This is a genomic window from Kitasatospora sp. NPDC091276, assembly GCF_040684355.1.
Classification (GTDB): Bacteria; Actinomycetota; Actinomycetes; order Streptomycetales; family Streptomycetaceae; genus Kitasatospora.
Genome location: NZ_JBFBFU010000029.1, coordinates 1 through 54,429 on the forward strand (window position 1 = coordinate 1; position 54,429 = coordinate 54,429).

Below are 54,429 nucleotides of genomic sequence, written 5' to 3' on the forward strand. Positions count from 1 at the left end.
CCGACGTCATGGCGCCCTCCCAGACCGCCCGCGTCAGCGAGGCGTTGGCGGGCCGCGCGCTGCCCGTCCTCCTCCACGGACAGCGCGCGACCTGAGGGCCGCCGTCCCGGCGCATCCGAGTCGGCGACCGACGCGCGCGGTGAACCCGTCCCGACCGGCCGGGACGGCTCACCGCGCGCCGGCGGCCTCCAGGATCGCGGACAGCCGCGCCAGGCATTCGCCGACGAAACCGGGATAGGTGCCCCAGTAGTACGACAGCCCGCCGACCCCGACGCCGACCGCCCACGCCCGGGCCCGCAGCCACGTCACGTCGTCGAGGCCGAGGGCGTCCCAGTACGCCTGGCGGGCCGGGGACGGAAGGTCCCACACCGTGGCGTGCTCGGCGTCGGGAAAGCCGACCGACAGGCATCCGAAGTCGATGACCGCGTGCAGCCCGCCCTGCCGGACCAGCAGGTTGGAGGGTTTCAGGTCGCCGTGCAGCCACACCTGGCGCCCGGACGGCCCGGGCAGGTCGAGCGCGCTGCGCCACAGGTGCAGCAGGTGCTCGATGTCGAGGTCCAGGCCCGGGATCGTCCGGCACTTCTCGAAGCATGCGGTGATCGACTCGTCGCTGTCGCGCAGGTCGCCCCCGCGGTACCAGTGGAGCGCGCCGCGGCGGACGGCCCCCATGAGCGGGACGCAGTGCAGGCCCTTGACGACCGCCGCCAGGTCGGCCCCGAAGGCGGGCCAGTCGGTGACCGACCCCGGGCCGGGCTCCTCGCCGTCGATCCAGCGGTACACCGACCAGGCGAGCGGGAACACGGCGCTCGGGGCCCCGGCGTGCACCGGCTCCGGGACGCGGCACGGAAGGTGCGGCGCCAGCCGCGGCAGCCAGGTCAACTCCTTGCGCACGGAGTCCGCGCTCTGCGCCGTGCGCGGCAGCCGCACGAGCAGGTCGTCGCCGAGCCGGTACATCGTGTTGTCCGTGCCCGAGCCGGCCGGCGAGACGGACAGGTCGGCCCATTGCGGCCGCTGCTCCCGGAGCAGGGAGCGGACGACCGCCTGGTCCGCGAAGACCTCGTTCTCGTGAAGCGCCACGGTGAGAGCCTTCACGCCGGGCGCCACCGCCGCCAGCGATTTTCCCCGGTGGGGCGCGCGCGGAGCCGGGCGCCGACCCGGCTCCGCGCGCAGGGGGGCCGCGGCTCAGGCGGCGGTCAGGCGGGCGGTCCTGCGGTGTTCCGTCATGCCGGAGACCAGCTGGTCGCGGATGCGGGCGGGGACCTGGGGGGCGAAGCGGGCCAGGTAGTGGGCCAGGTGGGCCTCGTCGTCGACGAGGAAGGGCAGGTCGAAGACGAGGAGCTTGCGCACCGCCAGCAGCGGCACGGGCGCGCGCAGCGGCCTGAAGGAGCGGTTCCACAGGCCCCCCTCCTCGCAGACGGGGTGGAACTGGCCGATCATCAGGCCCTGTTCGACGAACTCGTCCTTGGCCTTGCGCTGCGCCTCGTCCAGCGCGGTGGAGTCGGCCCGGTCCAGGCCCGGCAGCACCAGCAGCACGGTCAGCAGCTCCCGGTCCGACTCCTCCGTCAGGCCGGCCAGCAGCCGGTCGTACCAGGCGCGCAGCTCGCCGACCAGCGCGGGCAGGTCGCCGCCCGCGCCGGTGTCGGCGACGGCGACGTGGAACAGGCCGCGGCGCAGCGAGGGCTGGGTGTAGGGGCAGACGGGGCCGCTGCGCCCGAGGTCGGGGTGGGCGGTGGTGAGGAAGCGCCGGCTCCAGGCGAGGATCTCGGCGGCCTCGGGGTGGTGGTCGGCGGCGCCGGCGTCGATCTGCTCGGGGGAGTAGACGCGCAGCGCGGTGTCGATGCGCAGCGCGGTGTCGATGTCGAGGGTGTGGGTGGTCATCGGGGGCCCCGCCACACGGGGGTCAGGCGGGGGCCGCCGGCGGGCAGGGCGATGGCCTCGCCGAAGCGGGTGAAGCCGCCGGCGCCGCAGACCCGGGCGCCGCCGGGGGAGCTGGTCTCGGCGTAGGCGGCCTGGCCGTCGTGGTCGACGCGGGCCAGGAAGGCGCGCAGGAGGGCGGTGCCGGTGCCGGTGTGGCGGGCGTCGGGGTGGGCGCCGACGAACGCCAGGTAGTGGTGGGGGCGGTGGCGCGGGTGGCGGCGGGCCTGGAGGCGGGTGATGGCGGCCAGGCGGCGGGCGGATTCGGGGTGGGCGTCGGCGTCGACGGCCGCGTCCAGGGCGCGGGCGGCCGCCTGGTCCTGCCCCCCGGGGTGCTCCCACACGCCGGGGGGCAGGAAGAGCAGCGCGCCGACGGGGGCGGCGTCGTCGGGGTGCTGGGCGGTCAGGGCGCCGCCGTGGGCCAGGCACTGGTCGACGTGGACGCGGAAGAAGGCGGGCAGGATGCGGGCGCGGTGGGCGTCGTCGGGGAAGGCCCAGCGGGTGAGCGGGTCGTCGTGGAAGGCGGCGGCGAGCACCCGGGCGAGGGCGGGCGCCTCCTCGGGGCGGGCGGGGCGGACCGCGGGGGCCGCGAGGGCGGCGCCCGGCGGGACGGTGGCGGTGGTCAACGGACACTCCTCGGCAGACAGGCGGCGGGCGGCGGGGCGGCAGGGCGGTCGTACGGGGGGCGCGCTCGTACGGGGGATGTCGGGGCCTCAGGGCCGGGCGGTGGCGAGCGCGGTCAGGCGCGCGTGCAGGGCGGGCAGGTGGTCCTCGGCCTCGGGCTTGATCAGGACGCTGCGCAGCACCGAGGCCCCGTCGGCGTCGGCCGCGGCCGCCGGGTGGCGGCGGGTGAAGTCGGCGGCGTCCACCCGCAGCAGGCTCAGGTAGAGCGGGTCCTGCTCGTCGGCCATGCCCTGGCGCAGCACGTGCCGGCTGGCGGCGTCGACGGCGGACATCGGCGCCCCACCCGGGGTGGGGTGGTAGGTGACGATGTCCAGTTGCGGGCGCTGGTGGAGGGTCAGGTGCGGGCTGTCCTCGATCAGATCCGCCCAGGCCAGGGCCGCGCGCCGCCCGCCGGCCAGGACGGCGCCCAGGCCCTGGGGGGTGAGCGGCAGCAGTTGCAGGGTCAGCCACAGGGCGGCGGCCGCGGCGCCGGCGCGCGAGCATTCCAGGCTGATCTCGCCCAGGTGCAGTTCGGCGTCGGTGAAGTAGGTGTAGGGGGAGTCGTGGGCGAAGTGGCGGCCGATGTCGGGGTCGGCGAACAGCACCGCGCCGCAGCCGTAGGGCTGGAGGCCGTGCTTGTGCGGGTCGACGGTGACGGAGTCGCAGCCGGCGATGGCCCGCCACGGCGCCGGGTCCAGCCCGAGGGCGGCGGCCTGGGTGTCGTCGGTGGCCAGCAGGGCGAAGAACCCGCCGTAGGCGGCGTCCACGTGCACCCGCACTCCGTGGCGGCGGGCCAGTGCCAGCACCTCGTGCACCGGGTCGACGGCGCCGAGCCCGGTGGTGCCGGCGGTGACGACCACCGTGCCGACGCGGCCGGTGGCGAGCAGGGCGGCCAGCGCGTCGACGTCCATGCGCCCGTCCGCGTCGCAGGCCACCGCGTGGCCCTCGATGCCCAGGACGTGGCACATGCGGCTGTGCGTGTAGTGGGACTGCGCGCTGTAGGCGACGCCGAGCCCGGGGTGGCTCTGGCGGGCCACGTACAGGGCTTCCAGGTTGGCGATGGTGCCGCTGCTGGTGAGGTGGCCCACGTGGCGGGGCAGGCCGAACATGGCGGCGAGCTGGGCGACGCACTCGCGTTCCATGTCGTTGGTGGCGGGCCCGCCCTCGTAGGCGTGGTTGTTGGGGTTGAAGCGCATCGCCGTCAGGTAGCCGACGACGGCGGCCGGGTGCGGCGGCTTGACCATCTGCCCGGCGTAACGGGGGTGGAAGAACGGGTAGTTGTGCTCCAGGCGCTTGGCGAAGCGCTCGAACGCGGCGGCGAAGTCCGCGTCGTCCACCTGGTGCGAGGGATGCGGGCTGTACGGCCCGAACCGCTCTCCCCACTGCTCGGCGACCTCGGCCGCCCTCGGCAGCCAGTACCGCAGGTCCACGCTCCGGCCCTTCCCTTCGAGGGATCCTCCAGTGTTCTGCGAGCCACGGTGACCGCCCGCCGCAAGCGGCCCGCAACACCCGCAGCTCACCGCGCGCCCCGCCCGCGACCCGCCCCGCGCGGTCCACCGGGCCTCAGCCGGACCCCAACCCGGCGCAAGGATCCGCTGCTGCAATCACCCCCGGAACCCGCCCCCGCCCCACCCGCCGGGGCCGCACGGGCACACCGCCACACCGGGCCGGCAGCAGGAGGACGCGCGATGGTGACCAGACGCAGGATGATCGGCGCCGCCCTGGCGACCGGGGGAGGGGTCCTGCTCATGCGCACCACCCTGCGCCCGGCCGCCTCCGTCGAGACCGCCGCCGCCGCGGCCGCCCACACCCACCCGGGCCCCGCCGCCTCCGCCGCCGAGGCCGACCCGGGCCCCGACGCCGGCCCCACCCTGGCACCGAAGTTCACCGCCGCGATGCCCCTGCCCCCGGTGCTCGCCCCCGTCTCCACCGACGGCGCCGCCGACACCTACGCCGTCACCATGCTCAAGGCCTACGCCCGCATCCTGCCCGGGCACCGCACCGACGTCCTCACCTACAACGGCGCCTTCCCCGGCCCCGTCATCCGCGCCCGCTCCGGACGCCCGGTCGTGGTGCGCCAGACCAACCTGCTGGACGACCCCGTCTCCGTCCACCTGCACGGCGCCCGCGTCCCCGTCGCCTCCGACGGCGGCCCCATGAACCTCCTGGACACCGGCGCCACCCGCACCTACACCTACCCCAACGACCAGCCCCACGCGAGCCTGTGGTTCCACGACCACGCCCACCACCTGGAGTCCGAGCACGTCTACCGGGGCCTGGCCGGCACCTACCTGATCACCGACGCCACCGAAGCCGCCCTGCCGCTGCCCGCCGGCCGCTACGACCTGCCCATCGCCCTGCGCGACGCCCGCTTCGACCCCCAGGGCCGCCTCGTCTACCGCATGGACGACCCCCTCAACCGCACCACCATCCTCGCCAACGGCCGCCCCTGGCCCAAGGTCGAGGTCGCCGCCCGCAAGTACCGGCTGCGCCTGCTCAACTCCTCCAACCTGCGCTTCTTCTCCCTGCGCCTGGCCGACGGCGGCCCCCTCACCCAGATCGGCTCCGACGGCGGCCTGCTGGAACGCCCCCACGTCACCGACACCGTCGACCTCTCCCCCGGGGAGCGCGCCGACGTCGTCGTCGACTTCTCCCGCTACCCGGTCGGCTCCAGCATCGTCCTCACCAACTCCATGCCCCCCGGCCCCGCCGAACACGTCGGCCAGGTCCTGCGCTTCGACATCACCCGCGCCGCCGACGACCCCAGCCGCGTCCCCGCCCAGCTGCGCACCCTGCCCGCCCTGGGCGCGGCGGCCCGCGAGCGCACCGTGGTCCTGGAGTACCAGGAGAAGCCCGGCGCCGCCCCGCTCGGACTGATCGACGGCAAGGTGTACGACCCGGCGCGGGTGGACGCCTCGGTGGCGTTCGGCACCTCGGAGATCTGGACGGTCGTCAACGCCAACAAGGACGTCCCGCACAACTTCCACCTGCACCTGGTGCAGTTCCGGGTGCTGGCGCGCAACGGCGCCGCGCCCGGCCCGGCGGAGTCCGGCCTGAAGGACACCGTGCGCCTGCTGCCGGGGGAGAGCGTGCGCCTCCAGGCCCTCTTCGACTCCTACCGCGGCCGCTACCCCTACCACTGCCACCTGCTGGACCACTCCGCGATGGGCATGATGGCGCAGCTGGAGATCACCTGACCCCCTTTTACCCGCCCCCCGGCGGGGGCCGCCCGCCCCCCGCTGGGCCGCCCGCCCCCGCCGGGCCGCCCGCCCCCCCGCGGGCGGCCCGGGGCCCGGCCGTCAGCCGGCGTGGATGCCCTGGCCCGGCGCCAGGATCCCCGCCGGATCCCACCGCCGCTTGGCCCGCTCCACCCGCTCCCACAGACCGCCGTAGTGGCGCCGCCAGTCCGCCCCCGTCATCCCCGGCACCGCCCCGATCAGGTAGCGCTTGCCGCCCAGCGCCACCGCCCGGTCGTACAGCCGCCGGTTGCGCTCCAGCATCGCCGCCGTGTCCGCCCCCGGCGCCGGGAACGCCAGCAGGTCGAAGTGCCAGCCCACCGGCTCCTGCGGCAGCACCGCCAGCGGCGCCCCCACCCGCGCCCGCGCGTACGGGTAGAACAGCAGCAGCCCCGCCCCCAGGTCCGCCGCCGTCAGCAGCGCGGTCGCCTCCCGCATGAACACCCCCACCGTCGAGGCGGGCAGGAACAGGCTCAGCCACGGCTTCGGCAGCCCCCAGAACCCGGCCGCCCGCAGGTACCCCGCGAACGCGTCCACCCGGAACGCGTACTCGCGCCAGCTCTGCTCCACCACCGTCGTCTCGCCCGGCACCCCGTGCAGCCCCGCCAGCAGCGCCTCCCGGTCCACCGCCCGCCCCGCGTCCCCGTAGGCCACCAGCTCCGCCGTGTAGCGCCACCGCTGCCCGTCCGCGCTGCGCACCACGTTGCCGACCTGGAGGTCGAAGCGGCCCTGGGCCAGCACCTTCTCCTGGTCCGCGCGGTAGAGGTCCGCGTCGTCGTAGGCCAGGGTGAACACGGTGGCGCGCTCGCGCGCCGGCACCAGGGCGAGCGTGGCCCGCACGATGATCCCCACCTGCCCGCCGCCGGCCAGCACCGCCTCGAACAGCTCCCGGTTGTGCTCGCGCGAGGCCGTCACCAGCTCGCCGGTGCCGGTCACCACGTCCAGCGACCGCACGGTGTCCGCCTGCAGCCCGTGGCGCTGCACCGCCCCGCCGATGCCGCCGACGCTGAGCGTCCCGCCCACCGACAGGTGCAGGTAGTCCGTCAGGCACGGCGGCATCCAGCCCGCCGCCAGCGCCGCGTCCGTCAGCTGCGCCCAGGTGGCGCCCGCCTCCACCACGGCGAGCCCGGGTCCGACGGAGAGGATCCGCGACAGCCCCCGGGCGTCGATCGCGATGCCGCCGCGCGGGTTGGCCTGGCCGTAGCTGGAGTGCGACTCCAGCCCGCCGTCGCCGACGACCGCCTGGTCGCCGCTCTGCCCGTTGACCGCCACCGGGATGCGGTGGCGCCGGGCGAAGGCCACCACCTTCTGGACGTCGCGCACCGAGGCCGGGCGCAGCACCGCGCGGGGCGAGGCGGTGACCAGGTGCCCGAAGTCGGAGGAGAACCGTTCCACCTCGGCGCCCCGCAGGGCCACCGTGCCGTCCAGGGCCGGCAGTTGATCCACGTCCTCGCCCGGCTCGGCGGCCCAGGCGCGGGCGGCGGTGTTCCAGCCGACGACGGCGGCGCCGGCGCCGGCGATCAGTGCGCGGCGGGACAGACCTGAACTGCTCATACGAGAACTTCTCCGATCAGTCGTCAAATAGGGATTGTTGTACCGCAACCACCCCGCGACCACCTACCTCCCCGCACGCCCCTCCTGCTGCTCCCGCTCCAGCTCCGCCAGCGCGGCCGCGACGTACTCCCGCATCCGCACCTGGTGGGCCGGGGCGCCGGCGGGGATGTGCGCGCAGGCGGCCCGCGCCTCCTCCAGCAGCGCCCGCCGCGCCTCGGGCAGGTGCGCCACCCGCGGCGAGGCGGCCGCCGTCCACAGCACGTGGGCGAGCTTGTAGGCGTACACGTGCGGGCTGACCGGGAACAGCGCCCGGTACACCCACAGCCCCTCCGGGGCGTCCAGGACCCACTCGTTGTGGCTCAGCAGCCGCACCCGCGCCTTGAGCACCAGGTCCCTGTGCGCCACGTCCCTGCGCGCCACATCCTTGTGCGCCACATCCTTGTGCGCCACGTCCTTGTGCGCCACGTCCCTGTGCACCGTCATCCTCGCGTCCCCCTTCGTCCGTTCACCGCCCACCGCCCCCGGCGCGATGCGGCCCGTGCGCAGCACGGCGCGCGCCCCGGCCGCCCTGGGCAGGGGGCCGGCGCGTGGCCGAAGGAGTGGATGCGGACGAGTCTGCGGGCTGCGCCCGCCCCCCGGCAAGGCGTGATCCGGGTGCTCTGCGTCCTACCGCAACCCCCCGCTGAACTGGCACAATGGGGTCCGCTACACGCCGCGAGCCCCGGCCGCGAGGCCCCTGCCGTGCGGGGCTAGCCTGGTCGCATGTTCGTACTTGAGCTGACGTACACCGCCCCGCTGGAGCGCATCGACGCCGCCCTGCCGCAGCACGTCGAGTGGCTGCGCGGGCACTACGAGGCCGGCACGTTCCTCGCCTCGGGCCGCAAGGTGCCGCGCGAGGGCGGGGTGATCATCGCGCTGGGCGAGGACCGCGCCGCGGTCGAGGAGCTGACCCGCACCGACCCCTTCGCCCGCGAGGGCCTGGTCGCCTACACGGTGACCGAGTTCCTCGCCACCACCACCGCGCCCGCCCTGGACGCCTACCGCCAGCAACTGCCCGCCTGAACCCCGGCCCCTGAACCCCGGCCCCGCCGTGCCCCGCCCCGCCTCGCGGTTCGGGGCACGGTCGCGTTCTGGCTACGATCGGTGGCACGGGGCAAGGACGCGTACGGGAAGTTGGCGGGAGAAGACGGATGGCACACGCACGGGCCGGGCAGTTGGCGCAGCCGGATGACCTGGTGGATGTGGCGCGGCTGGTGACGGCGTACTACGCGCTGAACCCGGACCCTCAGGAGGTCGGCCAGCGGGTGGCGTTCGGCACCTCGGGCCACCGCGGGTCCTCGCTGGACGCCGCGTTCAACGAGGACCACATCGCCGCGACCACGCAGGCGATCTGCGAGTACCGGGCCCAACAGGGCATCGCCGGACCGCTGTTCCTGGGCGCCGACACGCACGCGCTCTCGGAGCCGGCGAAGGTGACGGCGGTGGAGGTGCTGGCCGCCAACGGCGTGCAGGTGCTGCTGGACGCGGCCGACGGCTACACCCCCACGCCCGCGGTCTCGCACGCGATCCTGGCCCACAACCGGCGCAGCCCCCGGGCGCTGGCGGACGGCATCGTCGTCACCCCCTCGCACAACCCGCCGCGCGACGGCGGCTTCAAGTACAACCCGCCCAGCGGCGGCCCGGCCGGCTCGCAGGCCACCGGCTGGATCCAGGACCGCGCCAACGAGCTGATCCGCGAGGGCCTGCGCGGCGTCAAGCGCGTCCCGTACGCGCGGGCGCTGGCGGCGGCGACCACCGGGCGCCACGACTACCTGGGCACCTACGTCGAGGACCTGCCCGCCGTGCTCGACCTGGACGCGGTGCGCGCGGCCGGGCTGCGCATCGGCGCGGACCCGCTGGGCGGGGCGTCGGTGGCGTACTGGGCGCGCATCGCCGAGACGCACCGCCTGGACCTGACGGTGGTCAACCCGGTCACCGACCCGACCTGGCGGTTCATGACGCTGGACTGGGACGGCAGGATCCGCATGGATTGTTCTTCGCCGTCCGCGATGGCCTCCCTGATCGGCCGCAAGGACGAGTACGCCATCGCCACCGGCAACGACGCGGACGCCGACCGGCACGGCATCGTCACCCCCGACGGCGGCCTGATGAACCCCAACCACTACCTGGCGGTGGCCGTCGACTACCTGTACCGCCACCGCGCGGACTGGCCCGTCGACGCCGCGGTCGGCAAGACGCTGGTGTCCTCCTCGATGCTGGACCGGGTCGCCGCCGACCTCAAGCGCGAACTGGTCGAGGTGCCGGTGGGCTTCAAGTGGTTCGTCGACGGGCTGGCGGAGGGCTCGATCGCCTTCGGCGGCGAGGAGTCGGCCGGCGCCTCGTTCCTGCGCCGCGACGGCGGGGTGTGGACCACCGACAAGGACGGCATCCTGCTGGCCCTGCTGGCCTCCGAGATCACCGCCGTCACCGGCGCCACCCCCAGCGCCTACTACCGCGAGCTGACCGAGCGCCACGGCGCCCCCGCCTACGCCCGCGTGGACGCCCCGGCCGACCGCGAGCAGAAGGCCCGTCTGGCCCGGCTCTCCCCGCAGCAGGTCACCGCGGGCGAGCTGGCCGGCGAGGCGGTGACCGCGGTGCTGGCCGAGGCGCCCGGCAACGGCGCACCGATCGGCGGCATCAAGGTGTGCACCGACAACGCCTGGTTCGCGGCCCGCCCCTCCGGCACCGAGGACGTCTACAAGATCTACGCCGAGTCCTTCCTCGGCACCGGCCACCTGGCCCGGGTGCAGGAGGAGGCCCGCGCCCTGGTCGGCGAGGTCCTCGGCGCCTGATCCCCGCGCCCGCGGGTGCCCCGGACCGGTTCCCCGGCCCGGGGCACCCGCGTTTTCCGGGCCCGTCCTTCCCGGAGGTGCTGTCCCGCGCGCCCCGTCGCCCCTTAACCCCGCCGCCCCGCGCGCCCCTTGGCCCCGCTGCTCCTTGGCCCCGCTGCTCCTTCGCTCCGCCGCCCCGTGCTCAGCCGAACGGGCCCTGCTCGGTGAAGCGCCGCAGCGACCGGGCGAACGCCTCGGCCTCCCCGGGCGGCCAGGAGGCGAGCGCCTCCTCGATGCCGCCGGCCAGGCGCCGGCGCATCACCGCCACGGTGCGCTCGCCGGCGCCGGTCAGGGTCAGCAGGGTGGCGCGCTGGTCGCGCGGGTCGGCCTCGCGGCGCAGCAGCCCGGCCTCCTCCAGGCGGGTGGCCCGGCGGCTGACCCCGGAGCGGTCCAGGCCGATCTCGGCGGCCAGGTCGGCGGCGCTGCGCGCCCCGGTGCGGGCCAGGCCGGAGAGCACGGGGTAGGTGACCTCGTCCACCGCCTCGCCCAGGCCCTCGGTCAGGCGCCGGTAGAGCGCGGCGCGGGCGGGGCGGCGCAGCAGGACGGCCAGGGCCTGGGCGACGGCGTCCCCGAGGCCGGAGGCAGTTTCAGGAACGGGGTCGGGGTCGGGGTCGGGGTCGGGGATTTCGGGGGAGTGGTCCACCCCCCGATCATAGCGTGCGCGACGCACGCGTTCCTGGGGTACGCTCATCCCATGAAGCGTGCGCCACGCACGCATTGTCGGATTCCGAGAAGGGAACCCCCATGCCCGCCACCGCCCCCCGCACCACCATCGCCGCCGCCCTCGACGACCTGCTCTTCACCCCCGGCCTCGACCTGGAGACCGCCGTCGAGCGCCACTTCACCCCCGACTACCGCCAGCGCACCGACGGCCGCTGGGACGACCGCGCCGCCTTCACCGACCACATCCGCCACCTGCGCGCCGTGGTCGCCTCCGGCCGCGTCGAGGTCCACGAGGAACTCCACGACGGCGACCGCACCGCCACCCGGCACACCGTCGACGTCCTCAAGACCGACGGCACCCAGGTCTCCATGGAGGTCTACCTCTTCGGCCAGTACGGCCCCTGCGGGCGCCTGCGCCGCATCGAGGAGACCACCCTGCTGCTCGCCGGAGCCGAGGCCGACCGCAACCTCGGCTCCGCCCGCTGAGGCCCCGCCCGCCGAACCCCGCCCGCCCGAGGATCAGGACCGCGACGGTGCCGGCGCCGGCACCGTCGCCTCCTCCTCCGTCGGCGCACCCGCCCGCGCGTCCCGCGTGGTCGCCGCCGCCGTCACCGCCGCCACCAGCGCCAGCCCCGCCGCCGCGAACGGGAACCACCGCCCGCCCAGCACCGCGATCGCCGCACTGCCCGCCACGCCCCCGGCCGCCGTCCCCAGGTACAGCGCACTGCTGTTCAGCGAGATCAGCAGCGGCGCGTTCCCCGGATCGATCGACGCCAGCCGGTGCGGCAGCGCCACCGACACCGCCCACCCCGCCAGCGGCACCACCGCCGCGTACACCAGCGCCCCCGGCATGCTGCGCCCCAGCCACGGCAGCGCGGCGAACGCGCCCGCCGCCACCGTCGAGCCGGTGAGCAGCACCCGCCGCACCCCGACCCGGTCCACCAGGCGCCCGCCCAGCCAGCTGCCCGCCACCGACATCACGCCCGCCGTCAGCAGCACCAGGCTCAGCCGGTCCGCGTCGCCCCCGGTCGCCCCCGAGACGGCGGTGGCCAGGTAGATGTAGACGCACTGGAAGGCCAGGAAGAACGCCAGCGTGGTGGCCGCCGCCCCCAGCACCCGCCGCTGCCCCAGCGGGGCCAGGCGCGCCCGCAGCCCCGGCGCCGCCACCGGCGCCGGCAGGTCGCGCAGCAGCAGCGCCAGCCCCGCCAGCGCCGCCACGCCCAGCGCGGTGACCAGCCACATCGTCATCCGCCAGTCGCCGCGCCCCACCCAGGTGCCCAGCGGCACGCCCAGCGCGGTGGCCACCGTCATCCCGCCCAGTACGGTGGCCAGCGCCCGTCCGCGCCGCTCGGGGGCGACCAGGGTGGTGGCCACCGCGTTGGCGGTCGGCGTGTACAGCGCGGCCCCGGCCGCCGCCAGGACCCGGGTGGCCAGCAGCAGGCCGTAGTCGGGGGCGAGCGCGCTGAGCGCGTTGGCCGCGCTGAACACCGCGAGCGCGGTCAGCAGCAGCCGCCGGCGCGGCCAGCGGGCGGTGAGCGCGGCCAGCACCGGGGCCAGCAGCGCGTAGCCGAGCGCGAAGACGGTGACCAGCTGGCCCGCGGCCGGCACGGACACCCCCAGGTCGGCGGCGATCGGGCCGAGGATGCCGGCGACGACCATCGAGTCGGTGCCCATGGCGAAGGTGCCGAGGGCGAGCAGGAGCAGGCGTACGGGCATGGGAAAGCCCCCCGATTGTTTGACGATAGGGCAACAGTTTGACGCTCGTCAAACACTAGGGATGGGTGGATGATTGTCAAACCAATGTCCAGCCGACGAGGACCACGCGCCATGACCGAAGACGAGCGGCTGCCCCAGCCCACCACCGCCGACATCGACCTCGTCACGGTCCTGCACGCCCTCGGCGACCCCGTCCGGATGACCCTGCTGCTCAGCTACGCCGACGGCGCCGAACACTCCTGCGCCCCCCGCGACCTGGGCCTGGACCACCTCCACAAGTCGACCGTCTCCCACCACATGCGCGTCCTGCGCGAGGCCGGCGTCACCACCACCCGCGTCGCCGGGCGCAACCGCTTCGTCAGCCTGCGCCGCACCGACCTCGACGCCCGCTTCCCCGGCCTGCTCGACGCCCTCCTCACCGGTGCGCCCGCCGCCCCTGCCGCGCCCGCTGGGCCCGCCGTCTCCGGCTGAGGCCTGCGCCCCGGGGCCTATGCCCGCGGTCGTACCCGCCGCCCGGCAGCTCCTCCGCCGGCCCGACGCGCACGCAGGGCCCGACCCGCCACCGTGGGCCCATGACCACCCCGCACACCGCCGCCGCCCCGCACACCGTGACCGCCCCACGGGTCGGCCGCCGCAGCGCCCTGGCCGCCCTGGCCGCCACCGCCCTGCTCACCGCCGCGGGCACCGTCCCCGCCCGCGCGGCCACCCGCGCCGCCGCCCCGCCCTCACCCCCGGACCGGCCCCCGCGCCTGACGCTGCCCGCCCCCACCGGGCCCCACCCCGTCGGCACCACCACCCTGCACCTGGTCGACCCCGCCCGCCCCGACCGCTGGGCCCCCACCCCGCGCCCGCGCGAACTGCGCACCCGCCTCTGGTACCCCGCCGCCCGCGTCGCCGGCCACCCCCGCGCCCCCTGGATGAGCCCCGCCGAGACCGCCCACCTGGAGACCGCCTACTTCCAGGTCCCCGCCGCGAGCCTGGACTGGCCCACCACCCACGCCCACACCGACGCCCCCGCCGAGACCTCGTGCCGCCACCCCGTCGTCCTCAACTCCCACGGCTCCGGCGGCGACTCCGCCTTCAACACCGCCCTCGCCGAGGAACTCGCCTCCCACGGCCACGTCGTCGCCGCCGTCGACCACACCTTCGACGCCGGCGAGACCGAATTCCCCGGACACCGCCTGGAAGTGCGCGACAAGGCCGCCGTCCAGGCCATGACCGACGCCGACATCGTCGCCTACCGCGCCGCCGACGTCCGCCTCGTCCTCGACCGCCTCACCGACCTCGCCGCCGACCCCGACGCCGATCACCGCCCCCTGCCCGCTGGCCTCGCCCAGGCCCTCGACCCGGACGCCGTCGCCATGTTCGGCCACTCCATGGGCGGCGCCACCACCGCCCAGGCCCTCCACGACGACCCCCGCATCCGCGCCGGAGCCGTCCTCGACGGCCCCCTCTTCGGCACCTGCGCCACCGCCGACCAGCCGCGTCCCCTGCTGCTCATGGCCTCCACCTGGGCCAGCCCCGCCCGCGACGCCATGTGGGACACCCTGTGGCCCCACCTGACGGGCTGGCGCCGCCGGCTCACCCTCACCCGCTCCGGCCACCTGTCCTACACCGACCTCCAACTCCTCGTCCCCCAGGGGCAGGACGTGATCGCCTGGCCCGCCGACCAGCTGGAGCACTTCCTCGGCACCGGCGACCCGCTGCGCGCCGTCACCGCCCAACGCGCCTACCTCACCGCCTACTTCCAGCTCCACCTGCGCCGCCGCCCCACCACCCTCTTCGACGCCCCCTCCCCGCGCTACCCCGAGATCACCCTCGACGCCTGAACCCGCCTGAACCCGCCTGAACCGGCCAGGACCCACCGCCCGAGGGGTGCCGGGGCGGTGGGTCCTGGAGTGGGAAGTCGGCCTGTCCGACTTCCCACGGCGGCGCCGTGCCGGGGCGTCCGTCGACAGGAGACCGGCAGGAGGCCGGCAGGGGATCAGTAGGGGGTCGGGCGGTTCTCGCGGGCCCACAGCTGTTCGGCCTCGCTCTGGGACGGGGGCGGGGCGATCCCGTCCATCATCCACAGGTCCCGGGGCGTCTCGTCGATGTGGAACTCGCAGTACAGGCCGCGCCCGGTGGTGTGGGGCGCGAGGAGGGCGGCGAGGGCCTCCCGGGTGCGCTTGCGCAGGTCGGGGTCCTCGGTGTGCCGGGCGATGTGCTCGACCACGATCCGCACCGCGTCGTGCGCGGGCTGGTCGCCCACGTGGAAGGAGTCGGCGCCGATCTCGTGGAAGAGCGTCATCACGTAGAACTTCGGCAGCCCGAAGCGGGTGTAGAACCCGGTGATGTCGGCGGCGAGCTGCTGCTTCTGCCCGGGGGTGTAGGTGCCGGGAGGGTGGTAGACGTGCCACAGCGGCATGGGTGTTCTCCTCGGTGTCGGCCGGCGGTGGCCGGCGGGTTTCGACGGGTTTCGGCGGGGCGCGGTTCAGCGGCGGATGGGGATGGTGAGGCCCTCCACCGGGCCGGGGAGCGCGGACTTGAGCGCCCGGGTGAGGTCGTCGACGAGGACTTCGCGATCGCCGCGCTCGACGCCGTCCAGGACGATGCGGGCCACCTCGGCGGCCGGGATCTTGTCGACGGGCAGGGCCGCCACCATCTCGGTGTCCGCGAAGCCCAGGTGCACGCCGACGACCTGGGTGTGCTGGGCGGCGAGCTCCAGGCGCAGGGAGTTGGTCAGGGACCACAGGGCGGCCTTGGAGGCGCCGTAGGCGCCGGCGCCCGCGCCCCAGGACAGCGCGGAGTGGATGTCGACCAGCGCCCCGCCGCCACGGGCCGCCAGCACCGGCGCGAAGGCCCGGGCGATGCGCAGCGGGCCCAGGACGTTGGTGTCGAAGGTCGCCTGGACCTGCCGCAGGTCGCCGGTGAGCAGCGCTCCCGGGTACAGGACGCCGGCGTTGTTGAAGACGAGGTCGACGTCCTGGACGCGCTCGGCCAGGGCGGCCACCGAGGCGTCCTCGGTGACGTCCAGGGCCAGGACCTCCACCCGCCCGTCCTCGCTGGGCACGGGGGTGCGGGCGGTGGCGTAGACCTTCTTCGCGCCGCGCGCCAGCAGTTCCCCGACGAACGCCCGGCCGAGGCCGCGCAGGCCTCCGGTGACCAGGGCGGTGGAGCCGTCGATCACGGTCATGTGCGTGTTCCTCGCTCTCGGAAGGCGGCGCCCGCAGCCGGAGCACCGCAACGTTTAGATTATTACCATCATCTAAACTGGATGGGGAAGCCCGGATGGGAAAGTAGGACCACCACCACCGCAGGACGAGGAAAGGAACGCAGGCATGCCCCGCGTGTCACGGGCCGAGGCCGAACGCCACCGCCAGGAGGTGATCGACCACACCGCCAGACTGATCCGGGAGCAGGGCTCCGACCAGGTCAGCGTCCCCCGGGCGATGGCCGCCGCAGGCCTGACGCACGGCGGCTTCTACCGGCACTTCACCTCCAAGGACGACCTCGTCGCCCAAGCCCTCACGGCCGCCTTCACCGAACGCCGCGAGGCCATGGACCGCCTCGCCGACGACCCCACCCCCGACCCGGCCGCCGCCGACCCGACCGCGCCCCAACACCCCACCCCCCGCGCCGAGTTCCTCGCCCGCTACCTCTCCACCCCCCACCGCGACAACCCCGGCCAGGGCTGCGCCGCCGCAGCCCTGGCCGCCGACGCGGCCCGCGCCGAACCCGGCTCCCCGCTGCGCACCGCCTTCACCGCCGGACTGCGCGACCTGGCCGACGGCTTCCAGCACCTGCCCGACGCCGCCGACCGCGAGAGCGCCCTCGCCGACCTGTCCACCATGGTCGGAGCCCTCCTCCTGGCCCGCGCCAGCGAGGACCCCGCCCTGTCCGACGAACTCCTCGCCGCGGCCCGCCACCGCCTGACCACCCCCGCCGCGGACGCGGACACGGGTGCGCCGTCCGCGTAGGGCCCGCAGGCTCAGCCCGTGATCGCGCGCACCCGGCCGGGGCCCGGGTGCGGCTCGTACGCGGTGCTGCACTCGCTGATCAGCGTGCCCGCCTTCGCGCCGCAGGGGCACAGCTGGTTCATGCCGCTCGGGCCGTCGGGGTGGCAGCCCCCCGGGAATGCCTCCCACCGGGATGCGGCTGGAGTGACGGTGCGTCATCGGGGTGCAGGACCACGGTGTTCCGGGGCCCCGCGGACACCGGGAACCCGTCGCCGTCCGGATCGCCGACGCAGGGACCCCGGCGAAGACCGGCAGGCATGCGTCGGAGGGCGCGAGCGGGGCGCCCCACGGCCCGGGTTCCAGGGCGAAGAAGCCGGGCAGTCTGGTCAGCGGTCCGGCGATCGGGGGCGGCCGCAGGCCGCGCACGCGAACACGGTCACGGTCGCAGGCCGCCCACGCGAACACGGTCACGGTCACCCGGCGTTCCCGACACCCGGCGCGCGCCCTGCCGGCCGGACAGGACCTGGCCGCTGCGCCGGGGGAGTGCGGGGCCCGCGCCGATCTACCGGCCCGGCGGGCGGCCTCCGGCCGGGCCGGGCGGCTGGCCGGGGCAGAGGCGGGTGGCCAGTTCGAGCAGGTCCCGGAGGGCGTGCTGCTGGGGGGCGGTGAGGCCGGCCAGTGGCGAGTCCTGGGTGAGGAACGCGAGCAGGCGCGTGCGCAGCGCCGCGCCCTCGGCGGTGAGGACGAGGTGCTTGGCGCGGCGGTCGGTGGGGTGCGGTCGGCGCTCGACCAGGCCCTGCTTCTCCAGCCGGTCGACGACGAAGGTGGTGTTGGAGGGCTCGCAGTTCATGCGCTGGGCGAGTTCGCGCATGGTCAGCGGCCCGGTCATCTCCCGCAGCGCGGTCGCCTGGGGCGCGGTCAGGCCCAGGGTGACGGCGCGTTCGCGGACGTGGTCGGCGATCTGCTGGGCCAGCCCGTTCACCAGGCCGCACAGCTCCCATTCGGGGGTGGCCTGCGGTCGGGGGGGCGTCGTCATGGCTCCATCCTAGCGAGTCCATCAAGCCATCATATTTATCACTTGAACCTTTATATCTTGAATCTTTCTAGCTTGATGCTTACGGTGGCAGGGCCGCCGCCGTCGCCACCGGCCCGGCGGCGGACCGACACCGAAGAGGGGAAGGGACCATGGCGAACTTCGAAGCCGACGCGGCCCACCGGGACGAGCGGCTGCGACGGCCCTCCGGCATCCGCTCCGTACAGCTCGGCGACACGAAGGTGACCTTCGTGCCGGACGGCGTCGTCCTGCTGCCGCCGCGTGGCTGGCTGCCCGAGACCACCGACCGGACGTGGGCGGAGCGCCCGCAGTACCTCGACGCCTCCGGCCAGTTCGTCGCGACCGTCGGCGCGCTGCTCGTCGAGCACGCCGGGCGCGCCCTGCTGATCGACGCGGGCTTCGGGCCCCGCTCGCTGCCGGCGGACCCGAGCGTCCCGCACGGCCCCGGCCACGGCGGCGCGCTCCTCGACAACCTCGCCGAACTCGGCCGCCGGCCGGACGACATCGAGGCGGTGGCCTTCACCCACCTGCACTCCGACCACACCGGCTGGGCCTGGCACCCCGCCCCCGGCGGCGACCGGCCGGCCTTCGCCCACGCCGACTACCTGGTGTCCGAGGCGGAATGGGCCGGCCACCTCGCCCGGCCGGACGGGCCCGGCGCGGTCGAGGGGGCCGCCGTCCTGGCACCGCGCGTGCGCACGGTCGCGCACGGGCAGGAGGTCTTCCCCGGCGTCCGGGTGCACGTCGGCGCCGGCCACACCCCCGGACACGCCGAGTACACCGTCACCGCGGGCGGGCAACGGCTGATCGCCTTCGGCGACGCCATGCACTCGCCCGTCCAGGTCGACCACCCCGAGTGGTCCGTGTCCGTCGACCACGACCCGGCCCGCGCGGTCGAATCCCGCCGCCGCCTCGTCGCCGAACTCGCCGAACCCGACACGATCGGCTTCGGCGTCCACTTCGCCGACGTCGTCTTCGGCCGCGTCCGCCACGACGGCCCCGGCCCCGCCTGGCACCCGCTGGACGCCTGACCGGCCCCCGGGCCCCGCCCGGGGCCCCTTCGGGGGTGTCCACCGCGCCCGCCCGGCCGGCCGGCCTTCGGCGCGGATCCCGCACGGCTCCGGCATCGCCGCGGACGTCAGGCGACGCCGGAGCCCCCGCCGTCACCACCCGCATGCCGCTCGACCGCGCTCGGAACCCGCCGGAAGCCGGGCCGCGGGGCCACGATGTCCGGGGAAGCCTTCGGCACCCACCCGCGACGGCGCTTGCCGTGGCGCCGCGGCCCGTGATCGGATGGCGCCAGCATCGCGTGCCGGTGACGGACAGCGTCAGGCATGGAGGTGCGGAACCGAAGGGACCGCCCTCCGTGGCCTCCCAGGACGGCGACCGCGCGGTCGCCCTGAGCCTTCAACTCTCCCAAGCGCACCAGGAACTACGCCGCCAGGTCGGCCGGATCAGAGCCGGAATCGGACAGCGCCGCCCGGGCGACGACACGTTGCGCACCCACTGCCTGGCCTTCTGCGCCGCGCTGACGGCACACCACCAGGGCGAGGACGAGGGCATGTTCGCCCACCTGCTGCGCGAACGCCCGCAGCTCGCCGGGACGGTCGCCAAGCTCGTCGAGGACCACGAGATGATCGCCGCCATCCTCACCAGGGTGCGCGAACTCGCCGACCACGCCGCCGAATCGCCCGGCGACGGGCTGGAAGCGGTCGGGCGCGAACTCGACGGACTCACCGCGATCATGGAATCCCACTTCGCCTACGAGGAACGCACGATCAGCGAGGCCCTCGACAGCGCGGTACCCGACGGCGGCTGGCCCGACCAGGTGTTCCGGTTCGGCTGACGAGCGAGCCCCTGCCTGCGGGGGAACGGAATTATGTTGTGACGTGAGGGCCGTCGCTGTAGACATGCCGCGATGACGATTTTTCATTGCGCCGCCTGCGGCGAGGCCCTCACGGCCGACCTTGAGCCCCTCCCGGCGGTTCCTGCCCGGCACCTGTTCGAGGGCGAGCTCGTCAACGGCCGGCGACAGGCCCCGCCCACCATGCCCCGTGGCCACTACGCCGTCGATCCGCAGCCGCACGGGCCGCCCTTCGTCCCGGCCGATGACCAGGACGACTGGCCCCCCGCCTACCCCGGCGGCCCGTGCATCAGCGACTTCGACGGAACGGTCGTCGTCTCGGCCGGGCCCCGGAACACCTTCGTCCTGCACCCCGAGGACGGGACCGGCCTCACCTGGCACACAACAACGACCGGGCCACCCAGCTGCTGCGGAGCCCCCGGCGACGGCCCACCCAACCGTGCCTGCCACTGCGGCGCCGTGGTCGGAAGCGAGATGTCGGACTGCTACACACCCTACGAACTCCACCTGCTGCCCGACGCCGTCCGCCCCGCTGCCCACACCCCCGACCACTGACGCACGCGGCCACACGGACCCCACGGGCGACTGGACGGCCAGGGCAAGGCCGTCACGCGCACCCAAGCCGTCGACTCAGCGACACCGGCCAGTTCCTCTTCCCCACCCAGGAATTGCCGCTACCGGGCGTCGAACTCACCCGCGCGGACGGCGGCGACGAAGGCCCGCCAGGCGGGGGAGCGGAAGAGGAGGACAGGCCCGTCGGGGTCCTTGGAGTCCCGGACGGGCTGCACACCGGTGAAGCCGTCGGCGACCTCGACGCATTCGCCTCCGCCGCCGCTGTAGCTGCTCTTGCGCCAAGTGGTGTCCATCGCGGTTGCCTCCTGCGGCCGGAGTGGAAAGTCGATGGGGATGACTTCCCACTCCGGCGCCGGGTTAGACGCAGGTGTCAGCGCGGGCCGGAACGGATGTCGCTGCCCCGGGACCAGAGTTCTTCGACGTGTTCGGCGAAGCGGTCGAACATGCCGTTCTCCTCGCTGCGCCGCAGGTGCATCAGGGGTGAGTCGTGGCCGACGGTGCGGGCGAGGTGGGGCGTGACGAGGGCGTGCTCGTCGAAGCGGAAGACGGAGAGGCCGACGTGGTTCGGGCCGTCGTCCGGAGCGCTGAACCGGGCCTCGATGCCCTCGGTGCCGGAGAGCTTGGCCAGGTTCTCCAGGGTGACCCTGATCCTGGTGGACACCGTGAGCGCCACGTCCTCGATCTGCTCCCGCTGACGCGTCGTGTCGGAGACCGGATCCCCGAGGAGAAACCGGACCCGGCAGCCGCTCTCGGCCTTGCGCCGCAGAGTCTGCAACAGGGCGGGCTGCTCCAGCCACACGAAGTAGCTGGTGTAGCCGGCGAGGAAGATGTCGGACCGGGCCTCGGCGATCAGCTGCGCCCAGACCGACTGCGGGCAGGCCGAGCGGTACGGGTAGACGGCGAACACCTCCCGGTCGTGCCCGGTCTTGACGTTCGCCCGGACGGTGTTGGGCCAGATCATCCGTTCATCACCCCCTGAGGTCACGGCGGCGGGGTTGAACCGGGTGGAGGGGTTGAGAAGGCCCCGCCGCCCTGGATCGGGGCGTCGGGGCCGGAGTTGCTGCTACCGGGCGTCGAACTCGCCAGCGCGGATGGCGGTGACGAAGGACTGCCAGGCGGGGGAGGGGAAGAGAAGAGCGGGCCCGTTGGGGTCTTTGGAGTCGCGGACCGGGACGATGCCGGGGAAGGCGTCGGAGACCTCGACGCACTGGCCGCCTTGTCCACTGCGCGTGCTTTTGCGCCAGCGAGCGCCGGATAGGTCAAGGTGCACTTTCAAATTCCTTCCGTACTACGCGGATCAGCTCAAGCGACGGGGCCAGAGGTAGTGCCTCGGCTTGCAGCCGATCGTACTCCCTGGCCCAGTCCATGAGGCTTTCGGCGTCGCGCTCCAGAAGACCACGCTGGTGGCTCTCCGAATAGCCGAGCAACGAACGATTCGGCATCGTCAGAAGCGTCACCGGGTGTGCGAACGGCCGGTGCTCTCCGAGACCGAGCGGGGCTACCTGGATGGTCATGTTCGGCCGACCAGCCAGCTCTTCCAAGTGAGCCAACTGGCGCGCCATCACTGCTGGTCCACCGATCGGCCGTCGCAGGCTCCACTCGTCGAGTACGGCCTGGATGTATGGCGGAGAAGGCTGGTCGAGCCGCTTCTGCCGGGAGAGGAGGAACCGCACTCGCTCGTCGGCCTGCTGCTGCGTAACGGTCCCACGCTTGACGGGTGCCTGCTCGTAGGCCGCCGCGTAGTCCGGAGTCTGGAGGAGTCCTGCGATGACTCCGATTTCGAAGAGCCGGATGGCGGTCGCTTCGGCTTCCTTGTCGGCGTACTCAGGGAAACCCTCTATCAGGATGCTGTGTTCGAGCTGGTCGAGCATCAGGCCGAGCGTGCCGCCGGTGGCGAGGTGCTCGTCCACGAGATCGACGAATCGGCGGCTCGGCGCGCGGATGCCGCGTTCGATGCTGGAGATGTAGGCACCGGAGTAGGCGATGGCCTCTCCGAGTTCCGTCTGGGTCAGGCCGCGTGCCTCGCGTGAACGGCGGAGCTGAATCCCGAGGGTCGCGTACGGGGATGACGCAGGATCAAGCTTCTTACGGTTCATGATGCTTCCCAACTGAACCATGCTGAACTGGCGACTTCAGATGCTTCCCTAGGAGGGGGTCGTTCCGCAAGTCTTTCCCACACAGAAAGTGAAGGATTGACTGCGGAAGGTTATTCCCATGGCTGATGCCCAAGTTCCCCGCCTCCACGGCTACGGGGTCCGCTGGGACCCGGAGGGCCGGTGCTACCGGGTGCGGAACGAGACGACGGGGGAGTGGCTGCGCAGCGGCACCTCGGGTGAGCTGGCCTCCTTCTCCTCCTTCTCCGCCGCCTTCAGCGCCTGGCGGGGGTTCGAGGTTCGACGCCGGGTGGGGGCGTGATGGGATCCGCCCTCAACCGCGTCACCGTCCTGGACGACCTGACGGCCGTCCTCGCCCTGGCCGGGGTGAAGTTGCCCTCCGTCGAGGTGGATTGGGAGCACGGCCGCAGGACGGGCTGCTACCTCATCGGCCTCGGCTGCGCCCGCCCGTCCGCACTCCTGCGGGTCGTCGACCTGCTCCGCAAGGGGCTGCGCTACGAGCGCCTGACGCATGACGACTGAACTCCTCGCCCGCCTGCTCTGGTGGGCGGGCTTCTCCCTCCTGCTCCTCGCCGCCCTCAGGAAGTGAACCGCCCGATGCGTGACCCCCGTCTGCTCGCCAAGCCGCCGGTGTGCCGGCTCGGCTGCCTCGTCCTCGTGCGCAACCCGCGCGGCGACGTCCTGCTCGTCGACCCGGACTACATGGACGGCCTCCTCCTCCCCGGCGGCGCCGCCCAGCCCAACGAGCCCCCCAACCTCGCCGCCGCGCGTCACCTCCAGGCCGAGACCGGCCTCAACCTGCGCCTCACGGACGTCCTGGCCGTCGACTTCACCCCGGCCGACCGTTACCTGGAGCGCCTCAACCTGGTCTTCGACGGCGGGACCGTCACCGAGCACGCCGCCGCCCGCCTGACCGTCCCGCCCCGGCACCGCAGCGGCCTGTTCGGCGCCCGCTTCGTCCCCGCCCACGAACTCCCGGACGTCATGGCCCCCGCCCAGGCCGCCCGCGCCGCCGAAGCCCTCGCCAACCGCGCCGTCCCCCTCCTCCTCCACGGCCAACGCACCACCTGCGACGAGAACCGGCCCCCACCGCGGTAGAACGCCGGGCGGCAGCTACCTCGCCGACACCCGAACCCGAACCCGGCCCCGGCAGTGGGCGCTCAGCTGACGCCCCGCAGGACACACAGGGTCCCCTGCGGCGCGTGGAACGCCTGCCGCACCTCCCACGCGCCGCTCTGCCCCGCCTTGACGTTCACCGCCGTGTCGCCGAGGGCGAGCACCGTGGCCTTCGCCGAGGTGAAGTAGACGACGATCCGGTAGTCCGCGTCCCGGCCGCCGGGGTTCACCGCGGTGCCGGCCGCGCGCCAGCCGTCCTTGGTCGCCTCGCAGGTGCCGATGGTGACCTGCTTGCGCTTCTCCTGGTCGTTGGCGACGGACGACGGCGGCGGCAGCGTCGGCTGCTCCAGCACGGCGATCTCACCGCTGCTCGCAGCGTCCTCGGAGGGCGCGGCCGTAGCGGCCTGCACGTCCTGACTGCCACCGCTGTGGGGCTGGCGGCAGCCGGACAGGGCGGCGAGGGCGAGCAGTGCGATGCCGGCGGCGGCACCCGCTCGGGCCTTGTGCTTGGTTTCGCGCATCTCTTACTTCCTTCGGCTGTGGGCGGCGCCAGGAACGATCACACCGGTGTCACCGCAGAGGGGCCCGGCCTGTCTTACCGTGCCGGTGCGGGCGGTGCGGGCTCGGCGGGCCTGGCGGTGGCGGAGGTTCATCCGTTCGGCTGAGGTTCGTCCCGTCGTCCGCCCCTCACCCACGGGCCGGACGGACGACGGACGGACGACGGACGGACGACGGACGGGCACAGAACGGCGGCGGTCCCCGGAGCCCATGCTCCGGGGACCGCCGCCGTCAGCCGTCGTTGCTAGCCGCGACGACGGGTGCGGCGCGTCACCAGCGCCAGCCCGCCGCCGAGGAGCAGGAGACTCCCCGCCAGCCCGGCCAGGTGGGTGTTCGCGCCGGTGCTCGGCAGGTGGCCGTGCGGCGGCTTCGCGGTCACCGTCGCGCTGGACGGCGGGGAGGTCGCCGGCGGACCGGACGGCGGAGTGCCCGTCGCCGTCGAGGTGTTGGTGATCTTCCCGCTGTTCAGGTCGGCCTGTGTGACGGTGTAGGTGGCGGTGCAGGTCACGGACGCGCCGGGGGCGAGCGAGGCGGCGCCTGCCGGGCAGGTCACCACGGGCGCCGTGCCGCTGCCGGAGAACGCCGTCTCGTTCACCGTCACGTCGGTCAGGGTCACGTTCCCGGTGTTGGTCACCAGGAAGCTGTAGTCGACGGTCTGACCCGCGGCCGTGACCGTGGTCGGGGAAGCCGACTTCACCACGGTGAGCGCCGGGGCCGGGGTGTTCGGGACGTTGGTCGAGGACGGCGGGGACGTCGCGGGCGGGCCGGTGGGCGGAGTGCCCGTCGCTGTTGCCGTGTTGGCGACCTTGCCGCCGTTCAGGTCGGCCTGTGTGACGGTGTAGGTGGCGGTGCAGGTCACGGACGCGCCGGGGGCGAGCGAGGCGGCGCCTGCCGGGCAGGTCACCACGGGAGCGGTGCCGCTGCCGGAGAAGGCGGTCTCGTTCACGGTGACGTTGGTGAGGGTGACGTTGCCGGTGTTGGTCACCAGGAAGGAGTAGTGCAGCACCTGGCCGACGGCGGTCAGTTCCGTCGCATCCACCGACTTGACGATGGTGAGCGCCGGGTTGGACGTCGCGGTGACGGTCGCGCTGGACGGCGGTGAGGTTACGGGCGGGCCGGTGGGCGGTGTGCCGGTGGCCGTCGCGGTGTCCGTGATGCTGCCGGCGTTGAGATCAGCCTGTGTGACGGTGTAGGTGGCGGTGCAGGTCACGGACGCGCCGGGCGCGAGGGAGGCGGCGCCTGCCGGGCAGGTGATCACGGGCGGGGTGCCGGTGCCGGAGAAGGCGGTCTCGTTCACCGTCACGTTGGTCAGGGTCACGTTGCCGGTGTTGGTCACCAGGAAGCTGTAGTCCACGACCTGCCCGACGGCCGAAACCGTGGTCGGCGAGGCGGACTTGACGATGGTGAGCGCCGGGGCCGGGGTGTTCGGGACGCTGGTCGAGGACGGCGGGGACGTCACCGGCGGGCCGGTGGGCGGGGTACCTGTCGCCGTCGCCGTGTTGGTGACCTTCCCACTGTCGACATCCGCCTGCGTGACGGTGTAGCTGGCGGTGCAGGTCACGGACGCGCCGGGGGCGAGGGAGGCGGCGCCTGCCGGGCAGGTGATCACGGGCGGGGTGCCGGTGCCGGAGAAGGCGGTCTCGTTCACGGTGACGTTGGTGAGGGTGACGTTGCCGGTGTTGGTCACCAGGAAGGAGTAGTGCAGCACCTGGCCGGCACCGGTCAGTTCCGTCGCATCCACCGACTTCAGGATGGTGAGCGCCGGGTTGGACGTCGCGGTGACGGTCGCGCTGGAGGGCGGTGAGGTCACCGGCGGGCCGGTGGGCGGTGTGCCGGTCGCCGTCGCTGTGTTGGTGATCGAGCCCGCGTTGATGTCGGCCTGCGTCACCGCATAGCTCGCAGTACACGTCACCGACGCGCCGGGCGCCAGCGAGGCCGCGCCGGCCGGGCACGTCACCACCGGCGGGGTGCCGGTGCCGGAGAACGCGGTCTCGTTCACCGTCACGTCGGTGAGGGTGACGTTGCCGGTGTTGGTGACCAGGAAGCTGTAGTTCACGACCTGCCCGACGGTCGAAACCGTGGTCGGGGAGGCGGTCTTCATGATGGTGAGTGCGGGTGCGGGCGTTGCCGTGACGGTCGCGCTGGAGGGCGGTGAGGTCACCGGCGGGCCGGTGGGCGGTGTGCCGGTCGCCGTCGCGGTGTTGGTGATCGAGCCCGCGTTGATGTCGGCCTGTGTGACGGTGTAGGGGGCGGTGCAGGTCACGGACGCGCCGGGGGCGAGGGAGGCGGCGCCTGCCGGGCAGGTGATCACGGGCGGGGTGCCGGTGCCGGAGAACGCGGTCTCGTTCACCGTCACGTCGGTCAGCGTGACGTTCCCGGTGTTGGTGACCAGGAAGCTGTAGTCCACGACCTGCCCGACGGCGGTGACCGTGGTCGGGGACGCGGTCTTCACGATCGTGAGCGAGGGCGTCGCGGGGACCGGGGTGTTGGTGAAGGTGCAGAGCACCATCGGGCTGTTCTTGCCCTCCACCGTGGGCGGGAACGGCAGGTTGAACGTGGTCGCGCCGGTGCCCGAGGCGACCGGGGCGTTGCCGTTGGCGGTGTCGACGCAGTCGTAGGCGGTGGTGTAGTTGGCGAGGCTGCCGGAGGCGGCGGTCTCGGTCAGCGTGTAGGTGGTCCCCGATACGGCGATGACCGGGCCGGCGGGGGGTGTCTGGACGCCGGTGCTGGTGCCGGTCGTGGTGGCGGTGTTGCCCTGGGTGATGCCGCCGCCGGTGATCGCCAGGCCGAACTGGTCGTTCGAGGTGGTCGACTCGGCGAACCGGCCGACGATGTTCTTCTGCAGGGCCAGGGTCGGGTTGGTGGAGCAGGCGCCGAGGTCCACGGACAGGAAGGCGTTGTTGGAGTACGGCGTGGGCCCGGCCGTGATCGCGCCGGTGTTCGGGTTGAGCTGTTCCAGGTAGGTGGTGCTCCCCGAGGCGAACTCGATGTAGAGGTTTCCGGCGTTGTCGAAGGCCGCCCCGTTGAACGAGTTGCCGTTCGGGTTGGGCAGGGTGCTCAGCACCGTGTCGGTCAGCGGCACACCGGTGGCCGACCCCGTGGTGGGGATCGGCCCGGCCACCCGACCGATGGCGGCGTCGGTGCCGACGGAGGAGAGGACGTAGAGGTTGCCGGCCGCGTCGAAGGTGATGTCGCCGTTGGGGCCGGAGGCTCCGGTGACCGGCAGGTCGAACGTGGCGATCACGCCGGGGATCGCGGTGTTGGTGACGGTGTTGAAGCCGTAGAGGGTGGCCACGCCGGGTGTGGTCGCCGTGCCGGGTTCGAAGCTGGCGTAGTAGTAGATGCCGTTGGCCGGGTTCACCGCGCCGGCGACGAAGGAGTCGGTGGTGGCGCCGGCGGATCCGGTGTAGGTGGTCCAGGCCCCGGTGGCCGCGTTGTAGCCGTACACGTTGACGGACCCGGCGACGGTCGGGGTCTGGTCGACCACGTAGGCGGCGGTGCCGCCGTCGGTGATTCCGAGGGCGTTGGTGAAGCCCGACCCGGCGGGGAGCGTGCTGACCGTCGTCGCGGTCACGCTGGATCCGCCGACGGTGCCAGCGGCCAGGGCGAGCAGGGTGCCGGTCGCGGCGGTGGAGGAGCCGCGCTGGATGGCGTAGATCGTGTTGCCCGTGCAGTCCAGGGGGTCGCCGGGTGCCCGGGGCAGGCGGCCGAGCGGGGCGGCGCTCGGCGCGGCGGCCGCGCTGCTCGGGGCGGCCGGTCCGGCCGCTGCGGATGGCGTGGCCTCCGGGGACGGGGCTCCTGGAGCGCTGCTCTGGCCGGTGGGCGTCGAGGCCGCTGACGGGTCGGCCTTCGCCGTCGTGGCGTCGGCGCCGGAATCCTTCCACTCCAGCACGACGAGGCCGTTGCCGCCGTCGCCGCTGTGGCCGCCGCCCTTGGCCGCGTCGGCGCCGGTGTTGGCGCCGTTGACGTCCGTGATGGACGGGGCGAAGCCGCCGAAGGCCGCCCCGGTGACGTACTGGCGCTCGGTCACGTGAGGGGCAAGGCCTTGCGACCCGTCTTCAGGACCGGCCCCGGCAGCACCGGCCCCGGCAGGACCGGCCCCGGCAGCACCGGCGCCGCTCGCGGTCGCGGTCTCAGTCGCGTTCGTGGCCGTGCCGCCGTCGGCTGCCAGCAGGGTGTCCGCGGGGGTGTGGGACTGGCCCGACCGGATGGTGGAGGCGCCGCCGTTGCGGGCCGCCGGGGAGTCTGCGGCGTCGGGGTGCGAGCGCCCGCCCTGGCCCGGTACCACCGTCAGCCGCTGTCCGGCCGTCACCTCCAGCAGCGCGGTCGCGTAGGCGCCGGCAGCGCCCGGCCGGTTCGCGTGCTCGCGGCCGGCCGCGGCGGTGTCGCCGTCGGCGGCCGCACCCGCGCCCCAGGCCTTCGCCCTGATCGAGGAGACCCCGGTGGGGACGGTGAAGTCCTGGTCGCTTCCGGTGTAGGCGAAGGACAGGCAGTCGGTGTAGCCGGCATCCGCCGGGCACGCCTGAGCCGCGTGCGCGGCGGGGGCGGCCAGCAGCGGGACGAGCGGCACCGGCGCCAGCACCAGCACGGCCGCGAGCACTCCGGACCAGCCGCGCCGATTCGGGGCGGCTCTCCCCGGTGCCTCGAAGGCTCGGGCCAAGCCCCAGCGGCGTCTGACTTCGGGCATCGGGGACTCCCCAGGGTGTTCACGGGACGCGTGGATGGCGGCATAAATACGCCATAAGGTGACGAAACGACTATGCCGTATACACCATCCGGGCCGATTCGGCACGCTGGGGAAGTCATCCCGGCGGCCCACAGGGACGGGCCGGCAATGGCGGACGGACCGTCAAGGTACGGCCGTCGGAGTGGCGGTCGACGCCACGGCGATCACGGAGGTCACGGCGCCTCGCCCGCAAGCGGCACCCGGCGCGGGGACCTCCCCCTCGCGCGCTGCCCGCAAACGGACGGCAGGGCGCGGCAGGCCCGCGGAGGCGCCGTCGCGCGAAGCCCGTCGAACGCCTGCGGGAATCCGAACTCGACTGCCACTGTGAGGAGTTGATCCGGCGAACCGCCGGACTCGCTGGCGAACTGTCGACCGCGCCTTGGCGTCATGGTCGGGCAGGCCGTGATCGGGCGCGTCGCGCCCGGCGGCGATGAACGAAGAGACCGTGTCGGACCAGGCCGAGCAGTTCGGGCGTCCGTCAGCCGCCGGCTCCGGTGGCGAAGGCGGCGATGTCGGCCAGCGGCGGGCGGTAGCCGTGGGTGGTGTCCACGTGCAGGTGCGGCGCCGGCAGGGACGGCGGGGTGAAGTCGTCCAGCAGGTTGCCCGGGCCGGGCGGGGTGGCGAGGAGCGCGCGGTCGGCGTGCGCGGCGCGGTGCGGGTGCGTCGTCAGGCGGGTGCGGATCCGGGCGCGGGCCACTGCCGGGTCCACCCGGCAGTGCACGATGCGCAGTTCGGCGTGTTCGGCCAGCGGGCTCAGGCCGGGCCGCCACAGCCGGTCCTGGTACGCGGCCTCCGCCACCACGCTCACCCCCGCGCGCACCAGGACCTCCAGGACGTCGAAGAACGCCGCGCGCACCGCCTCGTCGGGGTTCCCGGCCCGGGTGCCCGCGTGCACCAGGCCCTCCTTCAGCTCGTCCCGGCACACCGCCGGGCAGCCGAGGGCCTGTGCCAGCGCGTGGGCCAGCGTCGTCTTCCCGCTGCCCGGCCCGCCGCTCACCACGATCAGCATCTTGGACCCCTTTCGTCAGGTCAGGCCAGGCCAGGTCGGGCCAGGTCAGGTCAGGGCGCGGAGCAGGCGGTCGGCGAGGGTGGGGTAGGGGCGGCAGTCCAGGACGGGCAGGTGGTGGGTGCGGGCCTGGTCGGCGAGCCAGTGGGAGTAGCGGGCGCTGACGGCGGCGCGGCGCTCCTGCGGGCCGCAGTCGGGTTCCCGCTGGGCGTAGTTGGCGCTGATGCCGGCCGCGTCGCCCTCGTGCAGGAACGCGGCGCGCACGACGCGGCCCCGTCCGGCGGCCTCGGCGGCGGCGCGGGCGGCGGCGGCCGGGGTGAGGTAGTCGCCTTCGACGATCGCGGGCACGTCGACGGTGAGGCGGTTGCGCACCACGCCGAGCAGGGCGTCGTCCAGGGCGCGGGCGGTGGCGATCTGCAGTTCCAGGACGCGGTCGGCGGGCAGCGCGTCGGGGTCGTCGAGGCCGTCGAAGTGGTGCAGGCCGGGGTGGCCCTCGGCGGTGGTGGCGGCGTGCAGGGCGGCGACGACGTCGTCGAACTCGACCACGAACGCGCCGCTGTGCCGGGCGAGTTCGGCGGCGGCGCGGCTCTTGCCGAGGCCGGAGGCGCCGCCGAGCAGCAGGACGTCCCAGGTGGGGGCGCTGCCGTTGCCGTTCCCGTTGCCGCTTCCGCTGCCGTTGTTGTCGTTGCTGTGCATCCGGGCACGGTACCCGCCGCGCGGGGTGGGGCGGTAAGCGGTTTCGGGGGCGGGCGGGCTCTGAGGGGTGAGGGAGCTGTGGGACTTCCTCGCCTGGCCCCCGGCGCCCGACAGCCGGCCCCGGCCCGGTCCCGTCCGTCACCCGCGCCGCGCCCGCCCCCGGCGCGGCGCGGGTGACGGGAGCGGGCGGCGGGAGGCGGAAGCGGGCGGCGGGCGTACGGACGGTCCCGGCGGCGTCGGGCCTCAGGCGTCAGTTGTCAGGCGCCGCGCGGCGGCCCGAAGCCGGCGGCGAGCACGGCGAGCCTGGCCAGCAGGGCGTCGGCGAGCGGGAAGGCGGCGTCGCTGGCCAGCCAGCGGCTCAGGGCGGTCGCGTAGCAGTCGAAGACGAGGTCGGCGACGGCGGTCGGGTCGAGGTCGGGGCGGATCTCGCCGCGCTGCCGGCCGCGGGTGACGGTGGCGAGGATCGCGCGCGGGGTGACGGCGCCCAGGCCGAAGGCGGCGTGTAGGACCCCGCTGTCATGGAGTTCCTTGGCCAGCGCGTAGTCCTGCTCGTTGAGCCGCGCGAGGGCGCGGAGCTCGTCCGCCAGCGCCTCGACGACCGGTCCGCCGTCGGCCGCGTCCGCCGCCTCCTGCCGGTCCAGCAGCTCGTGGCGCTGCCGGACCCAGGCGGTGACGAAGTCCTCCTTGCGGCGGAAGTGGTTGAAGGCCGTCTGGCGGCCGGTGTCGGCGCGTTCGGCGATGTGGTCGTAGGTGGTGGCCGCGTAGCCGTGGGCGGCGAACAGGTCGAGGGCGGCGGCCAGCAGCCGTTCGCGGGTGGCGCTGCGGCGCTGCCCGCGCCGGTCCTGTCCGGCTGGCCCGTCCGGCCGGCCCTGCCCGCCCTGGGGTCCGGCCGGTTCCTGCGGTGCCGCGGGTTCCTGAGGTGCTGTCGGTCTCACACACCGAGTGTACTTGAATCCAATTTGGTACTGGAGTACATATTGGTACTCCAGTACACCTACTGAGGAGGTCAAGCGATGGCCGTCCCCTTCACCCTGGGCCTGCACGCGATCGCCGAGGACACCTACGCCTACCTGCAACCCAGCGGCACCTGGGGCTTCAGCAACGCCGGGCTGATCGTCTCCGGCGGCGAAGGGCTGCTCGTCGACACCCTGTTCACCGTCCCGCAGACCCGCACCATGCTGGAGACGATGACGCGGGCCCTGCCCCGGCTCGCCATCCGCACCCTGGTCAACAGCCACAGCGACGGCGACCACTGGTGGGGCAACCAGCTGCTCCCGGACGCCGAGATCCTCGCCTCCGAGGCCGCCGCGGCCCACATGCGCGGTGAGCGCCTGCACGAGCTGCTCGTCTCCCCGGGCGACATCCCGCTCCCTCGGGTCGCCGAACGGATGCGTGAGGCCTTCGACTTCACCGGCATCACCCCGACCCCGCCGACCCGCACCTTCAGCGGCGAACTGGAGGTCGCGGTGGGCGGGCGCAGCGTCCGGCTGATCGAGGTCGGCCCGGCCCACACCGCCGGTGACGTGCTGGTCCACGTCCCGGACGCGGGCGTGCTGTTCACCGGGGACATCCTGTTCGTCGGCGGCCACCCGGTGGTCCACAGCGGTCCGGTGTCGGGCTGGATCGCGGCCTGCGACCTGATCCTCGGCCTGGACGTGGAGACGATCGTGCCCGGGCACGGGCCGGTCGTCGGCAAAACGGAGGTCCGTGCCTTCCGCGACTACCTGGAACGGCTCCACGACCACGCCGTGCGCGCGCACCGGGCCGGCCTGCCCGTCCTCCGGGCGGCCCGGGAGATGGACCTGGACGGCTTCGCCCACTGGGCCGACCCCGAGCGGCTGGTGCTCAACGTCGGCGCCGTCTACCGCGAGCTCAACGGCGACGGCACCCCCGACGAGCTGGAGCTGATGGGTCGTCTCGACCACTACACGGCGCCGTACCCCGAGCCGCACGCCGCCCCGCGCCCCGCCGGCGCGGCCCCGAGGCTCGCGCCGCGGCCCGCCTCCGAGGTCGCCGCCCTGGCCGGACGACTGTCGGGCCCCGCGGCGCAGGTCCTCGCCGGCGGCGCCGGGCCGCTGGCGGGCCGTCCGGTGCTCAACGTCCTGGCGACCATCGGCCACCACCCCGACCTGCTGGTCGCCCTGGTGCCCCTGCTCACCCAGCTCGCCCAGGGCCTGCTCCCGCCCCGCGAACGGGAACTGGCGATCCTGCGCACCGCCCACCGCACCGGCTGCGCCTACGAGTGGCACCACCACGCCCGACTCGGCGCCGCCGCCGGCCTGACCGGGCCCGAGATCGCCCGCGTCCTCGGCGGGCCGGACGCCCCCGGCTGGAGCGAGGGCGACCGGGCGCTGCTGCGGGCCGTGGACGAGCTGTGCGGGGACCACGCGCTCTCCCCGGCCACCTGGCGCGAGCTGGCCGCCCGCCACTCCACCCCGCAGCTGCTGGAACTGCTCGCCCTCGTCGGCGCCTACGCGCTGGTCGTGGGCATCGTCAACAGCTGCGGCGTCCCCCTCGACGACTGGCTCACCCCGCCCGTGGCGGCGGGCTGACCGTCGCCGACCGCCTTGTGGGGGAGCGGAGTTCACCACACGGCGCGCACGTGCCCGCGCCCGCCGGACGCGGCGCCGTGCCCGGTCCGGCGCGCCCGGGTCAGTCGTCGTGCAGCGGGCGGCGCACCGCCCAGGGCAGGACGAACCACAGCCCGGCGAAGATCAGCGCGACGACGGAGGTGATGGCCAGGGCCGTGGCGGTCCCGAGCACGACGTCCAGGACGAGCAGCACGGCGCCGGTGAGCGCGCAGGCGAGCAGCATCAGGCCCAGCTGGGCGATGTGGGCGGAGACCTTGACGATCCGCGCCTTGCCGGGGTGGCGGAACAGCCCGCGGTGCAGCGCCACCGGGGTGGCGAACACGGCCGAGGAGATGACGGCCAGCAGCAGGGTGGTGACGTAGACGTCCTGCTGGCCGTCGGTGAGGGTGGCGAAGCGCGGGGTGAAGGCGACCCCGAGCAGGAACGCGAACACGATCTGCACGCCGGTCTGCAGCACCCGCAGCTCCTGCAGCAGTTCCACCAGCCGCCGGTCGGCCCGGGCCCCCGGGCTCTCCGGGCTGCCGGACGGCGACGGCTGGGGCGGCTGGGGCTGCGGTCCGGGCTCGGGTTCGGGCTGGGACGGCGGCGGAGTGCTGGTCATGCGTCACATTCTGCTGGCCCGCCGCCCGGTGCGGTGCCGTCCAGGCGGTGCTGCCAGGCGGTGAGGAGGGCCTGCAGGGCGGCGGCCTCCTCGGGGGACAGGAGGGCGAGCAGGCGGTGCTCGTTGCGCATGTGGGCGGTGAACGCCTCGTCGATCAGCCGCAGGCCGGCGTCGGTGAGGGCGACGAGGCGCCCGCGCCGGTCGCCCTCGGCGAGGCGGCGGGTGACCAGCCCGGCGCGTTCGAGGCGGTCGATCCGCTTGGTCATCGCGCCGGTGGTGACCATGGTGTGGGCGGCGAGCTCCCCGGGGGCCCGCTCGTAGGGGGCGCCGGCCCGGCGCAGCGCGGCCATGACGTCGAACTCGCCCTCGCCGAGGCCGTAGCGGGAGTAGACCAGGGCGAGTTCGCCGGTCAGCCGGGCGGCGAGGCGGTGCAGGCGGCCGATGACGGCCAGCGGGGAGACGTCGAGGTCGGGGCGTTCGCGCCGCCACTGGGCCTGGATCAGCGCCACGTGGTCGGCGTCCGCGCCCGGCGGGGAGGGCGTCCGGGGGTGCTGCTGGTGGTGCTCCATGGAGCCATCCTACCGCCAGTACCTTCCCGGGAAGGTATATTGCCTTCCATGGAAGCCAATCTGCGGTGGGTGCTGCTGACCGCGGTCGCGCCGCTCGCCTGGGGCGCCAACTACTACGTCACCCACGCCTACCTGCCCGCCGACCGGCCCCTGTGGGGCGCGGCCCTGCGCGCCCTGCCCGCCGGACTGGTCCTGCTCGCCCTGTCCCGCCGCCGCCCGCGCGGGCCCTGGTGGTGGCGCAGCGCCCTGCTCGGACTGCTGAACGCCGCGGTGTTCTTCGTCCTGCTCTACCTCGCCTCCCAACTGCTGCCCACCAGCACCGCCGCCACCGTCATGGCCGCCTCCCCGCTGGCGATGCTGCTCACCGCCTGGGCGCTGGCCGGGCAGCGCCCGCACCGCGCCCACCTGGTCGGCGCGGTGGTGGGCCTGGGCGGGGTGGCGCTGACGCTGTTCGGCGCGGGCGGCGCGGGCGGCGCGGTCAGCGGGGCGGGGCTGGCGGCGTCGGTGGCGGCGATGCTGGTCTCCTGCGTCGGCTACGTGCTGGCCGCCCGCTGGCGCGAGGGCGCGGACCCACTGGCCGTCACCTCCTGGCAGCTGACCGCCGGAGGCCTGATGCTGCTGCCCCTGGCCGCCGCCGTGGAGGGCGCGCCCCCGGCGATGGACGCCCGCACGCTCCCGGCCTTCGGCTACGTCGCCCTGGTGGCCACCGCCCTCGCCTTCGCCCTCTGGTTCGCGGGCCTGCGCCACCTGCCGGCCGGCACGGTCGGGCTGCTCGGCCTGCTCAACCCGCTCGCCGGCGTCCTGCTGGGCGCCGGCCTCGCGGGGGAGGGGCTCGGCGCGCGCCAGGTGTGCGGGCTGGCCCTGGTCCTGGCCGGCGTCCTGCTCGGCCGCCCCCGCGAGGTCGCCCGCCCTGCCGAGGCCTCCGTCGCGGTCGAATCCTGCACCCGCGTCGAGAGTTGATGATCCGTCAGTCCAGCAGTCGGGTCAGGTGGTGGTCCAGGACGGCGCGCCCGGCCCCGCCCCCGCCCGGCCCCGCCCCCGCCCGGCCCCGCCGCCGTCCGGCCCCGCCGCCCCCGCCCCCGCTGCGCCGCGCCGGCGCCCGCTGCCCGTAGGCTGGGCGGGCCGTCACCGGCACAGACCGTCACCAGTACTGACAAACACGACAGAATCGGGCAGGGGCATGCAGTTCGACGACCAGGGCGACCTCGACACCTCGCAGGTGGACGACCGGCGCGGGATCCCGGGCGGGAAGGTCGCCATCGGCGGCGGGGCGGTGGGCCTGATCGTCGTGCTGTTCGCGGTCGTCCTGGGCGTGGACCCCCAGCTGCTGGGCCTGTCCTCCGGCGGCGGCTCCACCACCTCCAGCGGCGCGCACACCGCCGGCGAGGTGCAACAGGCCTGCAAGACCGGCGCGGACGCCAACCGGCGCCAGGACTGCCGGATCGTGGCGGTCACCAACAGCGTGCAGGAGTTCTGGCGCGCCGAACTGCCCAAGCGCACGGGCACCGCGTACCGCAACGCCGAGACGGTGCTGTTCACCGGTCAGGTCTCCACCGCCTGCGGCCCGGCGACCTCCGCCGTCGGCCCGTTCTACTGCCCCGGCGACCGGAAGGCCTACTTCGACCTCGGCTTCTTCAACGAGCTCTCGGCCCGCTTCGGCGCCAAGGGCGGGCCCTTCGCCGAGTCCTACGTCGTCGCCCACGAGTACGGCCACCACATCCAGAACCTCCTCGGCACCATGCAGAAGGTGGGCAGCGACCGCCAGGGCGCCAACAGCGCCTCCGTGAAGCTGGAACTCCAGGCCGACTGCTACGCAGGGGTGTGGGCGCACCACGCCACCACCACCCCGCAGCCCTCCACCGGCCGGCCGCTGATCGCCTCCCTCACCGACCAGGACATCGCCCAGGGCCTGGACGCGGCCGCGGCCGTCGGCGACGACCGGATCCAGCAGCAGGCCACCGGCCGGGTCAACCCGGAGAGCTGGACCCACGGCTCCTCCGACCAGCGCAAGACCTGGTTCACCACCGGCTACCGCACCGGCGACCTCGCCCAGTGCGACACCTTCGGCAAGCTCTAGCCCGGTGAGCCGGCGAACCGGCTCCCGGAGTGCGGCGGCGCGCCCCTGTCAGATGTCAGGGACCGCCGCCGCGCCCGCGTTCCTAGGCTGCTGAGCACCGGCCGGACCCCACGTCAGGCCGCTCACCAGCCAAGGGAGAACCATCCATGCGCAGGATCACCCACGCCGTCGCCGCCCTCGCCCTCGCGACCGCGGCCCTGACCACCCTGACCACCCTGGGCGCCGGCAGCGCCGGCGCCGCCGACGGCTCCTGGGCGGGCTGTCCGTACGGGGCGGTCTGCGTCTACCCGCAGAACCAGAACCCGGCCTCGGCCCCGAGCGAGGTGTACTGGAGCTACGGCGCGCACAACCTGAGCAACCAGTACGGCAACCACTGGGTCCTCAACAACCAGTCCGGCGGCGCCCACGCCCACCTGTGCCGGAGCTCGGGCGGCGGCAGCTGCGTCTACGACATCCCGGCGCAGAACGGCGTCTGGTACGACCTGGGCCCGATCAACTCGATCACCCTCGACCGCCCCTGACGCGTCGTCCCTGACGCACCGGTACCACCTCCGCACGGGGGCGCCCGCCACACGGGGGACGGCGGGCGCCCCGCCTTCCTGACACTCCGACAGGTTGATCGACTCTTGAACGGCGGGCCCCGCAACGGGCGCCGCCGTTCCGTCATTTGGAGCTTCCTCCAGGTTTCAACTCCCCGTCAGTGTTCATGAAGATAACGAGTAGAGGCGCATCTCCCGCAGTCTGAATTTACTTATTGACGTCATGTACGCGTTCAGGTTTAACTCCCCCCACCCCGCCGCAGAGCCGCGGCGACGTCAGGGAGAGGCACCCCCATGAACGCAGCACTGCGTCGCGTCCTCATCGCCACCACCGGCATCTCACTGGCCCTGTCCATGGCCGCCTGCGGCAAGGCGGGCGGCGACAAGAAGGACGCGGCCGCCTCCGGAGACGGCAAGTCCATCGGGCTGCTCCTACCCGAGAACGCCTCCTCCACCCGCTACGAATCCTTCGACCGTCCCTTCGTCGAGGCCAAGGTCGCCGCCCTGTGCGCGGACTGCAAGGTCCTGTACAACAACGCCGAGGGCAGCGCCGCCAAGCAGAAGCAGCAGTTCGACACCCTCCTCGCCCAGGGCGTGAAGGTGATCATCCTGGACCCCTACAACGCCAAGTCCACCCAGGGCTGGGTCCAGGAGGCCGCCGCCAAGGGCGTCAAGGTCGTCGCCTACGACCGCCTGGCCACCGGACCGGTCGCCGCCTACGCCTCCTTCGACAACGAGAAGGTCGGCGAACTCCAGGGCCAGGCCCTGGTCGACGCCCTCGGCCCGCAGGCCGCCGACGCCAACGTCGCCATGATCAACGGCGACGAGGCCGACCCCAACGCCGCCGACTTCAAGACCGGCGCCCACAAGATCCTCGACACCAAGGTCAAGAAGATCGTCTACGAGCAGTCCGGCCAGTGGGACCCGACCGTCGCCGGCCAGAAGATCGGCGCCGCCGTCACCCAGCTCGGCAAGAACGGCTTCCAGGCCGTCTACTCCGCCAACGACGGCATGGCCGGCGCCATCATCACCCAGCTCCAGGGCGCCGGCATCAAGGTCCCCGTCGGCGGCCAGGACGCCGGCCTCGACGCGATCCAGCGCATCGTCAACGGCGACCAGGCCTTCACCATCTACAAGGCCTACCGCCCGCTCGCCGACTCCGCCGCCGAACTGGCCGTCGCCCTCCTCAAGGGCAAGGACGTCAAGGCCGTCGCCACCGCCACCGTCGACAGCGCCACCGACAAGGCCATCCCCGCCAAGTTCCTGGACGCCAAGGTCGTCACCAAGGCCAACATCGCCACCACGGTCGTCGCCGACGGCCTCTACAAGGTCTCCGACATCTGCACCGCCGACTACGCCGCCGCCTGCGCCGCCGCCGGCCTCAAGTAGCCCGGCCCCGCCCCGCTCGACCCGGGTCCAAGTCCACCACCGCAGAAGAAGGTTCATGTGACAGGCGCACCCGTCCTCCAGCTGCGCTCGGTCTCCAAGCGCTTCGGTGCCGTCCAGGCCCTCACCGATGTCGGCCTCGACGTGCACACCGGTGAAGTCCTCGCCCTCGTCGGAGACAACGGCGCCGGCAAGTCCACCCTCGTCAAGACCATCGCGGGCGTCCACCCCGTCGACGAGGGCACCATCACCTGGCACGGCGAGCCCGTGCGCCTGACCCGCCCCCAGGACGCCCAGGCCCTCGGCATCGCCACCGTCTACCAGGACCTCGCCCTGTGCGACAACCTCGACGTCATCGCGAACCTGTTCCTCGGCCGCGAGAAACGCCGCCGAGGGCTCCTGGACGAGGTCGCCATGGAGCGGCACGCCCGCGAACTCCTCGACACCCTCGCCATCCGCATCCCCGACGTGCGCACCCCCGTCGCCGCGCTCTCCGGCGGCCAGCGCCAGGTCGTCGCCATCGCCCGCGCCCTGGTCGGCGAGCCCGCCCTCGTCATCCTGGACGAGCCCACCGCCGCCCTCGGCGTCGAACAGACCGCCCAGGTCCTCGACCTCGTCGAGCGGCTGCGCGAACGCGGCCTGGCCGTCGTCCTCGTCAGCCACAACATGGCCGACGTGCGGGCCGTCGCCGACACCGTCGCCGTCCTGCGGCTGGGCCGCAACAACGGCGTCTTCCCCGTCGCCGGCACCACCCAGGAGCAGATCGTCTCCGCCATCACCGGAGCCACCGACAACGCCCACGCCCGGCGCCAGGCCCGCCACACCGAGGAGGAGGACGCCGCATGACCACGCCCAGCACCCCCGCCGACACCCCCGCGGCCCCCGGCACCGACCCCGTGGCCCCCGGCACCGACCCCGTGGCCCCCGGCGCCGACCCCCGCCTGCACACCCGGGCCGCCGGCCCCGCCGGCTACCTGGACGCCGCGCGCCGGCGCCTGGCCGCCGGCGAACTCGGCTCCCTGCCCGTCGTCGTCGGCCTCATCCTGATCGCCGTCATCTTCCAGTCCGTCACCGGCCACTTCCTCCAGGCCGACAACCTCACCAACATCACCCGCTTCATCGCCGGCCCCGGCCTCATCGCCGTGGGCGTCGTCTTCGTCCTCCTCCTCGGCGAGATCGACCTCTCCCTGGGCTCCGTCGCCGGCGCCAGCGCCGCCCTCGCCGCCGTCCTCGCCGTGCGCCAGGGCGTCGCCGAATGGCTCGCCGTGCTCGCCGCCCTCGCCGCGGCCACCGTCATGGGCCTGCTGCACGGCCTCTTCTTCGCCCGCGTCGGCGTCCCCGCCTTCGTCGTCACCCTCGCCGGCATGCTCACCTGGAGCGGCCTGCAGGAGTACGTCCTGGGCGACCTCGGCACCGTCAACAACCGCCACGGCGGCCTCATCGCCACCCTCGACACCACCTTCCTCGGCGATGGCGACATCGCCTACGCCTGGGCCCTGGCGGTCCTCGCCCCCGCCCTCTACCTGCTCGCCCACCTGCGCACCGCCCGCCGGCGCACCGCCGCCGGCCTCACCGCCCGCCCCACCGCCGACACCGTGGTGCGCACCGGCGCCCTGGCCGTGCTCACCCTCGCCACCGCCTACGCCCTCAACCAGGACCGCGGCCTGCCGCTGCCCCTGGTCGTGCTGGTGGGCGTCGTCGTCCTCACCGACTTCGTCCTGCGCCGCACCTCCTACGGGCGCCAGATCTTCGCGGTCGGCGGCGGCGTGGAGGCCGCCCGGCGCGCCGGCGTCAACGTGGCCCGGGTGCGGATCTCCGTCTTCATGCTGTCCGCGTTCCTGGCCGGCCTGGGCGGGCTGTTCTACGCCTCCCAGCAGGGCTCCGCCGACAAGCAACTGGGCGGCGGCAACGTCCTGATGAGCGCGATCGCCGCCGCCGTCATCGGCGGCACCAGCCTCTTCGGCGGCCGCGGCAAGACCTGGTCCGCGCTGCTGGGCATCCTGGTGATCCAGTCCATCACCACCGGCCTGGACATGGTCCACGCCGCCCAGGCCATCCAGTACATGATCACCGGCGCCGTCCTGCTCGCCGCCGTCGTCCTGGACTCCCTCTCCCGCCGCACCCGCACCACCGCCGCCCGCACCTAGCCAAGCCGAAAGACCCGGGCCCCCGTTTCCTGGCCTGGCGCCCCGCCGCATCGCGGGGCGCCAGGCCAGGAAACGCGCGGCCGCCCCGCCCGAGGAGCCCGGCGCCGGCGAGGCCCCCGCGCACGGATTCACCCGAGGGCGGCTAGTGCCGACGTGATGAGCGCACGTGCCCGGGCACCGTAGACCGCGAGGCGCTGCAACTCGCCGAACGCCCGGGTGTAGTCAGCGATCTCGCGGGGCTGGGTGACGTTGACCTCAGCTGTCAACGTCTCCACGACAGCATGCCGATCGTCGTACAGGTAGAACGCTTCGAGGGGCCACATGCGGCGCTGTGCGGTGGATGGGATGACCCCCAGCGACAGCGATGCCAGCGGCATCACCGCCAGCAGATGGCCTAGTTGACCGGCCATGGTCTCCGCGTCGCCGATCCGGGAGCGGAGCACCCATTCCTCCATCAGCACAGCGAACCTGTGCCTGCCCTCGTTCAGGAGTCGTCCTCTCGCCACCCGTGCGGCAACGGCGTCGGCCACGTCATCAGGGGTCCCCTGGAACTCCGTGATGGAGCGCATCAGGGCGGTTGCGTACCCGGGCGTCTGGAGGAAGCCGGGAACGACATTGGAGACGTACGTCCGGCACAACTCCGCCCGCTCGTGGAGCGTGTAGAAGTCCTCCTGCACCTGGCGCATCCCTGCACGGTGCAGCCGACGCCACTCCATGTACATCGACTCGACCGCTCTCGACGTGGCGATCAGGTCGTCCGACTGGTCAGCCGCTGTGCAAGCAGTGCACCATGCCCGAATGTCGGAGTCAGACGGAGGGGTTCGCGCACTCTGGATGCGGGAGACCTTCGAAGGGTTCCACCCGCACCGGAACGCCAGCTGCCTACCCGTCAGGCCGGCAGCCTTGCGGAGATCGACAAGGCGGTTGGCAAGGGCAAGACGCGCCGCTTGCGCGCTTGATGACGGAGACGTCGGCATAGGTCTGGCGGTCCGGTGCTCGCAGGGTAAGGGCGGGTCAGACGCTGTACTCGTCGTGCGGGGTGCCACGTTCCCACACAGCCTCGAACGCGGAGGAGACGAGACGAACCGTCGCGGAGTCCTCGGAGAAGGCGAACCCGGGCTCGGCCCAGTCGCCGTACCCCGTGAAGAAGTGGAACAGCACCAGCTTGTCGTCGATCAGCCAGAAGTCGTTCCCCGGCAGCGCGATGTTCGACGTCTGACTCCTCGGCAGCCACCGAACCAGTTCTCCGGCCGCCAGGTTCATCGGGGTAACCGCGTGCTCCCACCGGATGTAGTCGGTCACCGGCTCGGACACGATCCGGGCCCGCCGCATGACCACGCCACGACCGACCGTCTCGCGGACGAGTCCCAGCCACTCGGGCCACCACGAAGCTTCGGGGTCCAGCTCGATCTCGCCGGTGCGGGCGAAGCGGTCGATCTCCTCCGCCTCGTCGCCCACGGCGTAGGCGTCACGCATCTCCAGATGAACTGCGGTCCTCTGAGTGCTCCTCAGCAGCGTGGCGAAGTCGGGCACGTTCGACACGTTCGACAGCCTCCTTCAGGATCGGCGCCATGCGGGCCGGGATACGGATCACGGACTCATGAGCGGGAATCCCGAGCGTGTGGCCGGGAACCCACTCGGTCCCTGCGATCTTCTCGCAGAGGGCGTCATCGGCCGTCCAACTCTGCACGACGATCTCCTCCGCCTCGTCCTCGACCCACACGGTAGGCGAGCCTCCGCCGCCCGTGCTGGGGTCGATGCCCACAAAACCTAGTGCCATGACGATCTCCAACGTCTGTGGAGTTGCAGGGACGTGCACCACCGTCAGCCCTGCGAGTCAGAAGCACAACCCCGCATGCACGAAATTGCACGAACCCGGGCAGAGCCACACCTCTGACACCCCTCCACGCAAGAGGAGCCGGACTTGTCCCACGGCCGGCGGGCCCTTGGGCCTGTTGGATTCCAACAGGCCCAGAACGCACGAAAGGCCCCTAGAAACCGCCGTGTGGTGCCGAGGCGAGTGGAAGTGGAGGGTGTCGGCGGATGGCGGCCCTGAGGTCCGGCTGACCTGGACGAGCCGACCGCGCTGCGCAGGAAGTCGGCGGGCCCGACTTCCTGCGCACGGTGGGGTGTTGCTCAGGAGCGGGTGGTTCGGGCGGCGCGGTCTCGGCAGTGGGCGAGGGCGTGCTTGATGCGGATGTCGGCGGTGGGGGCGGCGACGAGGAGTTCGCCGGCGTCGACGAGGGCGGTCCAGTAGTGGGCGGGGTCGCCGACGGTAGGGCGGGGGCGGGCGGCGGTGAGGGAGAGGTAGGCGGCGGTGAGGTTCCCGGTGGTGAACCAGCGGGCCAGGCCGTGCTGGTGGCCGGCGCGGATGCCACCCATGGCGTCGATGGCGGCCAGGAAGAGGTCGACAACGGCGAGTTCGGTGGCGTCGAGGGGCTTGGGGATGTCGAAGACGCCGAGGGCTTCGAGGAGTTCGCCGGTGTCGGCCTCGGAGCCGGGGCGGGGGTTGGCGAGCAGGGCGTCGTAGCAGTCGTCGAGGCGGAGTTGGGTGTCGGTGAGGGGGATGCCGAGGGCCAGACAGACGGCGCGGGCGGAGGGCAGCGGCTTGCGGGTGCGGCGGGAGAGGAGGGCGTAGGTCTCGGCAGGGGTCCTGCCGCGGGAGAGGACGTGTCGGGCGAGGGCGGTCAGGGAGGGCTGGTGCATGGGGAGTCGGTCTTTCAGACGGTGGTGAGGGAGGAGGGGGCGATGCGGGCCCAGACGAACTTGCCGATGCTGCCAGGGCGGTTGGCGCAGCCCCAGTGTTCGGCGAGTTCGTCGACGAGGAACTGGCCGCGTCCGTGTTCGTCGTCCGGGGCGACCGCCCGGACGGCGAGTGGCTGGTGCTGGCGTCGTGGACCTCGATGCAGGTCGAGGCAGGTGGGGCGCCCGGCCACCAGCAGGACCTTCATGGTGTTTCCCACCGGATCGTGCTGCTGCCGGTTCACTGTGTGGTCCTGAGCTTGAGGTCGGCGTGGACGGTCTTGCCGTCGGACATGAGGGCGGCGCCCCAGTGGCCCCGGGTGAGCTTGTGTACGAGGTCGAGGCCCCGGCCGCCCTCGGCGTTCGGACCGGCGTCGACCCTCACAGGCAGGATCCGGCAGCCGTCGGTCACCCCGATCCGCACGTCCCTGCCGGTGATCGAGACGATCTCGACGCTCATCGTGAGCTGGCAGCCGGTCTTACTGGCGTTGCCGACGAGCTCGGAGACGATCAGCTCGGCGTCGTCGGCCAGGTCCTCCAAGCCCCACTTGACCAGCACTGTCCGGACCAGGTGGCGGGCTGTCGAAGCCGATTCGGGTCGGTAGGGCAGGTGGACGGCCTGCCGCCTCTCGCCGCCCACCAGGGCCGGGGTGGAGGCAACGGTCGTGTTCACGCCGCCTTCCATCGCCGAAGAGCGAGCAGACGGACAACGTGCGAGGGCCTACCAGTGGCGATCACGGCGCGACTCCGGAAAGAGAGCTGGTGATGGGAGGTTTGGCCGGCGCCAGGCCCACGTGGGACGCGGCCCGGTGCCGGGCATCCGCCCCGAGGGGCGGGCGGCTTGCATCCAGTGAACGGCCATCACGAGACGGGTGGTGAGGCAAAGTCGGCGGCGTTCTGGTCGGATCCCAGCCGGAAAACTTGACCGTCCCATTGCCTGGTCGCCTGCATGGCAGGTGATGGCGCGGCTACGTTGACTCCATGGTGGTCAACGTCCAGCTCCGTCACCGGATGGCCGAACGCCGCATGACGAAGGTCGAGTTAGCCCGCGAAGTGAACCTGGAGATCGAGATCCTCACCGGGCGGCTCGGCACCGTATCAGAGCGCACAGTGCACAACTGGCTGAGCGGTTCGACCCGGTGGCCACCGGAGAAGATTCGCCGCGCGCTCAAGGCAGTATTCGGCTGTACGCCCGAAGAGCTGGGCTTCGTCCCGACCGGGAGGGCCCGCACCACACCGGAGGAAGACGTGAGGCGACGCGACTTCATAGCGGCGGCCGGCGGTACGGCGGTCACCGTACTCACCCCTACCCCTGCAGCGTCGGCAGGTAGCCGCATCGGCATCACCGACGTGCAGAACCTGCAACGGCGCTTTACTGAGGTCATCGCCAGCGACCACCTTCACGGCGGCCGGCTCAGCATCGAGTCCAAGGCCGCATCGCTCGCCGACGAAGCCCTCGAACTGCAGAAGAACGGCATCGCGACCCAGCGGATCCGGGCCCAGCTGTACGCCAGCGCGGCGGCCTTCATGTCCTCGGCGATGTGGGCCGCGATCGACGGCCGCCGCTTCGATGCCGCACTCGAACACCACCGGAAGGCCGCCTCCCTGGCTGCTATGTCCGGAGACTCCGGCATCCAGTTCCGGATCTGGTCCCACGCGGGAAGTATGTACCGGCATCTGGGACAGGTGGGCGACGCTCTGGCAGCCAACGACGTGGCCCGCAGCCTGCCGATCGCCCGCCGCGACCCGCTGTTCGCCTCCCTCGGGCACGCCCGCCACGCGGCCATCCACGGCCTGACAGGCGACTCCAACGCGGTCCGCCGTTCGCTCGGACACGCACAGGACGCTCTCGACCGGGTGGACCAGGCAGCCACCCGACCGGTGTGGATAACCGCCTTCTACGATCAGTCCGAGCTCGACTCCCTCGCCCTCGCCGCCCACCTGGCAGCCGGGAACTGGGAGGACGCCGAAGCACGAGCCCACCGCAGCATCGCCCAGCGGCGCGACGCCATGCGGCGGTCCATCGCGATCACCACCGTCCGCCTCGCCAGGGCCCAGCTCGGTCAGGGGGACCTGGAGCCTGCGGTCGCCACGGCGATGTCCGTGCCGACCGCAGGCTCCACCCACCCCCGTGTCAAGCGCATGCTGGCGGCCTTCGGCACCAACCTGCATGAGCGGGCGCCCGGCAGCACATCGGACAGGACCTGGACCGCGTACACTCACGACACTTGGAGGACCACCGCGTGACCGTCGAACTCCGCCACCACACTGCGTTGGCGCCCGAGGCCCGACAGGATCTGCTGGACGTCTACGCCGACGTGCGCGGCCCGCTGCTGCACCTGCCGAACTACCGTGTCGCCGCATTCGCCGAACGCCTTGACCGGCATACCGCCGAGCCCGGCTTCGAACTCGTCCTCGGCTACGACGGTGAACTGCCGGTCGGATACGTCTACGGCAACACCGTCGAGGCCGGCGACCGGTACTGGAAGCGCATGACCGATCAGCTTCCCGACGGCTGGACCGACACGCCGACCCTGGCCATCAAGGAGATCGGCGTGCGCACGCCCTGGCGTGGCACCGGCACCGCCCGTCGCATCCACGACGCACTGCTGGCCAACCGCACCGAAGGCCGAGTCACGCTGATGGTGAACCCGCTCGCCGGGGACGGGAAGGTCCAGCGTCTCTACGAGACCTGGGGCTACCAGGCGTTCAACGCCCAGCAGCCATCACCGGAATCGCCTCGATTGACGGCGATGATCCGTCCGACCCGCTGAACTCCGCGACGGCGACCCTGCGGGTGAGGCCGTCGAGCACGGGCAAGCCCTCGCCGCCCGGCGATCGCGCGGGCGCCTGGCCGCCCTGCCCCTTCCCTCTTCGGCATGGAAGCGGAACACCACCCCATGCCGGACCAGGAACGCGTCATCAGGATCCGCCGCCCCATCTCGACCTGATCGCCGGCGGGCACCGAGACCGTCGGGGTGCGCGTCGGCTACCCCAGCATGCGAAAGATCCATCCGGGGCAGCTGCTCGTCTTCGAGTCCGGGGACGCCCGCTACCGCGCCCGGGTCACCGAGGTGGTGGAGTGCCCGGGCTTCGACGCGATGCTCGACGCCGAGGACCTGGAGGCGATCGGATCCGAGGGGATGAGCCGGGCCGAACTCCTTGCCGCCTACCGCGAGATCCACCCGCTGGAGAAGGAGCGGCTCGGCGTCCTCGCGATCCACCTGCGGCTCGCCCCGTAGCCGGGGAGCGACCGCGCTGCGCAGGAAGTCGGCGGGGCCGACTTCCTGCGCGCGGAACGGGTTTTCAGGTGCGGGTGGCTTGGGTGGCTTGGGTGCGGCAGTGGGTGAGGGCGGGTTTGAGGCGGGGGCCGGGGGAGGGGGTGGCGGTGGGGAGTTCGCTGAGAAACCGCTGGGCATCGGTTCGGCCTTGACCTACGATCGCGCGAATGATCACTCATGGAGCGATACTCGACACCGCCCTCGCCCGGATCACCGCTGGTTACGTGTTCCCCGAGAAGACGGCGGCCATGGAAGTGGCGATCCGGAACCGGCTGGCGGAAGGCGCTTATGAGGGCCTGGACGAGCGGGGGCTGTGCGAGCGGGTCACGGAGGACTTGCAGGGGGTGTGTCCGGACAAGCACCTGAGGCTGCTGTGGAGCGAGGAGCCGCAGTCGATGGACGAGGAGCCGGAGGATGTCGCCCGGGCCCGGTTCGAGCGGTACGCCCGGGAGAAGAACTACGGCATCCGGCGGGCAGAGCAGCTCGACGGCAACATCGGCTACCTCGATCTGCGCATGATTCCCCCGGCCGGGGTGGGCGGTCCCGCGATCGCCGCCGCGATGCAACTGGTCGCTTCCACCGAGGCGTTGGTCATCGACCTGCGGCAGTGCAGCGGCGGTTCACCGGAGGGTGTGCAGCTGTGGTGCAGCTACTTCTTCGCTGACGACGAGGTCCACCTCAACGACATCTACGACCGGGCTACCGACTCCACCCGCCAGTACTGGACCCTCGGGCACCTCGCCGCGCCGCGCTATTCGGACCGTCCGGTGGCGGTGCTGACCAGCGACTTCACGTTCTCCGGTGGGGAGGAGCTGTCGTACAACCTGAAGGTGCTCAAGCGTGCGACGCTGGTCGGGCAGACGACGCGTGGTGGCGCCCACCCGACGGCCCGTATTCCTGTTGCGCCGCATGTGACGGTGACCGTGCCGGCGGCCCGCTCGATCAACCCGGTCACCGGCACCAACTGGGAGGGCGTTGGCGTGGAGCCGGACGTGGCGGTTGCCGCTGAGGATGCGCTGGAGAAGGCACTGGAACACCTTCGCGCGTAGTCGAGTCCCCCGGCTGCTCAGTCCTGAGCAGCCGGGGGGCCTATGCGAGGCGACTGGTGCGGCGCGGTCACGCTCAAGGCTCAGCCGCCACATGGTCCCGCCGCCCCCGTGAGCGGCGGGACCATGTGGTGGCGGGACCAGGGGGCGGCGGGTCAGGCGGGGCGGATGCCCGGGTTGCCGGCCTCGGTGACGAAGGAGGCCGCGGTGGTGACGGTGCCGCCGGGGCGGGTGATGTGGGAGACGGCCCGGTAGTCGGCGCGCACCTGGTGGCGGTCCAGGGTGAGCGTGGTGTAGCCGCGCCGCCCGTCGTAGAACTTCATGTGCGGGTTGGCCGACATCAGGTTCTGCCAGTTGGACGGCCGCTCCTCGCCGTCGCCGTCGCTGCTGATCGAGGTGCCGACGAACTCCACGCCCACGGTGCGCGAGTCCGGCTTGTCGAAGTCGCGCTTGACGTCCAGGGCGTAGGCGACGTGGACGTCACCGGTGAGCAGCACCAGGTTCTCCACCCCGGCCCGGTCGACGGCGGCCAGGAAGCGCTCGCGGGCGGCCGGGTAGCCGTCCCAGGCGTCCATGGAGAGCTTGGAGCGCTCGGCGGTGGTGTTCTTGCGGCGGGAGAAGACGACCTGCTGCGGCACGACGTTCCAGGTCGCCCGGGAGCGGCGCAGGCCCTCGGCGAACCAGCGCTCCTGGGCGGCGCCCATCAGGGTGCGCCGCGGGTCCTCGGACTCCGGGGTGGGGTACTGCCAGCCGTCGCCGTTGGCCTGGTCGTCGCGGTACTGGCGGGTGTCGAGGATGTCGAACTGCGCCAGCTGCCCGAAGTGGACGCGCCGGTAGAGGGTGAGCTCGGTGCCGCGCGGCTGCGGCATCCGCAGCGGCATGTTCTCCCAGTACGCGCGGTAGGCGGCGGCGCGGCGGGCGATGAACGGCGCCGGGTCCTGGCCCTTCTCGGGGATGCCGGCCGCGTAGTTGTTCTCCACCTCGTGGTCGTCCCAGGTGACGTACCAGGGGTGGGCGGCGTGCGCGGCCTGGAGGTCGGGGTCGTTCTTGTAGAGGGAGTAGCGCAGCCGGTAGTCCTCCAGCGTGGCCGTCTCGTGGTCGAACAGCGCCGGCAGGGTGCGGTCGGTGTACTTGCGGTCGCCGCCCGCCGCGTCGATCCCGTACTCGTAGATGTAGTCGCCGACGTGGAACACCGCCGCCAGGTCCTCGTCGGCCAGGTGACGGTAGGCGGTGAAGTAGCCGTCCTCGTAGGCCTGGCAGGACACCAGCCCGAAGCGGACGGCGTCCAGCCTGCGCCCGCGCTCCGGCGCGGTGCGGGTGCGCCCCACGGGGCTGCTCCAGGTGCCGACGGTGAAGCGGTACCAGTACACCCGGTCCGCGTCGAGGCCGTCGACGTCCACGTGCACCGCGTAGTTGAACTCGGCGTGCGCGCGGGCGCTGCCGCGCCGTACCACCTTGCGGAACCGCTCGTCGCGGGCCAGCTCCCAGCCCACCCGCACCGAACCGGTGGGCGGCAGACCGGCGCCGGGCTCCAGCGGGCGCGGCGCCAGGCGGGTCCACAGCACGACGGATCCGGGCAGCGGGTCGCCGGAGGCCACGCCGAGGGTGAACGGGTTGCCGGTGATGGCGCGCGGGCCGAACTCGGCGTCCTCGGCGTGCGCGGACGGCAGGTTGACGGTGAACGCCAGCGCGGCGGCGGCCGAGGTGACGGTGAGGAAGCGGCGCCGGTCCAGCCGCGCGGCGGCCTCGCGCAGCTGCTGGTCGGGGGAGGGGCGGTCGGCAGGGCGGGTCATGGGGTGAAGGCCTTTCGCTGCTCGGCGGTGTGCGAAGGAATTCGAGTGGACCGCGCCGTACGCCAGGGGTCGGAGATCCGGCAGCCGAGTGATCATCTGATGGGGGAACCGTGAAGGTCCGGCAAATCCCCCCGGGGGGACGGAAACGGACGCGCGTAGCGTCACCCGCGCGACCGGTCCACTTGGCCCGCGGACGCAGGCCCTCCCGCCCCCGCCCGGGCCCGCCACCGGCCCCGGCCCGCCCGCAGGCCCCGCACCGCGGCCGCCCGGCAAAGCCCCGAACCCGCACGAGGGGACGGCTGCTCCGTACCCGGAACGGGCCGCGCGACGAGATCCACCCCCACTGCACACAGGCGCTGGCAAAGTCAAGAAAAACCACCCGAACGGGGGGGTCCACTTCTACGCCGGAGGGCGGTCGTGATGTACAACACGCTGGCACCCCAAGCGAGTTGACTGATAGGAATCACCCCGGGGGACCCGACCATCAGCTCACACCTCTGGGAGGGAACCATGAAGAACCGCTTCGTACGTCGTGCGGGTGTTGTGGTGGCCGGCCTCGCCGTCCTGACAGTCGGCTTCGGCAGCACGGCGGCCATGGCGGCCGCCCCGGCCCCTGCCCTGGCCCCGGTCGCAGTGGTCCAGAACGTCACGCCCGCCATCACGGCCGTGCAGACCTGGACCTACGTCACCGGCCCGCTGGAGACCACGCTCACCCTCGACACGACCGCCCGCTCCGCGTCCATCGTGGTGTACGCGAACGTGCCGCTCCTCGGCAAGGTCAAGGTCGGCAGCGCCTCCGGCAGCCTGACCGAAGGCATCACCTTCCACCTGGGCCTGTCGCCGTTCGTCAACGGCACGCAGAGGTTCTACCTGGTCGGCGACGACGTGCACCTGTACTACGACTTCGACGCGCTCGGCAAGCACTACACGGGCGACGTCAAGCTCGGCACGCTCCCGCCGTTCTAGCAGCCCCGCTCCAACACCTCCGGCGCCGCCCGCCGCCCCCGCGACCCGGGGGCGGCGGGCGGACCCACACCCGCACCAGCCGCCCGGCTCCCGCCACGGCCACCCGCGCGAACGCCGGCCCTACAACTGCTGCGGCAGCCAGCCGTTCTGCACCGCCCGCATCCCGAACTCGAAACGACTGCGCGCACCCAGCCGCTCCATCAGATCCGTCGCCACCCGCCGCGCCGTCCGCGACGACACCCCCAGCCGCTTGGCGATCGCCTCGTCCGTCAGCCCCTGCGCCAGCAACCGCACCACCGTCGCCTCCTGCGCACTGAGCCCGCCCTCGTCCCGCACCACCGACGGCCCCAGCTCCCGCGCCTGACCCCACACGTGCTCGAACAGCGCGCACAGCGCCACCAGCGTCCCGTGACCGGTCAGCACGACCGCCCCCGCACGGGTGTCCTCCCCGCTCACCGGGATCAGCGCCGTCGCCCGATCGAAGATGATCATCCGGGTCGGCAGCTCCGGCACCGTCCGCACCTCCCCGCCCAGCTCCGCCAGCCAGCCCACGTACGCCACCGTCGGCTGGCTGTTGCGCACACTGTCCAGGTACACCGTCCGCATCCGCACCCCCCGGCCCAGCAGATCCCGGTCATGCGGCCGGGACGCCTCGATGCTCTCCGGAGAATGCCCGCCACCCGGCGCGAAGGTCATGATCTCCGCCGTCAGGCCACGGGCCAGCGACGCGATCCGGTCCCGGATCTGGTCCAGGCCCACCAACTGCTCCACCCCCGCGTGCGAGGCGGCCGGCCGCAGATCCGCGTACTCCGCGATCAACTGCGCGGCCGCCGCCCGGGACGCCTCGATCCGCAGCTGCTGCGCCGCCAGATCCGCCTGCTGGCGGGCCATCAGCAACTCCATGCCGACCTGCGGCGACACCGCACGCAGCTCGCCCTCCCGCTCGTAGGAGGGCCGGATCAGCGCCAGCTCGCTCAGCAGGTCCAGACAGCGCCGGACCTCCTCCTCGCTGCGCCCGAGCCGCTCCGCCAGCGCCCGCACCCCGTCGCCGGGATGCGCGAGCATGCTGCGGTAGACGCTCTCCGACACGGCATCCAGCCCGAGTGCGGTCAGCATGCCTCGTTACCCCCCGGTGTGTAAGGCCTGAATCGCCAATCGCTGCGTACGCGATCATCGCACGCGAGTGCGAGGGGGGCCAGCAAGGGTCCCTGGACGGTTCCGGACACCGCCGGAACCGTCCAGGTTGATCCTCTATGCCGGGATGTCGACGGTTCGGCAGAGTCCGTTCCATGTACCTGATTCACGCCGAGATCCAGGCCCCGGCCCCGGCCTCGGGAGCAGCGCTCGCGCCCGACACCGCCGGGGTGCTGCTGGCGAGCGCGCGGCCCCAGGAGCGCATCGAACACGTCGCCGTGCACGAGGGCGCCGGGCCCGGCGCCGTCCTCGGCGTCTACCTGGTCGCCGGCCGGCTGAGCGCCGCCGAGACCGTCGTCGACGCGTTCTGCCGGCGCGCGGTCGAGACCGTCCCCGCGCTGCGCGGCTGGACGCTCACCCGCGTCGGCGCCCCGCTCGTCGCGCCGTTCTACGAGCGCCTGCTGGACTGATCCGGCCCGGCTGGACGGATCCGGACGCTGCCGTTTCCGTCCACCGGAGAACCCTTCCACCCGCCCTGAACTGCGACGAAGCTAGTACTCGCCAGCAGGGCCCACCGCCCGGAGGCAAACCGGCCGAGCGTCTACCGCGGGACGCGACACCGGACTCACCGCCACCCGTCCAGTTCTCGAAAGAGGTCAACTCCCATGCTTCGCACCCCGCTCGCCAAGGCCGCCGCGGTCGCCGCCCTCGCCCTCGCCGCCGCCCTGCCGATCGCCGGCCAGGCCTCGGCGAACACCATCTGGGACGGCCCCGCCCCCGCCCCGGCCCCGGCCGCCACGACGGCGAACACCATCTGGGACGGCCCGGCCCCCGCGTCGGTCACCGTGACCCCGGCGAACACCATCTGGGACTGACCCGCCCCGCGCCGGCCACCGCCGTGAACACCATCTGGGACTGACCCGCCCCGCGCCGGCCACCGCCGTGAACACCATCCGGGACTGACCCGCCCCGCGCCGGCCACCGCCGTGAACACCATCCGGGACTGACCCGCCCCGCCGCCGCCCGAGGCCACCCGACCGCTGCTCCTGCAGGGCAGCTGTCCGCCTCCCTCCGGGCCACGCCCCCCGTCTTCCCGTGCCCGCACCGGGCGCCCACCGCCGCTCTCACACCGTCAGGACGTGTCGCCATGCCCTCCGGGCTCTCCAAACTCGCCCGCGTCACCCTCGCCGCCTCCATCGCCGCCTCCGGCGCGATAGCCGCCACGGCCGTCACCACCACCGCGGCCCACGCCGCCGCCTCGTCCACCGTCGGCGGCCAGATCACCCGGTCGGAGATCCTCTCCCGCGCCCAGTACTGGTTCAACCAGAACCCGGGCCTCACCTACAACCAGGGCGCGACCTTCCCCGACTCCAGCGGCCGCTACTACCGCAAGGACTGCTCCGGCTACGTCTCCATGGCCTGGCACCTGGGCTACAGCGCCACCACCCAGTCCATCGCCACCGACGAGAGCTACGAGATCCCGCGCAGCGACCTGCGCCCCGGGGACGTCCTCAACAGCTTCTACGACCACGTCCTGCTCTTCGAGAAGTGGGACGACCCCGGCCACACGACCTTCTCCTACTACTCCTTCGGCTCCACCCCGGTGAAGCACATCGCCGGCGCCTCCATCAACGCCGCGAAGTTCGACTCGCACCCCAACGGCGACTACAAGGCGCGGCGCTACAAGAACGTCGTCGAGGACGTCAGCACCTCCCCGTCCTCGCTGCCCTCCGGCACGCTGGTCAAGTCCCCGAACGGCGCCTCGGTCAAGGTCATCGTCAACGGCGCGGGCCTGCCGGTCGCCGGCTCCGACGTCGCCGCCGACGGCTACGACCTGAGCAAGATCGTCCAGGTCGACGACGGTGCCTTCAACGCCCTGCCCACCGTGCCGCCGCCCGGCACCGTGGTCCACGACCAGGCCGGCGGCTCCTCCCGCTACGTCGTGGTCGGCGGCGCGGCACTGTTCATCTCCGGCGCGGACTGGACCGCCGACGGCTACAACACCCGCGCCGACATGGGCGTCCCGTCCAGCTGGCTGCAGGGCGCGATCAACACCGGCCCGGCCACCGGACTCGTCGTGATGGACCAGTCCGGCACCGACGCCGGCCGCTACGTCGTCGTCAACGGCACCGCCGTGCACATCTCCGCCGCCGAGTGGACCGCCGACGGCTACAACACCCAGTCCCTGATGGGCGTGCCCAGCGACTGGCTGAAGGCCGCCATCGCCAAGCCCATGCCCAACGGCACCGTCCTGATGGACCAGTCCGGCACCGACCCCAGCCGCTACGTCGTCGTCAACGGCGCCGCCGTGCACATCTCCGCCTCCGAGTGGACCGCCGACGGCTACAACCTCCAGTCCCTGATGGGCGTGCCCGGCGAGTGGCTCAACACCACGGCCAAGAAGACCGTCCCGGACGGCACCCTGATCAAGGGCCAGGCCGGCACCGACCCGTCGATCTACGTGATGGCCAACAACTCCGCACTGCCGATGACCAGCGCCGAGTTCACCACCGTCTACGCCAACCAGCCGGTCCTGGGCGTCCCGGAGGAATGGGAGGCCGCCGAGGTCGCCCGCCCGCTCGCCAACGGCACCCTGATCACCGACGCCGCCGGCACCGACTCCACCGTCTACGTGATGGCCGGCGGCCTGGCCGTCCCGCTCACCTACGCCGACTTCACCGGCTACGGCTACGACAAGCTGCCGCTGCGCGGGGTCCCCGGCAGCTGGGAGCAGTCGGCCGCCGCCAAGAGCGCCCCCGCCGACGGCACCCTGCTCCAGTCCTCCGACGGCCCCACCGTCTGGCAGGTCGTCAACGGCGGCAGCAAGAAGGCGGCCGCACCCGGCTCCTACAACGCCGCCGACGTGGTGAAGGTCCCGACCGCGCTGACCGCCAAGCTCCCCACCGTCGCCTGACGCACCCACCCCGCCAGGGCGGCCCGGCCACCGCAGGCCGGGCCGCCCCGCGCCTGCACACACGTACCGCACCCGCACGCACCCGATCGTCCGACCAGCCAACCCGCATCTGCCCAGGGGGACTTCCGTCATGACCGCCGCCGCCCGCAAGACACCGGCCCTCGCCGCCGCCACCGCCCTGCTCGCCCTCGCCGCCCCGCTCGCCCTCGGCGGCCAGGCCTCCGCGGCCTCGGTGTCCACCTGGGACAAGGTCGCCCAGTGCGAGAGCGGCGGCAACTGGAGCATCGACACCAACAACGGCTACTACGGCGGCCTCCAGTTCTCCCAGAGCACCTGGCTCGCCTACGGCGGCAGCCAGTACGCCCCCTACGCCAACCGGGCG

The 54,429-nt window shown here is 73.3% G+C and carries 57 protein-coding genes and 2 pseudogenes (1 of these 59 only partly in view); 29 read left to right on the forward strand and 30 right to left on the reverse strand.

Annotated elements, in window-relative coordinates; all coding sequences use genetic code 11:
• Positions 1-168: 168 nt before the first annotated feature.
• The 4 genes from AB0O19_RS29630 to AB0O19_RS29645 form a co-directional block, all read right to left on the reverse strand.
• On the reverse strand, positions 169-1,077 hold the full coding sequence (locus tag AB0O19_RS29630; RefSeq protein ID WP_363623888.1) for an aminoglycoside phosphotransferase family protein: 909 nt from the start codon (positions 1,075-1,077) through the stop codon (positions 169-171).
• Positions 1,078-1,182: 105 nt separating this feature from the next.
• On the reverse strand, positions 1,183-1,878 hold the full coding sequence (locus AB0O19_RS29635) for a DUF6875 domain-containing protein (protein ID WP_363623890.1): 696 nt from the start codon (positions 1,876-1,878) through the stop codon (positions 1,183-1,185).
• Complete coding sequence (locus AB0O19_RS29640) at positions 1,875-2,540, reverse strand: hypothetical protein (protein ID WP_363623892.1); 666 nt, start codon at positions 2,538-2,540, stop codon at positions 1,875-1,877. The genes AB0O19_RS29635 and AB0O19_RS29640 overlap by 4 nt, the downstream gene beginning before the upstream one ends.
• Positions 2,541-2,627: 87 nt before the next feature.
• Positions 2,628-4,007, reverse strand: a complete 1,380-nt coding sequence (locus AB0O19_RS29645; protein ID WP_363623893.1) for an aminotransferase class I/II-fold pyridoxal phosphate-dependent enzyme — start codon at positions 4,005-4,007, stop codon at positions 2,628-2,630.
• Between the two features lie 258 nt (positions 4,008-4,265).
• Here AB0O19_RS29645 and AB0O19_RS29650 point away from each other — a divergent pair, with 258 nt between their 5' ends.
• Entirely contained in the window at positions 4,266-5,774 is a 1,509-nt protein-coding gene (locus AB0O19_RS29650; protein ID WP_363623895.1) for a multicopper oxidase domain-containing protein, read from the forward strand.
• 102 nt (positions 5,775-5,876) lie between these two features.
• On the opposite strand, the gene AB0O19_RS29655 is transcribed toward AB0O19_RS29650, so the two are convergent.
• A complete protein-coding gene (locus AB0O19_RS29655) occupies positions 5,877-7,367 on the reverse strand; it encodes an FAD-binding protein (RefSeq protein ID WP_363623897.1) in 1,491 nt (496 codons plus the stop codon).
• A gap of 63 nt (positions 7,368-7,430) precedes the next feature.
• Positions 7,431-7,850: a hypothetical protein gene (locus tag AB0O19_RS29660; protein ID WP_363623899.1), complete on the reverse strand. Its 420-nt coding sequence runs from the start codon at positions 7,848-7,850 to the stop codon at positions 7,431-7,433.
• 279 nt (positions 7,851-8,129) lie between these two features.
• On the opposite strand from AB0O19_RS29660, the gene AB0O19_RS29665 reads away from it, so the two are divergent.
• On the forward strand, positions 8,130-8,429 hold the full coding sequence (locus AB0O19_RS29665; RefSeq protein ID WP_063352966.1) for a YciI family protein: 300 nt from the start codon (positions 8,130-8,132) through the stop codon (positions 8,427-8,429).
• A 128-nt stretch (positions 8,430-8,557) separates the two neighbouring features.
• Positions 8,558-10,198, forward strand: coding sequence for a phosphoglucomutase (alpha-D-glucose-1,6-bisphosphate-dependent) (pgm, locus tag AB0O19_RS29670; RefSeq protein WP_363623901.1), 1,641 nt, complete (start codon positions 8,558-8,560; stop codon positions 10,196-10,198).
• A 181-nt stretch (positions 10,199-10,379) separates the two neighbouring features.
• Here pgm and AB0O19_RS29675 read toward each other — a convergent pair whose 3' ends face one another.
• Positions 10,380-10,787 (reverse strand): MarR family transcriptional regulator, encoded by a 408-nt coding sequence (locus tag AB0O19_RS29675; RefSeq protein WP_363624086.1) that lies wholly within the window; start codon positions 10,785-10,787, stop codon positions 10,380-10,382.
• Between the two features lie 194 nt (positions 10,788-10,981).
• Between AB0O19_RS29675 and AB0O19_RS29680 the strand changes: the two genes are divergently transcribed.
• On the forward strand, positions 10,982-11,386 hold the full coding sequence (locus AB0O19_RS29680; protein ID WP_363589174.1) for a nuclear transport factor 2 family protein: 405 nt from the start codon (positions 10,982-10,984) through the stop codon (positions 11,384-11,386).
• 33 nt (positions 11,387-11,419) lie between these two features.
• Here AB0O19_RS29680 and AB0O19_RS29685 read toward each other — a convergent pair whose 3' ends face one another.
• The gene (locus AB0O19_RS29685) at positions 11,420-12,616 is read right to left on the reverse strand and encodes an MFS transporter (protein WP_363623903.1); all 1,197 of its coding nucleotides are present in this window, start codon (positions 12,614-12,616) and stop codon (positions 11,420-11,422) included.
• Positions 12,617-12,727: 111 nt separating this feature from the next.
• Between AB0O19_RS29685 and AB0O19_RS29690 the strand changes: the two genes are divergently transcribed.
• A complete protein-coding gene (locus tag AB0O19_RS29690; RefSeq protein WP_363623905.1) occupies positions 12,728-13,087 on the forward strand; it encodes a helix-turn-helix transcriptional regulator in 360 nt (119 codons plus the stop codon).
• Positions 13,088-13,188: 101 nt separating this feature from the next.
• Complete coding sequence (locus tag AB0O19_RS29695) at positions 13,189-14,445, forward strand: alpha/beta hydrolase (RefSeq protein WP_363623907.1); 1,257 nt, start codon at positions 13,189-13,191, stop codon at positions 14,443-14,445.
• 155 nt (positions 14,446-14,600) lie between these two features.
• Here AB0O19_RS29695 and AB0O19_RS29700 read toward each other — a convergent pair whose 3' ends face one another.
• Together AB0O19_RS29700 and AB0O19_RS29705 are read right to left on the reverse strand one after the other, a co-directional pair.
• Positions 14,601-15,023 carry a tautomerase family protein gene (locus AB0O19_RS29700; RefSeq protein WP_363623909.1) on the reverse strand — a complete coding sequence of 141 codons (423 nt, stop codon included), beginning with the start codon at positions 15,021-15,023 and terminating at the stop codon, positions 14,601-14,603.
• 66 nt (positions 15,024-15,089) lie between these two features.
• Complete coding sequence (locus AB0O19_RS29705; protein ID WP_363623911.1) at positions 15,090-15,791, reverse strand: SDR family oxidoreductase; 702 nt, start codon at positions 15,789-15,791, stop codon at positions 15,090-15,092.
• Between the two features lie 145 nt (positions 15,792-15,936).
• Here AB0O19_RS29705 and AB0O19_RS29710 point away from each other — a divergent pair, with 145 nt between their 5' ends.
• Positions 15,937-16,575 carry a TetR/AcrR family transcriptional regulator gene (locus AB0O19_RS29710; protein ID WP_363623913.1) on the forward strand — a complete coding sequence of 213 codons (639 nt, stop codon included), beginning with the start codon at positions 15,937-15,939 and terminating at the stop codon, positions 16,573-16,575.
• Positions 16,576-17,116: 541 nt separating this feature from the next.
• Here AB0O19_RS29710 and AB0O19_RS29715 read toward each other — a convergent pair.
• The gene (locus AB0O19_RS29715) at positions 17,117-17,590 is read right to left on the reverse strand and encodes a MarR family transcriptional regulator (protein ID WP_363623915.1); all 474 of its coding nucleotides are present in this window, start codon (positions 17,588-17,590) and stop codon (positions 17,117-17,119) included.
• 149 nt (positions 17,591-17,739) lie between these two features.
• On the opposite strand from AB0O19_RS29715, the gene AB0O19_RS29720 reads away from it, so the two are divergent.
• The 3 genes from AB0O19_RS29720 to AB0O19_RS29730 all read left to right on the forward strand — a co-directional run bounded on the left by AB0O19_RS29720 (position 17,740) and on the right by AB0O19_RS29730 (position 20,027).
• On the forward strand, positions 17,740-18,639 hold the full coding sequence (locus tag AB0O19_RS29720; protein ID WP_363623917.1) for an MBL fold metallo-hydrolase: 900 nt from the start codon (positions 17,740-17,742) through the stop codon (positions 18,637-18,639).
• 335 nt (positions 18,640-18,974) lie between these two features.
• On the forward strand, positions 18,975-19,454 hold the full coding sequence (locus AB0O19_RS29725) for a hemerythrin domain-containing protein (protein WP_363623918.1): 480 nt from the start codon (positions 18,975-18,977) through the stop codon (positions 19,452-19,454).
• A gap of 72 nt (positions 19,455-19,526) precedes the next feature.
• A complete protein-coding gene (locus AB0O19_RS29730) occupies positions 19,527-20,027 on the forward strand; it encodes a hypothetical protein (RefSeq protein ID WP_363623920.1) in 501 nt (166 codons plus the stop codon).
• A gap of 119 nt (positions 20,028-20,146) precedes the next feature.
• Here AB0O19_RS29730 and AB0O19_RS29735 read toward each other — a convergent pair whose 3' ends face one another.
• The 4 genes from AB0O19_RS29735 to AB0O19_RS29750 all read right to left on the reverse strand — a co-directional run bounded on the left by AB0O19_RS29735 (position 20,147) and on the right by AB0O19_RS29750 (position 22,141).
• On the reverse strand, positions 20,147-20,338 hold the full coding sequence (locus AB0O19_RS29735; protein WP_363623922.1) for a DUF397 domain-containing protein: 192 nt from the start codon (positions 20,336-20,338) through the stop codon (positions 20,147-20,149).
• A gap of 77 nt (positions 20,339-20,415) precedes the next feature.
• Complete coding sequence (locus AB0O19_RS29740; protein ID WP_363623924.1) at positions 20,416-21,006, reverse strand: DUF5919 domain-containing protein; 591 nt, start codon at positions 21,004-21,006, stop codon at positions 20,416-20,418.
• Between the two features lie 102 nt (positions 21,007-21,108).
• Complete coding sequence (locus tag AB0O19_RS29745) at positions 21,109-21,321, reverse strand: DUF397 domain-containing protein (RefSeq protein ID WP_363623925.1); 213 nt, start codon at positions 21,319-21,321, stop codon at positions 21,109-21,111.
• Positions 21,305-22,141, reverse strand: a complete 837-nt coding sequence (locus AB0O19_RS29750; protein WP_363623927.1) for a helix-turn-helix transcriptional regulator — start codon at positions 22,139-22,141, stop codon at positions 21,305-21,307. The genes AB0O19_RS29745 and AB0O19_RS29750 overlap by 17 nt, the downstream gene beginning before the upstream one ends.
• A 118-nt stretch (positions 22,142-22,259) precedes the next feature.
• Here AB0O19_RS29750 and AB0O19_RS29755 point away from each other — a divergent pair, with 118 nt between their 5' ends.
• From AB0O19_RS29755 to AB0O19_RS29765, 3 genes are all read left to right on the forward strand, one after another.
• Positions 22,260-22,460, forward strand: coding sequence for a hypothetical protein (locus tag AB0O19_RS29755; RefSeq protein WP_363623929.1), 201 nt, complete (start codon positions 22,260-22,262; stop codon positions 22,458-22,460).
• A complete protein-coding gene (locus AB0O19_RS29760; RefSeq protein ID WP_363623931.1) occupies positions 22,460-22,681 on the forward strand; it encodes a hypothetical protein in 222 nt (73 codons plus the stop codon). The genes AB0O19_RS29755 and AB0O19_RS29760 overlap by 1 nt, the downstream gene beginning before the upstream one ends.
• 75 nt (positions 22,682-22,756) lie before the next feature.
• Positions 22,757-23,257 carry an NUDIX domain-containing protein gene (locus tag AB0O19_RS29765; protein WP_363623933.1) on the forward strand — a complete coding sequence of 167 codons (501 nt, stop codon included), beginning with the start codon at positions 22,757-22,759 and terminating at the stop codon, positions 23,255-23,257.
• 62 nt (positions 23,258-23,319) lie between these two features.
• Here AB0O19_RS29765 and AB0O19_RS29770 read toward each other — a convergent pair whose 3' ends face one another.
• The 5 genes from AB0O19_RS29770 to AB0O19_RS29790 all read right to left on the reverse strand — a co-directional run bounded on the left by AB0O19_RS29770 (position 23,320) and on the right by AB0O19_RS29790 (position 31,196).
• Entirely contained in the window at positions 23,320-23,796 is a 477-nt protein-coding gene (locus AB0O19_RS29770) for a hypothetical protein (protein WP_363589746.1), read from the reverse strand.
• Positions 23,797-24,077: 281 nt separating this feature from the next.
• Positions 24,078-28,520 carry an LPXTG cell wall anchor domain-containing protein gene (locus AB0O19_RS29775; RefSeq protein ID WP_363623935.1) on the reverse strand — a complete coding sequence of 1,481 codons (4,443 nt, stop codon included), beginning with the start codon at positions 28,518-28,520 and terminating at the stop codon, positions 24,078-24,080.
• 517 nt (positions 28,521-29,037) lie between these two features.
• Positions 29,038-29,568, reverse strand: a complete 531-nt coding sequence (locus AB0O19_RS29780; protein WP_363623936.1) for an AAA family ATPase — start codon at positions 29,566-29,568, stop codon at positions 29,038-29,040.
• A 45-nt stretch (positions 29,569-29,613) separates the two neighbouring features.
• Positions 29,614-30,261 carry an AAA family ATPase gene (locus AB0O19_RS29785; RefSeq protein WP_363623938.1) on the reverse strand — a complete coding sequence of 216 codons (648 nt, stop codon included), beginning with the start codon at positions 30,259-30,261 and terminating at the stop codon, positions 29,614-29,616.
• Between the two features lie 257 nt (positions 30,262-30,518).
• A complete protein-coding gene (locus AB0O19_RS29790) occupies positions 30,519-31,196 on the reverse strand; it encodes a TetR/AcrR family transcriptional regulator (RefSeq protein WP_363623940.1) in 678 nt (225 codons plus the stop codon).
• A gap of 78 nt (positions 31,197-31,274) precedes the next feature.
• On the opposite strand from AB0O19_RS29790, the gene AB0O19_RS29795 reads away from it, so the two are divergent.
• The gene (locus tag AB0O19_RS29795) at positions 31,275-32,813 is read left to right on the forward strand and encodes an MBL fold metallo-hydrolase (RefSeq protein ID WP_363623942.1); all 1,539 of its coding nucleotides are present in this window, start codon (positions 31,275-31,277) and stop codon (positions 32,811-32,813) included.
• A gap of 100 nt (positions 32,814-32,913) precedes the next feature.
• Here AB0O19_RS29795 and AB0O19_RS29800 read toward each other — a convergent pair whose 3' ends face one another.
• Together AB0O19_RS29800 and AB0O19_RS29805 are read right to left on the reverse strand one after the other, a co-directional pair.
• On the reverse strand, positions 32,914-33,453 hold the full coding sequence (locus AB0O19_RS29800; protein ID WP_363587884.1) for a DUF6328 family protein: 540 nt from the start codon (positions 33,451-33,453) through the stop codon (positions 32,914-32,916).
• Positions 33,450-34,022 (reverse strand): MarR family transcriptional regulator, encoded by a 573-nt coding sequence (locus AB0O19_RS29805; protein WP_363623944.1) that lies wholly within the window; start codon positions 34,020-34,022, stop codon positions 33,450-33,452. Before AB0O19_RS29805 ends, AB0O19_RS29800 begins: the two co-directional genes overlap by 4 nt.
• Before the next feature lie 48 nt (positions 34,023-34,070).
• On the opposite strand from AB0O19_RS29805, the gene AB0O19_RS29810 reads away from it, so the two are divergent.
• The 6 genes from AB0O19_RS29810 (at position 34,071) to AB0O19_RS29835 (ending at position 40,171) form a co-directional block, all read left to right on the forward strand.
• Entirely contained in the window at positions 34,071-34,982 is a 912-nt protein-coding gene (locus tag AB0O19_RS29810) for an EamA family transporter (RefSeq protein ID WP_363623946.1), read from the forward strand.
• 220 nt (positions 34,983-35,202) lie between these two features.
• Complete coding sequence (locus AB0O19_RS29815; protein ID WP_363623948.1) at positions 35,203-36,099, forward strand: neutral zinc metallopeptidase; 897 nt, start codon at positions 35,203-35,205, stop codon at positions 36,097-36,099.
• A 146-nt stretch (positions 36,100-36,245) separates the two neighbouring features.
• Entirely contained in the window at positions 36,246-36,620 is a 375-nt protein-coding gene (locus tag AB0O19_RS29820) for a hypothetical protein (RefSeq protein WP_363623950.1), read from the forward strand.
• Between the two features lie 312 nt (positions 36,621-36,932).
• Positions 36,933-38,027: a substrate-binding domain-containing protein gene (locus tag AB0O19_RS29825; protein ID WP_363623951.1), complete on the forward strand. Its 1,095-nt coding sequence runs from the start codon at positions 36,933-36,935 to the stop codon at positions 38,025-38,027.
• A gap of 57 nt (positions 38,028-38,084) precedes the next feature.
• On the forward strand, positions 38,085-38,870 hold the full coding sequence (locus AB0O19_RS29830) for an ATP-binding cassette domain-containing protein (protein WP_363623953.1): 786 nt from the start codon (positions 38,085-38,087) through the stop codon (positions 38,868-38,870).
• Positions 38,867-40,171 (forward strand): sugar ABC transporter permease, encoded by a 1,305-nt coding sequence (locus tag AB0O19_RS29835; protein WP_363623955.1) that lies wholly within the window; start codon positions 38,867-38,869, stop codon positions 40,169-40,171. Before AB0O19_RS29830 ends, AB0O19_RS29835 begins: the two co-directional genes overlap by 4 nt.
• 128 nt (positions 40,172-40,299) lie before the next feature.
• Here the strand turns inward: AB0O19_RS29835 and AB0O19_RS29840 are convergent, their stop codons facing one another.
• The 6 genes from AB0O19_RS29840 to AB0O19_RS29865 all read right to left on the reverse strand — a co-directional run bounded on the left by AB0O19_RS29840 (position 40,300) and on the right by AB0O19_RS29865 (position 43,586).
• Positions 40,300-41,148 carry a helix-turn-helix transcriptional regulator gene (locus tag AB0O19_RS29840; RefSeq protein WP_363623957.1) on the reverse strand — a complete coding sequence of 283 codons (849 nt, stop codon included), beginning with the start codon at positions 41,146-41,148 and terminating at the stop codon, positions 40,300-40,302.
• A gap of 37 nt (positions 41,149-41,185) precedes the next feature.
• Positions 41,186-41,647 carry a DUF6879 family protein gene (locus tag AB0O19_RS29845; RefSeq protein WP_363623959.1) on the reverse strand — a complete coding sequence of 154 codons (462 nt, stop codon included), beginning with the start codon at positions 41,645-41,647 and terminating at the stop codon, positions 41,186-41,188.
• Positions 41,640-41,951 (reverse strand): hypothetical protein, encoded by a 312-nt coding sequence (locus AB0O19_RS29850; RefSeq protein ID WP_363624088.1) that lies wholly within the window; start codon positions 41,949-41,951, stop codon positions 41,640-41,642. Before AB0O19_RS29850 ends, AB0O19_RS29845 begins: the two co-directional genes overlap by 8 nt.
• Positions 41,952-42,307: 356 nt before the next feature.
• Positions 42,308-42,877: a hypothetical protein gene (locus tag AB0O19_RS29855; RefSeq protein WP_363587864.1), complete on the reverse strand. Its 570-nt coding sequence runs from the start codon at positions 42,875-42,877 to the stop codon at positions 42,308-42,310.
• A 14-nt stretch (positions 42,878-42,891) separates the two neighbouring features.
• A complete protein-coding gene (locus AB0O19_RS29860; protein ID WP_363623961.1) occupies positions 42,892-43,134 on the reverse strand; it encodes an ATP-binding protein in 243 nt (80 codons plus the stop codon).
• A 20-nt stretch (positions 43,135-43,154) separates the two neighbouring features.
• Complete coding sequence (locus AB0O19_RS29865) at positions 43,155-43,586, reverse strand: ATP-binding protein (RefSeq protein WP_363623963.1); 432 nt, start codon at positions 43,584-43,586, stop codon at positions 43,155-43,157.
• Between the two features lie 308 nt (positions 43,587-43,894).
• Between AB0O19_RS29865 and AB0O19_RS29870 the strand changes: the two genes are divergently transcribed.
• The 4 genes and pseudogenes from AB0O19_RS29870 to AB0O19_RS29885 all read left to right on the forward strand — a co-directional run bounded on the left by AB0O19_RS29870 (position 43,895) and on the right by AB0O19_RS29885 (position 47,243).
• Positions 43,895-45,160, forward strand: a complete 1,266-nt coding sequence (locus tag AB0O19_RS29870; RefSeq protein WP_363623965.1) for a helix-turn-helix transcriptional regulator — start codon at positions 43,895-43,897, stop codon at positions 45,158-45,160.
• Positions 45,157-45,687: a GNAT family N-acetyltransferase gene (locus AB0O19_RS29875; protein ID WP_363623967.1), complete on the forward strand. Its 531-nt coding sequence runs from the start codon at positions 45,157-45,159 to the stop codon at positions 45,685-45,687. The genes AB0O19_RS29870 and AB0O19_RS29875 overlap by 4 nt, the downstream gene beginning before the upstream one ends.
• A 198-nt stretch (positions 45,688-45,885) precedes the next feature.
• A pseudogene (locus tag AB0O19_RS29880) lies at positions 45,886-46,155 on the forward strand (ASCH domain-containing protein); the annotation flags it as partial.
• Between the two features lie 206 nt (positions 46,156-46,361).
• A complete protein-coding gene (locus AB0O19_RS29885; RefSeq protein ID WP_363623969.1) occupies positions 46,362-47,243 on the forward strand; it encodes a S41 family peptidase in 882 nt (293 codons plus the stop codon).
• A 152-nt stretch (positions 47,244-47,395) separates the two neighbouring features.
• Here AB0O19_RS29885 and AB0O19_RS29890 read toward each other — a convergent pair whose 3' ends face one another.
• Positions 47,396-49,033, reverse strand: a complete 1,638-nt coding sequence (locus tag AB0O19_RS29890; RefSeq protein WP_363623971.1) for an alkaline phosphatase D family protein — start codon at positions 49,031-49,033, stop codon at positions 47,396-47,398.
• A 510-nt stretch (positions 49,034-49,543) separates the two neighbouring features.
• Here AB0O19_RS29890 and AB0O19_RS29895 point away from each other — a divergent pair.
• Entirely contained in the window at positions 49,544-49,999 is a 456-nt protein-coding gene (locus AB0O19_RS29895; RefSeq protein WP_363587849.1) for a hypothetical protein, read from the forward strand.
• A gap of 120 nt (positions 50,000-50,119) precedes the next feature.
• On the opposite strand, the gene AB0O19_RS29900 is transcribed toward AB0O19_RS29895, so the two are convergent.
• Positions 50,120-51,115: a helix-turn-helix transcriptional regulator gene (locus tag AB0O19_RS29900; RefSeq protein ID WP_363623973.1), complete on the reverse strand. Its 996-nt coding sequence runs from the start codon at positions 51,113-51,115 to the stop codon at positions 50,120-50,122.
• Positions 51,116-51,288: 173 nt separating this feature from the next.
• Here AB0O19_RS29900 and AB0O19_RS29905 point away from each other — a divergent pair, with 173 nt between their 5' ends.
• The 4 genes and pseudogenes from AB0O19_RS29905 to AB0O19_RS29920 all read left to right on the forward strand — a co-directional run.
• On the forward strand, positions 51,289-51,603 hold the full coding sequence (locus AB0O19_RS29905; RefSeq protein WP_363587845.1) for a hypothetical protein: 315 nt from the start codon (positions 51,289-51,291) through the stop codon (positions 51,601-51,603).
• Positions 51,604-51,798: 195 nt separating this feature from the next.
• Positions 51,799-52,008: a hypothetical protein gene (locus AB0O19_RS29910; protein WP_363623975.1), complete on the forward strand. Its 210-nt coding sequence runs from the start codon at positions 51,799-51,801 to the stop codon at positions 52,006-52,008.
• A 272-nt stretch (positions 52,009-52,280) separates the two neighbouring features.
• A complete protein-coding gene (locus AB0O19_RS29915) occupies positions 52,281-54,047 on the forward strand; it encodes a hypothetical protein (protein ID WP_363623977.1) in 1,767 nt (588 codons plus the stop codon).
• 130 nt (positions 54,048-54,177) lie between these two features.
• Positions 54,178-54,429 (forward strand): annotated as a pseudogene (locus AB0O19_RS29920) (transglycosylase family protein); its annotated part runs 75 nt beyond the window's last position; the annotation flags it as partial.

Coding starts and splice junctions, on each gene's coding strand:
- AB0O19_RS29635 (WP_363623890.1), bottom strand. CDS start 1,878: ATGACCACCCACACCCTCGACATCGACACCGCGCTGCGCATCGACACC.
- AB0O19_RS29650 (WP_363623895.1), top strand. CDS start 4,266: ATGGTGACCAGACGCAGGATGATCGGCGCCGCCCTGGCGACCGGGGGA.
- AB0O19_RS29655 (WP_363623897.1), bottom strand. CDS start 7,367: ATGAGCAGTTCAGGTCTGTCCCGCCGCGCACTGATCGCCGGCGCCGGC.
- AB0O19_RS29660 (WP_363623899.1), bottom strand. CDS start 7,850: ATGACGGTGCACAGGGACGTGGCGCACAAGGACGTGGCGCACAAGGAT.
- AB0O19_RS29665 (WP_063352966.1), top strand. CDS start 8,130: ATGTTCGTACTTGAGCTGACGTACACCGCCCCGCTGGAGCGCATCGAC.
- pgm (WP_363623901.1), top strand. CDS start 8,558: ATGGCACACGCACGGGCCGGGCAGTTGGCGCAGCCGGATGACCTGGTG.
- AB0O19_RS29680 (WP_363589174.1), top strand. CDS start 10,982: ATGCCCGCCACCGCCCCCCGCACCACCATCGCCGCCGCCCTCGACGAC.
- AB0O19_RS29685 (WP_363623903.1), bottom strand. CDS start 12,616: ATGCCCGTACGCCTGCTCCTGCTCGCCCTCGGCACCTTCGCCATGGGC.
- AB0O19_RS29690 (WP_363623905.1), top strand. CDS start 12,728: ATGACCGAAGACGAGCGGCTGCCCCAGCCCACCACCGCCGACATCGAC.
- AB0O19_RS29695 (WP_363623907.1), top strand. CDS start 13,189: ATGACCACCCCGCACACCGCCGCCGCCCCGCACACCGTGACCGCCCCA.
- AB0O19_RS29700 (WP_363623909.1), bottom strand. CDS start 15,023: ATGCCGCTGTGGCACGTCTACCACCCTCCCGGCACCTACACCCCCGGG.
- AB0O19_RS29705 (WP_363623911.1), bottom strand. CDS start 15,791: ATGACCGTGATCGACGGCTCCACCGCCCTGGTCACCGGAGGCCTGCGC.
- AB0O19_RS29710 (WP_363623913.1), top strand. CDS start 15,937: ATGCCCCGCGTGTCACGGGCCGAGGCCGAACGCCACCGCCAGGAGGTG.
- AB0O19_RS29715 (WP_363623915.1), bottom strand. CDS start 17,590: ATGACGACGCCCCCCCGACCGCAGGCCACCCCCGAATGGGAGCTGTGC.
- AB0O19_RS29720 (WP_363623917.1), top strand. CDS start 17,740: ATGGCGAACTTCGAAGCCGACGCGGCCCACCGGGACGAGCGGCTGCGA.
- AB0O19_RS29730 (WP_363623920.1), top strand. CDS start 19,527: ATGACGATTTTTCATTGCGCCGCCTGCGGCGAGGCCCTCACGGCCGAC.
- AB0O19_RS29735 (WP_363623922.1), bottom strand. CDS start 20,338: ATGGACACCACTTGGCGCAAGAGCAGCTACAGCGGCGGCGGAGGCGAA.
- AB0O19_RS29740 (WP_363623924.1), bottom strand. CDS start 21,006: ATGATCTGGCCCAACACCGTCCGGGCGAACGTCAAGACCGGGCACGAC.
- AB0O19_RS29750 (WP_363623927.1), bottom strand. CDS start 22,141: ATGAACCGTAAGAAGCTTGATCCTGCGTCATCCCCGTACGCGACCCTC.
- AB0O19_RS29755 (WP_363623929.1), top strand. CDS start 22,260: ATGGCTGATGCCCAAGTTCCCCGCCTCCACGGCTACGGGGTCCGCTGG.
- AB0O19_RS29760 (WP_363623931.1), top strand. CDS start 22,460: ATGGGATCCGCCCTCAACCGCGTCACCGTCCTGGACGACCTGACGGCC.
- AB0O19_RS29765 (WP_363623933.1), top strand. CDS start 22,757: ATGCGTGACCCCCGTCTGCTCGCCAAGCCGCCGGTGTGCCGGCTCGGC.
- AB0O19_RS29770 (WP_363589746.1), bottom strand. CDS start 23,796: ATGCGCGAAACCAAGCACAAGGCCCGAGCGGGTGCCGCCGCCGGCATC.
- AB0O19_RS29775 (WP_363623935.1), bottom strand. CDS start 28,520: ATGCCCGAAGTCAGACGCCGCTGGGGCTTGGCCCGAGCCTTCGAGGCA.
- AB0O19_RS29780 (WP_363623936.1), bottom strand. CDS start 29,568: ATGCTGATCGTGGTGAGCGGCGGGCCGGGCAGCGGGAAGACGACGCTG.
- AB0O19_RS29785 (WP_363623938.1), bottom strand. CDS start 30,261: ATGCACAGCAACGACAACAACGGCAGCGGAAGCGGCAACGGGAACGGC.
- AB0O19_RS29795 (WP_363623942.1), top strand. CDS start 31,275: ATGGCCGTCCCCTTCACCCTGGGCCTGCACGCGATCGCCGAGGACACC.
- AB0O19_RS29800 (WP_363587884.1), bottom strand. CDS start 33,453: ATGACCAGCACTCCGCCGCCGTCCCAGCCCGAACCCGAGCCCGGACCG.
- AB0O19_RS29805 (WP_363623944.1), bottom strand. CDS start 34,022: ATGGAGCACCACCAGCAGCACCCCCGGACGCCCTCCCCGCCGGGCGCG.
- AB0O19_RS29810 (WP_363623946.1), top strand. CDS start 34,071: ATGGAAGCCAATCTGCGGTGGGTGCTGCTGACCGCGGTCGCGCCGCTC.
- AB0O19_RS29815 (WP_363623948.1), top strand. CDS start 35,203: ATGCAGTTCGACGACCAGGGCGACCTCGACACCTCGCAGGTGGACGAC.
- AB0O19_RS29820 (WP_363623950.1), top strand. CDS start 36,246: ATGCGCAGGATCACCCACGCCGTCGCCGCCCTCGCCCTCGCGACCGCG.
- AB0O19_RS29825 (WP_363623951.1), top strand. CDS start 36,933: ATGAACGCAGCACTGCGTCGCGTCCTCATCGCCACCACCGGCATCTCA.
- AB0O19_RS29835 (WP_363623955.1), top strand. CDS start 38,867: ATGACCACGCCCAGCACCCCCGCCGACACCCCCGCGGCCCCCGGCACC.
- AB0O19_RS29840 (WP_363623957.1), bottom strand. CDS start 41,148: ATGCCGACGTCTCCGTCATCAAGCGCGCAAGCGGCGCGTCTTGCCCTT.
- AB0O19_RS29845 (WP_363623959.1), bottom strand. CDS start 41,647: ATGCGTGACGCCTACGCCGTGGGCGACGAGGCGGAGGAGATCGACCGC.
- AB0O19_RS29850 (WP_363624088.1), bottom strand. CDS start 41,951: ATGGCACTAGGTTTTGTGGGCATCGACCCCAGCACGGGCGGCGGAGGC.
- AB0O19_RS29855 (WP_363587864.1), bottom strand. CDS start 42,877: ATGCACCAGCCCTCCCTGACCGCCCTCGCCCGACACGTCCTCTCCCGC.
- AB0O19_RS29870 (WP_363623965.1), top strand. CDS start 43,895: ATGGTGGTCAACGTCCAGCTCCGTCACCGGATGGCCGAACGCCGCATG.
- AB0O19_RS29885 (WP_363623969.1), top strand. CDS start 46,362: ATGATCACTCATGGAGCGATACTCGACACCGCCCTCGCCCGGATCACC.
- AB0O19_RS29890 (WP_363623971.1), bottom strand. CDS start 49,033: ATGACCCGCCCTGCCGACCGCCCCTCCCCCGACCAGCAGCTGCGCGAG.
- AB0O19_RS29895 (WP_363587849.1), top strand. CDS start 49,544: ATGAAGAACCGCTTCGTACGTCGTGCGGGTGTTGTGGTGGCCGGCCTC.
- AB0O19_RS29900 (WP_363623973.1), bottom strand. CDS start 51,115: ATGCTGACCGCACTCGGGCTGGATGCCGTGTCGGAGAGCGTCTACCGC.
- AB0O19_RS29905 (WP_363587845.1), top strand. CDS start 51,289: ATGTACCTGATTCACGCCGAGATCCAGGCCCCGGCCCCGGCCTCGGGA.
- AB0O19_RS29910 (WP_363623975.1), top strand. CDS start 51,799: ATGCTTCGCACCCCGCTCGCCAAGGCCGCCGCGGTCGCCGCCCTCGCC.
- AB0O19_RS29915 (WP_363623977.1), top strand. CDS start 52,281: ATGCCCTCCGGGCTCTCCAAACTCGCCCGCGTCACCCTCGCCGCCTCC.